Source organism: Halalkalibacter akibai JCM 9157, from assembly GCF_000513135.1.
GTDB classification, from domain to species: Bacteria; Bacillota; Bacilli; order Bacillales; family Bacillaceae_D; genus Halalkalibacter; species Halalkalibacter akibai.
This window is the reverse complement of record NZ_BAUV01000027.1, coordinates 1-57,671: the sequence shown is the minus strand read 5'-3', so window position 1 is coordinate 57,671 and position 57,671 is coordinate 1. Positions and strand designations below refer to the sequence as shown.

At 37.6% G+C, this 57,671-nt stretch carries 61 protein-coding genes and 3 pseudogenes (1 of these 64 running past the window's edge); all 64 read right to left on the bottom strand.

Annotated elements, in window-relative coordinates; genetic code table 11:
• Positions 1-1,135: the 5' portion of an aspartate kinase gene (gene dapG, locus JCM9157_RS14620; RefSeq protein WP_035665785.1), read on the bottom strand. It extends 89 nt beyond the left edge of the window; the window shows 1,135 of its 1,224 coding nt (coding positions 1-1,135); it begins with the start codon at positions 1,133-1,135; the stop codon falls past the left edge of the window.
• 16 nt (positions 1,136-1,151) lie between these two features.
• A complete protein-coding gene (gene asd, locus JCM9157_RS14615; protein WP_035665783.1) occupies positions 1,152-2,189 on the bottom strand; it encodes an aspartate-semialdehyde dehydrogenase in 1,038 nt (345 codons plus the stop codon).
• A gap of 144 nt (positions 2,190-2,333) precedes the next feature.
• The gene (locus tag JCM9157_RS14610) at positions 2,334-2,927 is read right to left on the bottom strand and encodes a dipicolinate synthase subunit B (protein WP_035665781.1); all 594 of its coding nucleotides are present in this window, start codon (positions 2,925-2,927) and stop codon (positions 2,334-2,336) included.
• A 13-nt stretch (positions 2,928-2,940) separates the two neighbouring features.
• On the bottom strand, positions 2,941-3,825 hold the full coding sequence (gene dpaA / locus JCM9157_RS14605) for a dipicolinic acid synthetase subunit A (RefSeq protein WP_035665780.1): 885 nt from the start codon (positions 3,823-3,825) through the stop codon (positions 2,941-2,943).
• Between the two features lie 316 nt (positions 3,826-4,141).
• Positions 4,142-4,384, bottom strand: coding sequence for a YlmC/YmxH family sporulation protein (locus JCM9157_RS14600; RefSeq protein ID WP_035665779.1), 243 nt, complete (start codon positions 4,382-4,384; stop codon positions 4,142-4,144).
• 255 nt (positions 4,385-4,639) lie between these two features.
• Complete coding sequence (locus tag JCM9157_RS14595) at positions 4,640-5,878, bottom strand: M16 family metallopeptidase (RefSeq protein WP_035665778.1); 1,239 nt, start codon at positions 5,876-5,878, stop codon at positions 4,640-4,642.
• Entirely contained in the window at positions 5,862-6,869 is a 1,008-nt protein-coding gene (locus tag JCM9157_RS14590) for a polysaccharide deacetylase family protein (RefSeq protein WP_035665776.1), read from the bottom strand. Before JCM9157_RS14590 ends, JCM9157_RS14595 begins: the two co-directional genes overlap by 17 nt.
• A gap of 91 nt (positions 6,870-6,960) precedes the next feature.
• The gene (gene pnp, locus JCM9157_RS14585) at positions 6,961-9,075 is read right to left on the bottom strand and encodes a polyribonucleotide nucleotidyltransferase (RefSeq protein ID WP_035665774.1); all 2,115 of its coding nucleotides are present in this window, start codon (positions 9,073-9,075) and stop codon (positions 6,961-6,963) included.
• A gap of 165 nt (positions 9,076-9,240) precedes the next feature.
• Positions 9,241-9,510 carry a 30S ribosomal protein S15 gene (gene rpsO / locus JCM9157_RS14580; protein ID WP_035665773.1) on the bottom strand — a complete coding sequence of 90 codons (270 nt, stop codon included), beginning with the start codon at positions 9,508-9,510 and terminating at the stop codon, positions 9,241-9,243.
• A gap of 135 nt (positions 9,511-9,645) precedes the next feature.
• Positions 9,646-10,584 (bottom strand): bifunctional riboflavin kinase/FAD synthetase, encoded by a 939-nt coding sequence (gene ribF / locus JCM9157_RS14575; RefSeq protein WP_035665772.1) that lies wholly within the window; start codon positions 10,582-10,584, stop codon positions 9,646-9,648.
• A 31-nt stretch (positions 10,585-10,615) separates the two neighbouring features.
• Positions 10,616-11,530, bottom strand: coding sequence for a tRNA pseudouridine(55) synthase TruB (gene truB, locus JCM9157_RS14570; protein WP_035665770.1), 915 nt, complete (start codon positions 11,528-11,530; stop codon positions 10,616-10,618).
• 203 nt (positions 11,531-11,733) lie between these two features.
• On the bottom strand, positions 11,734-12,084 hold the full coding sequence (rbfA, locus tag JCM9157_RS14565) for a 30S ribosome-binding factor RbfA (RefSeq protein WP_035665768.1): 351 nt from the start codon (positions 12,082-12,084) through the stop codon (positions 11,734-11,736).
• Between the two features lie 24 nt (positions 12,085-12,108).
• Positions 12,109-12,390, bottom strand: a complete 282-nt coding sequence (locus tag JCM9157_RS14560; RefSeq protein WP_173401260.1) for a DUF503 domain-containing protein — start codon at positions 12,388-12,390, stop codon at positions 12,109-12,111.
• Positions 12,387-14,503 (bottom strand): annotated as a pseudogene (gene infB / locus JCM9157_RS14555) (translation initiation factor IF-2). Before infB ends, JCM9157_RS14560 begins: the two are co-directional and overlap by 4 nt.
• Before the next feature lie 16 nt (positions 14,504-14,519).
• Complete coding sequence (locus JCM9157_RS14550; RefSeq protein ID WP_035665767.1) at positions 14,520-14,822, bottom strand: YlxQ family RNA-binding protein; 303 nt, start codon at positions 14,820-14,822, stop codon at positions 14,520-14,522.
• A complete protein-coding gene (gene rnpM, locus JCM9157_RS14545; protein WP_276563942.1) occupies positions 14,819-15,091 on the bottom strand; it encodes an RNase P modulator RnpM in 273 nt (90 codons plus the stop codon). Before rnpM ends, JCM9157_RS14550 begins: the two co-directional genes overlap by 4 nt.
• 18 nt (positions 15,092-15,109) lie before the next feature.
• The gene (gene nusA, locus JCM9157_RS14540; protein WP_035665764.1) at positions 15,110-16,222 is read right to left on the bottom strand and encodes a transcription termination factor NusA; all 1,113 of its coding nucleotides are present in this window, start codon (positions 16,220-16,222) and stop codon (positions 15,110-15,112) included.
• Positions 16,223-16,266: 44 nt separating this feature from the next.
• Positions 16,267-16,737 (bottom strand): ribosome maturation factor RimP, encoded by a 471-nt coding sequence (rimP, locus tag JCM9157_RS14535; RefSeq protein WP_035665762.1) that lies wholly within the window; start codon positions 16,735-16,737, stop codon positions 16,267-16,269.
• A gap of 233 nt (positions 16,738-16,970) precedes the next feature.
• Positions 16,971-21,271: pseudogene (locus JCM9157_RS14530) on the bottom strand (PolC-type DNA polymerase III).
• A gap of 116 nt (positions 21,272-21,387) precedes the next feature.
• Positions 21,388-23,098: pseudogene (locus JCM9157_RS14525) on the bottom strand (proline--tRNA ligase).
• A 128-nt stretch (positions 23,099-23,226) separates the two neighbouring features.
• On the bottom strand, positions 23,227-24,483 hold the full coding sequence (gene rseP, locus JCM9157_RS14520) for an RIP metalloprotease RseP (RefSeq protein WP_035665761.1): 1,257 nt from the start codon (positions 24,481-24,483) through the stop codon (positions 23,227-23,229).
• Positions 24,484-24,504: 21 nt separating this feature from the next.
• On the bottom strand, positions 24,505-25,653 hold the full coding sequence (locus JCM9157_RS14515; protein ID WP_035665760.1) for a 1-deoxy-D-xylulose-5-phosphate reductoisomerase: 1,149 nt from the start codon (positions 25,651-25,653) through the stop codon (positions 24,505-24,507).
• A gap of 112 nt (positions 25,654-25,765) precedes the next feature.
• Entirely contained in the window at positions 25,766-26,563 is a 798-nt protein-coding gene (locus JCM9157_RS14510) for a phosphatidate cytidylyltransferase (RefSeq protein ID WP_035665759.1), read from the bottom strand.
• A 15-nt stretch (positions 26,564-26,578) separates the two neighbouring features.
• Positions 26,579-27,346, bottom strand: coding sequence for an undecaprenyl pyrophosphate synthase (uppS, locus tag JCM9157_RS14505; protein WP_035665758.1), 768 nt, complete (start codon positions 27,344-27,346; stop codon positions 26,579-26,581).
• Positions 27,347-27,582: 236 nt separating this feature from the next.
• The gene (gene frr / locus JCM9157_RS14500; protein ID WP_035665757.1) at positions 27,583-28,140 is read right to left on the bottom strand and encodes a ribosome recycling factor; all 558 of its coding nucleotides are present in this window, start codon (positions 28,138-28,140) and stop codon (positions 27,583-27,585) included.
• The gene (gene pyrH / locus JCM9157_RS14495; protein ID WP_035665756.1) at positions 28,140-28,859 is read right to left on the bottom strand and encodes a UMP kinase; all 720 of its coding nucleotides are present in this window, start codon (positions 28,857-28,859) and stop codon (positions 28,140-28,142) included. Before pyrH ends, frr begins: the two co-directional genes overlap by 1 nt.
• Positions 28,860-28,977: 118 nt before the next feature.
• Positions 28,978-29,859, bottom strand: a complete 882-nt coding sequence (gene tsf, locus JCM9157_RS14490) for a translation elongation factor Ts (RefSeq protein WP_035665755.1) — start codon at positions 29,857-29,859, stop codon at positions 28,978-28,980.
• Between the two features lie 134 nt (positions 29,860-29,993).
• Positions 29,994-30,716 (bottom strand): 30S ribosomal protein S2, encoded by a 723-nt coding sequence (rpsB, locus tag JCM9157_RS14485; protein WP_035665754.1) that lies wholly within the window; start codon positions 30,714-30,716, stop codon positions 29,994-29,996.
• A 162-nt stretch (positions 30,717-30,878) separates the two neighbouring features.
• Complete coding sequence (locus JCM9157_RS14480; RefSeq protein ID WP_035665752.1) at positions 30,879-31,418, bottom strand: DUF6115 domain-containing protein; 540 nt, start codon at positions 31,416-31,418, stop codon at positions 30,879-30,881.
• A 14-nt stretch (positions 31,419-31,432) separates the two neighbouring features.
• A complete protein-coding gene (locus tag JCM9157_RS14475; protein ID WP_035665750.1) occupies positions 31,433-31,747 on the bottom strand; it encodes a hypothetical protein in 315 nt (104 codons plus the stop codon).
• A 27-nt stretch (positions 31,748-31,774) separates the two neighbouring features.
• Positions 31,775-33,160, bottom strand: coding sequence for a flagellar assembly protein A (locus tag JCM9157_RS14470; RefSeq protein ID WP_035665748.1), 1,386 nt, complete (start codon positions 33,158-33,160; stop codon positions 31,775-31,777).
• Between the two features lie 17 nt (positions 33,161-33,177).
• Positions 33,178-33,942 (bottom strand): FliA/WhiG family RNA polymerase sigma factor, encoded by a 765-nt coding sequence (locus JCM9157_RS14465; RefSeq protein ID WP_035665746.1) that lies wholly within the window; start codon positions 33,940-33,942, stop codon positions 33,178-33,180.
• A 49-nt stretch (positions 33,943-33,991) separates the two neighbouring features.
• Positions 33,992-34,480 (bottom strand): chemotaxis protein CheD, encoded by a 489-nt coding sequence (locus JCM9157_RS14460; protein WP_035665744.1) that lies wholly within the window; start codon positions 34,478-34,480, stop codon positions 33,992-33,994.
• Positions 34,477-35,112 carry a chemotaxis protein CheC gene (locus JCM9157_RS14455; RefSeq protein ID WP_035665742.1) on the bottom strand — a complete coding sequence of 212 codons (636 nt, stop codon included), beginning with the start codon at positions 35,110-35,112 and terminating at the stop codon, positions 34,477-34,479. Before JCM9157_RS14455 ends, JCM9157_RS14460 begins: the two co-directional genes overlap by 4 nt.
• A 39-nt stretch (positions 35,113-35,151) precedes the next feature.
• Positions 35,152-36,204 carry a protein-glutamate methylesterase/protein-glutamine glutaminase gene (locus JCM9157_RS14450; protein ID WP_035665740.1) on the bottom strand — a complete coding sequence of 351 codons (1,053 nt, stop codon included), beginning with the start codon at positions 36,202-36,204 and terminating at the stop codon, positions 35,152-35,154.
• A gap of 19 nt (positions 36,205-36,223) precedes the next feature.
• The gene (locus tag JCM9157_RS14445; RefSeq protein WP_035665738.1) at positions 36,224-37,084 is read right to left on the bottom strand and encodes a MinD/ParA family protein; all 861 of its coding nucleotides are present in this window, start codon (positions 37,082-37,084) and stop codon (positions 36,224-36,226) included.
• The gene (locus tag JCM9157_RS14440; protein WP_369384756.1) at positions 37,085-37,858 is read right to left on the bottom strand and encodes a flagellar biosynthesis protein FlhF; all 774 of its coding nucleotides are present in this window, start codon (positions 37,856-37,858) and stop codon (positions 37,085-37,087) included.
• 98 nt (positions 37,859-37,956) lie between these two features.
• Entirely contained in the window at positions 37,957-38,226 is a 270-nt protein-coding gene (locus tag JCM9157_RS26105; RefSeq protein WP_369384755.1) for a flagellar biosynthesis protein FlhF, read from the bottom strand.
• A complete protein-coding gene (gene flhA, locus JCM9157_RS14435) occupies positions 38,223-40,259 on the bottom strand; it encodes a flagellar biosynthesis protein FlhA (protein WP_035665736.1) in 2,037 nt (678 codons plus the stop codon). Before flhA ends, JCM9157_RS26105 begins: the two co-directional genes overlap by 4 nt.
• A 32-nt stretch (positions 40,260-40,291) precedes the next feature.
• Positions 40,292-41,386, bottom strand: a complete 1,095-nt coding sequence (gene flhB, locus JCM9157_RS14430) for a flagellar biosynthesis protein FlhB (RefSeq protein ID WP_035665732.1) — start codon at positions 41,384-41,386, stop codon at positions 40,292-40,294.
• 1 nt (position 41,387) lies between these two features.
• A complete protein-coding gene (gene fliR, locus JCM9157_RS14425) occupies positions 41,388-42,164 on the bottom strand; it encodes a flagellar biosynthetic protein FliR (protein WP_035665730.1) in 777 nt (258 codons plus the stop codon).
• Positions 42,164-42,433 (bottom strand): flagellar biosynthesis protein FliQ, encoded by a 270-nt coding sequence (gene fliQ, locus JCM9157_RS14420; protein WP_035665728.1) that lies wholly within the window; start codon positions 42,431-42,433, stop codon positions 42,164-42,166. The genes fliR and fliQ overlap by 1 nt, the downstream gene beginning before the upstream one ends.
• Positions 42,434-42,447: 14 nt before the next feature.
• Complete coding sequence (gene fliP / locus JCM9157_RS14415) at positions 42,448-43,152, bottom strand: flagellar type III secretion system pore protein FliP (protein WP_035665727.1); 705 nt, start codon at positions 43,150-43,152, stop codon at positions 42,448-42,450.
• Complete coding sequence (gene fliO, locus JCM9157_RS14410; RefSeq protein WP_052013170.1) at positions 43,152-43,871, bottom strand: flagellar biosynthetic protein FliO; 720 nt, start codon at positions 43,869-43,871, stop codon at positions 43,152-43,154. Before fliO ends, fliP begins: the two co-directional genes overlap by 1 nt.
• Positions 43,872-43,902: 31 nt before the next feature.
• Entirely contained in the window at positions 43,903-44,265 is a 363-nt protein-coding gene (locus JCM9157_RS14405) for a response regulator (protein ID WP_035665725.1), read from the bottom strand.
• Positions 44,266-44,278: 13 nt separating this feature from the next.
• Positions 44,279-45,487, bottom strand: coding sequence for a flagellar motor switch phosphatase FliY (gene fliY / locus JCM9157_RS14400; protein WP_035665724.1), 1,209 nt, complete (start codon positions 45,485-45,487; stop codon positions 44,279-44,281).
• Positions 45,480-46,472, bottom strand: a complete 993-nt coding sequence (gene fliM / locus JCM9157_RS14395) for a flagellar motor switch protein FliM (protein ID WP_035665722.1) — start codon at positions 46,470-46,472, stop codon at positions 45,480-45,482. The genes fliY and fliM overlap by 8 nt, the downstream gene beginning before the upstream one ends.
• A 34-nt stretch (positions 46,473-46,506) precedes the next feature.
• A complete protein-coding gene (gene fliL / locus JCM9157_RS14390) occupies positions 46,507-46,938 on the bottom strand; it encodes a flagellar basal body-associated protein FliL (protein WP_035665721.1) in 432 nt (143 codons plus the stop codon).
• Positions 46,939-47,151, bottom strand: a complete 213-nt coding sequence (locus JCM9157_RS14385; protein WP_035665719.1) for a flagellar FlbD family protein — start codon at positions 47,149-47,151, stop codon at positions 46,939-46,941.
• A gap of 68 nt (positions 47,152-47,219) precedes the next feature.
• Positions 47,220-48,143 carry a flagellar basal body rod protein FlgG gene (flgG, locus tag JCM9157_RS14380; protein ID WP_035665717.1) on the bottom strand — a complete coding sequence of 308 codons (924 nt, stop codon included), beginning with the start codon at positions 48,141-48,143 and terminating at the stop codon, positions 47,220-47,222.
• Between the two features lie 75 nt (positions 48,144-48,218).
• Positions 48,219-48,596: a TIGR02530 family flagellar biosynthesis protein gene (locus JCM9157_RS14375; RefSeq protein WP_035665716.1), complete on the bottom strand. Its 378-nt coding sequence runs from the start codon at positions 48,594-48,596 to the stop codon at positions 48,219-48,221.
• 36 nt (positions 48,597-48,632) lie between these two features.
• Entirely contained in the window at positions 48,633-48,803 is a 171-nt protein-coding gene (locus tag JCM9157_RS25410) for a hypothetical protein (RefSeq protein ID WP_235715017.1), read from the bottom strand.
• Positions 48,782-49,090: a flagellar hook assembly protein FlgD gene (gene flgD / locus JCM9157_RS14370; RefSeq protein ID WP_052013169.1), complete on the bottom strand. Its 309-nt coding sequence runs from the start codon at positions 49,088-49,090 to the stop codon at positions 48,782-48,784. The genes JCM9157_RS25410 and flgD overlap by 22 nt, the downstream gene beginning before the upstream one ends.
• Positions 49,091-49,098: 8 nt before the next feature.
• Positions 49,099-49,563: a flagellar hook-length control protein FliK gene (locus JCM9157_RS14365; protein ID WP_035665715.1), complete on the bottom strand. Its 465-nt coding sequence runs from the start codon at positions 49,561-49,563 to the stop codon at positions 49,099-49,101.
• Between the two features lie 35 nt (positions 49,564-49,598).
• Positions 49,599-50,243: a hypothetical protein gene (locus tag JCM9157_RS14360; RefSeq protein ID WP_035665714.1), complete on the bottom strand. Its 645-nt coding sequence runs from the start codon at positions 50,241-50,243 to the stop codon at positions 49,599-49,601.
• 30 nt (positions 50,244-50,273) lie between these two features.
• Complete coding sequence (locus JCM9157_RS14355; RefSeq protein WP_035665713.1) at positions 50,274-50,837, bottom strand: MotE family protein; 564 nt, start codon at positions 50,835-50,837, stop codon at positions 50,274-50,276.
• 15 nt (positions 50,838-50,852) lie between these two features.
• A complete protein-coding gene (fliJ, locus tag JCM9157_RS14350; RefSeq protein WP_035665712.1) occupies positions 50,853-51,290 on the bottom strand; it encodes a flagellar export protein FliJ in 438 nt (145 codons plus the stop codon).
• A 1-nt stretch (position 51,291) separates the two neighbouring features.
• Complete coding sequence (gene fliI, locus JCM9157_RS14345; protein WP_035665711.1) at positions 51,292-52,611, bottom strand: flagellar protein export ATPase FliI; 1,320 nt, start codon at positions 52,609-52,611, stop codon at positions 51,292-51,294.
• Complete coding sequence (gene fliH, locus JCM9157_RS14340; RefSeq protein WP_035665710.1) at positions 52,589-53,413, bottom strand: flagellar assembly protein FliH; 825 nt, start codon at positions 53,411-53,413, stop codon at positions 52,589-52,591. Before fliH ends, fliI begins: the two co-directional genes overlap by 23 nt.
• Entirely contained in the window at positions 53,406-54,422 is a 1,017-nt protein-coding gene (gene fliG / locus JCM9157_RS14335; RefSeq protein WP_035665709.1) for a flagellar motor switch protein FliG, read from the bottom strand. Before fliG ends, fliH begins: the two co-directional genes overlap by 8 nt.
• Before the next feature lie 12 nt (positions 54,423-54,434).
• Positions 54,435-56,009: a flagellar basal-body MS-ring/collar protein FliF gene (fliF, locus tag JCM9157_RS14330; protein WP_035665708.1), complete on the bottom strand. Its 1,575-nt coding sequence runs from the start codon at positions 56,007-56,009 to the stop codon at positions 54,435-54,437.
• 61 nt (positions 56,010-56,070) lie between these two features.
• Positions 56,071-56,376: a flagellar hook-basal body complex protein FliE gene (fliE, locus tag JCM9157_RS14325; RefSeq protein WP_035665706.1), complete on the bottom strand. Its 306-nt coding sequence runs from the start codon at positions 56,374-56,376 to the stop codon at positions 56,071-56,073.
• An 11-nt stretch (positions 56,377-56,387) separates the two neighbouring features.
• Complete coding sequence (gene flgC, locus JCM9157_RS14320) at positions 56,388-56,840, bottom strand: flagellar basal body rod protein FlgC (protein WP_173401259.1); 453 nt, start codon at positions 56,838-56,840, stop codon at positions 56,388-56,390.
• A 3-nt stretch (positions 56,841-56,843) separates the two neighbouring features.
• On the bottom strand, positions 56,844-57,242 hold the full coding sequence (gene flgB, locus JCM9157_RS14315; RefSeq protein ID WP_035665704.1) for a flagellar basal body rod protein FlgB: 399 nt from the start codon (positions 57,240-57,242) through the stop codon (positions 56,844-56,846).
• Between the last annotated feature and the right edge of the window lie 429 nt (positions 57,243-57,671).

The following is a 57,671-nucleotide window of genomic DNA, read 5'->3' as shown; positions in this document are numbered from 1 at the left end:
CCCAAATGGTCGTATGCGAATCAGCAGATTGTAAGATTTGAATGTTATTTTTAGATAGCGCACTTACAATTTTTGCTGTTACGCCAGGAACACCCGTCATACCTGCGCCAACTGCAGATACTTTTGCACAGCCTTTTGTTACAACTGGCTCATACCCCATTTGTTTAAGTACTTCATTTGCTTTGTCTGCCACTTCTTCCATTACTGTGTAGACAACACCTCGAGGATTAATGTTAATAAAATCAACACTTATCTCCTCAGTCGCCATTGCTTTAAAAACCTTTTCTTGTAAGTCATACTCGCCTTCACGTGCGAAAACTTTAATTTGAGAAACATTTGCGAGATTTGTTATACCTGTAACAAGACGGTCTTTTACTTCTGCTGTTTTCTTAGTTGATCTAAACGTTACTAGCGTTCCTTCACTTTCTGAATAAGTTGAGCGAATGTGAATTGGAATTTTAGCTTGCATAGCTACTTCTACGGCTCTAGGGTGAATGACTTTCGCTCCTTGATAAGCCATATTACAAATTTCTTCATATGACATCGTATCAAGTGGGCGTGCGTCTTCAACGATTCTTGGATCTGCAGTCATAACACCTTCTACATCTGTAAATATGTCTACCCATTCAGCGTCAAGAGCCGCACCTAAAGCCGTTGCCGAAGTATCACTACCACCTCTGCCGAGTGTAGTCATTTCCCCAGAAGCGGTTTGGCCCTGGAACCCTGCAACAACAACGACATCGTGTTGTTGCAGTTGATTTTTTACATAATCACAATTCATATCAATGATTTTAGCATTAGAAAAATCATTATTGGTTCTAAATCCAGCTTGAGCTCCCGTGCAAGCAATCGTTTCGATCCCCATTCCATTTAAGAGATTGGAGAAAACAACGGACGAAATGATTTCTCCACACGAGATTAGGAGATCTTGTTCTCGCTTTGAGCCTTGTTGCTGATTTATAAGATCAAGTAAGGTGTCCGTTGCATACGGATCACCCTTACGTCCCATTGCTGATACAACAACAACCACCTTAAAGCCATTGTTCACAGCTTTTTGAACATGATTGGCTGCTAATGATCTACTTTTATCATCACGGACTGAAGTACCGCCAAATTTCTGTACGATTATTTTCATAAGACACCTACTTTAATTATAGAAGCTCTAATTTAACTAAACTTTCAGCAATTTGAACAGAATTCCAAGCTGCACCTTTTAGTAAGTTATCAGAAACAATCCACATGTGATAACCATTATCTCGGTCAAGATCTTGACGAATACGTCCGACAAAAACATCATTCTTACCAACACACTCAGAAGCCAATGGATATAATTGATTAGCTGGATCGTCTTGAAGTGTAATTCCTGGAGCTGACGCAAGTAGTTCTTTTATTTCAGCAACGGATGCTCCACCTTTTTCAGTTTCAATATATACAGACTCTGAATGACCTGTTTCAATTGGTAGACGAACACAAGTAGCAGCTACCTCAAGTTCCGAAAGGTGCATAATTTTCTTTGTTTCATTTATCATTTTCATTTCCTCAAATGTATAACCATTATCTTGGAAAAGGTCAATTTGTGGAATTGCATTAAAAGCTATTTGATAATGTTTTTTATCTCCGCCTACTGGTAGAATCTCAGGAGTAAATTCCTCACCAGCAAGAATAGCCTTTGTTTGTTGTTTCATTTCATCAATCGCCTCAAGTCCTGCACCTGAAACAGCTTGATAAGTTGAAACAACCACTTTCTTAAGACCGTAGTTTTGGCGAATTGGCTCTAAGGCAACTACCATTTGAATCGTAGAGCAGTTAGGATTAGCAATAATCCCATTATGAGTACGAAGATCTTCTTCATTAACCTCCGGCACTACAAGCGGACAGTTAGGGTCCATTCTAAATGCACTTGTGTTATCAACAACAATAGCCCCACGCTTAACAGCTTCAGGCGCTAAAGCTTTTGAGACAGAACCACCAGCTGAGAATAACGCAATTTGAACTCCTTCAAATGATTCAGGTGTTGCTTCTTCTACTGTATAGTTTTGCCCTTTAAAAGAGATCTGTTTTCCAGCAGAACGCTTTGAAGATAGTAATTTTAAGTTTGAAATCGGGAAATCTCTTTCCTCAAGAGTTTTTAGCATTTGTTGACCAACTGCACCTGTTGCTCCTACTACGGCTACATTATAATTTGACATTCGTTATTCTCCCCTTATCTAGTTCTTTTTAATAGAGTTTTTCTAGGATGGAATGATTATAGCATATCTTCCCTAGTTTGTATCAGTAGCTTCCTCTATTAAACTTTAAGGGAAATATTTCATTTCTGCAACTGCGTCATTTGCTTAATCTCTGAATTTTTCCACTAGTACAGGCTGATATTGCTTACCAGCTAGGGCAGACTCAACCGTATCCACTAATGCTTCCATTCTAGCCACTAATGAGTTTGGTTTCTTAATAGGATCATCTTGCCCAAAAGGAATGAAGTAAATATTTTTTGTAGCCATAAGCTTCATAATATTAACACCATTAAGCCCCAAGGCGTCATTTGTTGAAATGCCAAGAACGACTGGATTTCCACTACGAAGGGTTGCTTTTGCACCCATAAGTACAGGCCCATCTGTCATGGCGTTTGCTAATTTACTCGTTGAATTCCCTGTAATTGGTGCCATAACCATACAATCTAGTGGAGTTTTTGGTCCAAAAGGTTCTGCTTTAACAATTGTATCTACAATTGGTTCCTGTGTGATTTCTTCAATTCTTTTTAACCAATAGGCACTCGTGCCAAACTTCGTATCTGTAGTCTTAACATTACCTGACACAAAAGGAGTTACTTTTGCTCCAAGTTTAATTAATTTTTCTATTTGTGGCATTACTTCTTCATACGTACAGTGAGAAGCAGAAATTCCAAATCCAATATGTTTCCCTTTTAAAGACATAAGTCATCCTCCTCTAATTAGTCGACTTGTTCGTTAACAACTCTGCTAACACATCAGCTAAAATTTGCCCTGCCGTTTTTGGAGCCACTATTCCTGGTAAACCAGGAGCTAAAAGCGCCTTTATGCCCCTTTTTTCTGCATAGCGAAAATCAGTTCCACCTGGCTTAGATGCAAGATCGATAATAAGAGTGTGTAGAGGCATTTCTGTTAGCACATTTGATGTTAAAACAAGGGCTGGAATGGTATTAATACATATATCAATATCTTGCAATTCTGTTTTTAAATTTGCGGTATGAAATGGAGTTAGACCCATTTCAGTTATCCTAGCTATCTGTTGAGTTTCATTTGCACCTACTTTTACATCTGCTCCAAGAGCACTAAATGTTCTCGCTACTGACATTCCTACTCTTCCTAAGCCAAGTACTGCTACTTTAGCTCGGTGAATCGTGATATCAGTATGCTGAATAGCCATCATGACGGTCCCTTCAGCTGTTGGAATAGAATTGTAAATAGCAACGTCATCTCGCTCCATTAATTTGACAAGAGCACGATCAGCCTTCTCTATACATTCGTCTAAATACTTATTTGTAATGCCAGTGTAAACGACACAATGAGTTGGGGTCGCTTCTAACTGATCAACTTTTAACTCAATTGTTTCATTTGAGAAGATCGTTTCAACTTTGCCATCGAGACTAACGCCACTGACAGGTAATAAAACTGCATCTACGGTCGACCATTCGATATCATCCATTGATTGTTTTGTTGCTCCAATAAAGCCATCATTTAATTGATCGAATCCGACCATTGAAATTTTAGCGTCTAGAGCTGAAAGCTTACGGATGATTTCTAGCTGCCGTGCATCTCCTCCAATTATGACTGCATGCTTATCTGTTAACATTTGCTCATGTTCTCCTTTCTTTCATGCGAATCTGATCATCATCGCAGGCCGCTAACGGAAAGAGAAAAATCCATCCTATCACACAACGACACAAGGCTCTTATCAAGAGCAAAGGATGAACAGCAACGATTCACCATAGCATATGTCTCAACTTTATGATGGGTGAATACCATTTTCTAAAGATTTAACACGAGGAAGAAGAATACATATTAGCAAAAAAAAGGGGGGAATCTTGAGGAATGATTTTCAATTAGTAATTAAAATAGACGTGAAAAAGATGTAAGACTAATTGTCCTACATCTTCTTCACGTCTAAATTATTCGTATTGGTCGAGATTAATGATGATCATGTCTTCTCCAATTTTTTTAACTTGTTGCCAGTATACCGTTACTTCGCGATCCTTTTTACCAAAACCAAACCATTTCATAGTCGGAATGATAAACGCTTCAATTTCTCCAGTTTCTTCGTTAACTAACAAATCGGTTTGACCTAGTATACCCAATCTCTCACCTTTTTGATAATCAATGATTTCTTTTGAACTTATTTCACTTAATCTCACAGAGTTCCCCCCTTGTCTACTTTGTAGTTAGGGTATGAGTGGAAAAAGAAAAAAAGACCAGCTAAATAGAGGCCACCTGAAAAAGGGGGCCCTTTCAGCTGGCCTCTGATTCAATAAGCGTAACCATAGCAATCTTTTAAAGCCTGCTATGAGTGGGTCCATAGCAGGCGCTTAACGTGTAGATCCATTGTAGCTCCCTTGAGTTTTCAAGCGGGTTTTAGTGGCCTTGCTAAATTTCATCTTGATAATTAGGAACTAAGCTAACGCTTTTGGAAGAACACCATCAATATTGATCAGTGAGATAGCTGGCTTTTCTTTTAGAAGGGCTGCTGCTAATTGATTAACATCAGATAAGGTCACTTGATCAATCTCATTGACAATATCATCTAAAGAGCGATGCTTTTTTAATAACAATTCATTTTTACCATTTCGGCTCATCCGACTGTTCGTACTCTCAAGACTAAGCATCAAGCTTCCTTTTAGCTGCTCTTTTCCATTAGTTAATTCCTTTTCTGACATCCCTGAAGCCGCTAACACTGAAGTTGTTTCAAGTAATGCACTTGTTAGGTCGTCTAATTGATTATGTGCTGTTCCTGCATACACCGTAAGCATTCCACTATCTTGATAAGAAGAGTGATAAGAAAATACAGAGTAACATAATCCTCTTTTCTCTCTAATCTCTTGAAATAAACGGCTGCTCATGCTTCCACCTAGCAAATTGTTTAATAATACAAGTGCATACACATTTTTTTCGCCAATTGCTAATCCAGGGTAGCCTAAGCATAAATGCGCTTGTTCTGTCTCTTTTTTACGAATCATAGTATTCGAAAGAAAAGTAGGTTGTTTATCCTCATGTTTATAACTCGTTGCTTCAACTTTCGAGAAAATCTCTTTCAATTGCTGTATTACTTCATCCGTTATATTTCCTGCAATTGAAATAACCACATGATCTCCTGTATAAAATCTAGACATGTAATCTCTTAGAGAGTCCCCGTTAAACGTTTCTAACGTTTCAACCGTCCCTAATATGGGATACCCTAAAGCATGACTACCGTAACTAGCTTCACTTAATAGATCATGGACAATATCATCAGGAGTATCATCGACCATTTTAATTTCTTCATATACGACATTCTTTTCTTTCTTTAATTCCGTCTCATCAAAGACAGAATTAAAGAACATGTCAGAAAGGACATCAACAGCAAACTCTGCGTGATCATCAAGTACCTTAGCGTAATAGCAAGTGTATTCTTTAGACGTAAAGGCATTTACTTGCCCACCAATTCGGTCAAAAGATTCTGCTATCTCGGCTGCAGTTCTCTTTTCTGTTCCTTTGAAGAACATATGCTCGAGAAAATGAGAGATCCCATTTTCCTCCTTTTTTTCAAACCTTGATCCCGTTCCAATCCAAACGCCAATTGACACAGATCGTACGGTTGGAATGTTTTCAGCTAATATACGAACTCCATTTTCTAATTCAATTCTCTTTATCACTATTTGTCCCCCTATTCTCATTAAGGGTTACACCTAAGATGACCCGCTCTTCCGATAACACATCAGAAACCGTTCCAATTCGATAGCCTTTTTCATGGACACCATTAATTAAGTCCTCAAGTCCTTTTGCTGTTGGTTCTGTTGGATGCATAAGGATCATTGCTCCGTTGTGCACTTTGGATACAACTCGATTAACCATTTCTGTTGGATCAGGTTTGCGCCAATCAACCGTATCAACAGACCATAGGACTGTGCGCATACCATGTTTGTGCGCTTGGTCTACGACTGTTTGATTAAAGCTCCCACTTGGAGGAGCAAACCATTCAGGTGTAACGCCTATCGTTGCTTCAATGACAGAGTTTGTTTTTTGAATCTCCTCGTCAATACGCCCTACTGTTAATTTGCTCATATCTGGATGGGAATAAGCATGATTTCCAATTTCATGTCCTTCTTCTTTGAGCATTGTTGCGAGGTTAGGATTATTTTTAACCCATGAACCATCTAAAAAGAATGTTGTATGTAGTTCATGCTTTTTTAATGTCTTTAACATATCAGGAAGATATTCATTTCCCCAAGCTACATTGATTAAAAAAGTCACCATTGGCTTTTGTTCATTTCCTTTGTAAATTGGAGATGGTGGTAAATCAGCTAAATGGACATGTGGACTTGTTTCTTTAAAAACTAATCGACTTTCTTCAAAGTCTTCAAGCTTCTTCATCTTATCATAGGAAGCTTCTACGTCAACCTCTAAGCCATTATATCCAGGAACAGCTTTCCAAACTTTATCAATCCTCGCATCAATAGCAGGCTCTGTATAGGATTCCGCTCTGGCTACTATTTCTTCGTACAGTGAATCCTGCTCTTTAATTACCATTTGACTGTCATCTTTTAGTTGCCCCACGTAATTAAGAGTAAACGGATTTTGGACTGCCCCGAACGAGAGAATGATTATAAAACTAAAGATCACTAAATGCACTGCTTTTTTCTTCATCACCCGACCCTCCTCTAGTGCGATTGTATGCACTTATAGGACAGGTTAGAACGCAAAAGGAGACTAGGTCCATTCCCCCAGTCTCCTTTGCTTACTTCTGTGCTTGTTGCTTTTGTTCTTTTTCTTCTTTTAGGATGACTTTACGTGAAAGGTTGACTCTGCCCTGATTATCTATTTCTGTAACACGAACAAGAATCTCATCACCAATCTTAACTACATCCTCGACTTTTTCAACTCGCTCTTCTGCTAATTGAGAGATATGCACAAGGCCATCTTTACCTTTAAAAAGTTCTACGAAACAGCCAAATTTTTCAACTCGTTTTACTTTTCCTAAGTAGGTTTGTCCGACCTCTACTTCACGAACAATGTCTTCAATAATAGAACGTGCTTTTTCATTCATCGCCATCTCGACAGATGAAATGTACACTGTACCATCTTGTTCAATATCAATTTTCACTCCTGTTTCTTCAATGATTTTGTTAATCATTTTTCCGCTAGGTCCAATAACATCACGAATTTTATCAGGATTGATTTTCATTGTCATAATTTTAGGAGCATACGTAGAAAGCTCTTGTCTAGATTCAGCAATAGCTGAAAGCATATTGTCTAAAATAACCATTCGTCCGCGTTTTGCTTGAGCTAAAGCTTCAACTAGGATTTCACGGTTTATTCCAGATATCTTAATGTCCATTTGCAAGGCTGTTATTCCTTCGCGAGTACCTGCTACTTTAAAGTCCATATCACCAAGTGCATCTTCCATTCCTTGAATGTCCGTTAACACAGATACATGTTCTTCTTGTTTCACAAGTCCCATTGCGATACCTGCAACTGGTGCTTTGATTGGAACACCTGCATCCATCATCGCAAGCGTACTAGCACAAATACTAGCTTGAGATGTTGAACCATTTGATTCCAACACTTCTGATACTAATCGAATCGTATATGGGAAATCGTTTTCGTTTGGAATAATAGGTTCTAGTGCACGTTCACCTAAAGCTCCGTGACCGATTTCACGACGACCAGGTCCACGGATCGGGCCTGTTTCCCCAACACTAAATTGAGGGAAATTGTAATGGTGCATAAAGCGCTTAGATTCTTCAATCCCTAAACCATCTAAAATCTGAACATCTCCAAGTGCACCTAATGTACAAATACTTAGCGCTTGAGTTTGTCCACGAGTGAATAGACCAGAGCCATGGGTACGAGGTAGAAGGTTTACTTGTGAAGCGAGTGGTCGAATCTCGTCAACTTTACGTCCGTCTGGGCGAACTTTATCAACTGTAATCAGACGGCGAACTTCTTCCTTCACAATCTTATGTAAGACTTCTTTCACATCGCCTAAGTTAATGTCTTCTCTTCCTTCAAAAGCTTCAACTGTTTTGGTTTTAACAGCATCAATAGCTTCAGCACGTGCATGCTTTTCGATCACTTGAACAGCTTCTTTTAATTCAGATTCTGCTAAAGTACGAATTTCTTTTTCTAACTCAGAATCAACTTTTTTTAGTTGAATTTCTGATTTTTCTTTCCCAACAGCCGCAGCAATTTCTTCTTGGAAGGCAATTAATTTTTGAATTTCCTCATGTCCAAACATGATTGCTTCAAGGATGATTTCTTCAGAAACTTGATTTGCCCCTGCTTCAACCATATTAATTGCTTCTTTTGTTCCTGCAACAACAAGGTCAATATCACTTTGTTCGAGCTGCTCTGTATTTGGATTAATGATAAATTCTCCGTTAAGACGTCCAACTGTCACACCTGCAATAGGTCCATCAAAAGGAATGTCTGAAACAGAAAGCGCTAACGATGATCCTATCATTGCTGCCATTTCTGAAGAAGCGTTAGGATCTGAACTCATAACAATACTAATTACTTGAACTTCATTTCGGAATCCATCAGGAAAAAGTGGTCTAATCGGACGATCGATTAAACGACTCGTTAAAATTGCTCGTTCACTTGGTCGGCCTTCGCGCTTGATAAATCCACCAGGGATTTTCCCTGCAGCATAAAGGCGTTCCTCATAATTAACTGTTAATGGGAAGAAATTAAGATCTTTTGGTTCTTTAGAAGCAGTTGCTGTTGAAAGAACTGCTGAGTCACCATACCTTACAAGGACTGCGCCATTAGCTTGTTTAGCTAATTGACCCGTCTCGACCGTTAACTCCCGGCCAGCCCAATCCATTTTAAATACGTGTTTCGTTTGTTCCATTACGCGTACTCCTCTCGTACACCACATTATTCTTCATACCTGCATCTATTATTGCCTAATTCATCAGAATTTAAAATATTGAACATACAATGGTTAAACCTAGTGAATTTTCCAACATAAAACAATCAAGAAAAAAGCGGGATTATCTCCCGCTTTTATCAATGATTATCGGCGTAAGCCAAGCTTGTCAACTAGGTTACGGTAACGTGTTACATCCTTATTACGTAAGTATGTTAACAAGTTACGACGTTGACCAACCATTTTTAGAAGACCACGACGTGAATGGTGATCCTTCTTATGAGTACGTAAATGCTCATTCAATGTGTTGATTTGCTCTGTTAGGATAGCAACCTGAACTTCTGGAGAACCAGTGTCAGTGTCGTGAGTTTTGAAATCAGCGATTAACTCATTTTTACGCTCTTGTGTTAAAGCCATCCTATTCACCTCCCTTTTCTTATCTCCTATTCCCTAGCAAACGTCGGTGACTCGATCTGCCAAGAAACGGATGTGTACTTGAAGTACAAGGAATACTATACCTTCTTTTTCACTAGAATGCAAGTTTCAAAACTATTATGACAGTAGTAATGACTGTGCTGCTTCTTTATCCAGGTGAATTTGCTTAATGAGGTCTTCAATATTCAGGAATTTTTGTTCATCTCGAATTCGATGATGCCAACATATCGTAACTTCTTCTCCATAAATGTCTTGATTAAATGAAAAAAGGTGAACTTCAATAGTTGGTTCCGTTGTTTGATCATGGAAGGTTGGCTTAAAACCAACATTACAAACACCCGAGTAGTGAACCCCTGAAACAGTTAGTGTTACGGCATAAACACCTGTATTTGGCAGAATATAACGATGAATTGGCTTTACATTAGCCGTTGGGAAGCCAATAGTTCTTCCGCGTTTTTCACCGTCTACCACGACGCCTTTAATACTATAAGGAGCACCTAAAAATTTTGTGACGTCATCCACTTCTCCAGTAGTCAGAAGTTGTCTAATTTTTGTTGAGCTAACTTTCTCATTATTCGCCTCAAGTTTTTCAACAACGGTTTGATTAAGTCTATTTCTAGCATGAAAAGGCATCGTTTCCATTGTCCCTTTTCCAAGTGCCCCATATGTAAAATCAAAACCTGCAACAACATGGCAAACCTCAAGTCCAATTAAATAGTCATCAACAAACTGCTGAGGCGTAAGTGAGGCAAATTCTCTGGTAAAATTAACAATATACAGCTTATCTACTCCTAATTCCTCTATTTTCTTTATTTTATCAGGTAGAGGCGTAATGTAACTCATTGCGTTCTCTTGTTTCCGCAAAACCTCTTTAGGATGTGGATGAAAAGTCATTACTGATGTTGTGACCTTCAGCTTTTGCGCTATTTTAATAGCTGTCTTTATCACCGCCTGGTGTCCAAGATGAACTCCATCGAAATACCCTAAGGCCATTACCGTTGGGGTACAATTTAATGAACAACTATCAACGGGATGATTTAAATAAATGGTATCCATATAGATCCCCTTTTCCTAACAAATTCTTAACTCATTCTCCAGTCCAAAACATCTTTTCTGGTTTTATTACACCTTTTTTAGTCGGATGATGCATGTAGACCGCTAGACATTCTCCTTTTTTATTATAAACGGTAAAACGATTTTCTTCTAACCCTTTCTCACTAGGCAGAACCGATCCATTTTTCACTTGCATTTCTGTCTCTTCATCTATTACGACTTTAGGTAGAAAATGAACAGCAGTGTCAAAAGGGATTAACGTTTCCAATAGGGTATCACTTTCCTTACGCAGTTCTAGTTCTTCAAATGTAAAACTTTCGCTTAAGTGATAAGGCCCTGAAGAAGTTCGAACAAGGTCTGACATATGAGCAGGATATCCAAGCTTCTTTCCGATATCAACTGCTAACGTGCGAATATAAGTACCTTTACTACAGTGAACCCGAAAACGAAATGACATTGTATCGTTGGTATAAGTAAGATCTGAAAGTAACTCAATTGAATGAATGGTGACATTACGAGACGGACGTTCCACTTCCTGGTTTTTACGGGCATATTCATATAGTCTTTTCCCGTTAACTTTTACAGCTGAGTACATAGGCGGGACTTGAATAATCTCTCCTTGAAATTCAGCAATTGTCTCTGTTATCATGTCTTTTGTCCATTGAGCTTCTACTTTTTTCGCCTCCACCGTCTCTCCACTTTTATCCTCGGTTGTAGTCGAGTAGCCAATCGTAACTTCTCCTTCATATTGTTTAGAGTAACCAGACATGTACTCTACTACTTTAGTTGCTTTTCCTATACAGATGGGTAGGACTCCGTTCACATCTGGATCTAGTGTGCCTGTATGACCCACTTTTTTCGTTTGAAAAAGTCTTCTTATTTTCATAACACAATCATGTGAAGTCATTCCTCTTGGTTTATGTAAAATTAAAATGCCGTTAGGTCCCATTATCGTTCCTCCGATGTCTAACATGTTTTATGGTTCAATTTGCTTTTTGTCGCGATTTGCATTGGTCTTCTTTCTAATTCACTAAAAAGGGCATAAGACCTTGTAGGAGTATCGCTCATTGCATGCACGTTTCCAAAAGGGAAGAGCGTACTTTTGGAAATGCTAAAAGGATAGAAGGGTTATGTGCCCTTCTATCCTTCCGGTTATCTTTGATTTCTATTTAAGTCTTGAAGAAGCGTTTCAATTCGATTTCCATATTCTATCGACTCGTCAAATTCAAAAAAGATATCAGGCGTTTTGCGGAGACGGATTCTCTTTCCTATTTCAGAACGGATGAACCCTTTTGCTTTTGATAGAGCCTGCAATGTTGCTTCTTTTTGTTCATCACTTCCAAGCACAGTTATAAAAACTTTTGCTTGTTGCAAGTCACCAGTAACATCTACCCCAGTTACTGTTACGAAGCTAACACGTGGGTCTTTTAACTCTCGCATGATAATATCGCTTAATTCTTTTTTCATTTGTTCACCGACACGGTGAGCACGAACATTACTCATCTCTTTCACCTCTGCTCTTTTGCCTTACAGCCATTCGTAATCTGTGACCGTTCTTTCTGCCTCAGGCTGGCTGTCAATCAACGTTAGTGCCTTTTGTAACTCTCGTTCACAAACTGCACGGTCATTAGAGACAGTTACCATCGTAAGTTCCGTACGCTGCCAAACATCGTGATGATCGGTTTCCGCAACGGAAATATTGAACCGTTGCTTCAACCTAGTTTGAATGCTTTTTAGAACCGAACGCTTTTCTTTTAAAGACTGAGCATCATAAATTAGCAGTTCACAGCGAACGAACCCTATGATCATTTACGTTCAATTTCCTCCATCACATAGCTTCAATAATGTCGCCTTCTTTAATGTCGTTGTAATTTTCAAGCGTGATCCCACATTCGTAACCAGCAGCTACTTCTTTAGCATCATCTTTGAAACGTTTCAGCGCATTAATTGAACCTTCATAAACAACGATTCCATCACGAATTAATCGTACTGTAGAATCTCTTGTCACTTTTCCTTCCGTTACATATGCCCCAGCAATCGTACCGACTTTGGACACTTTAAACGTTGTTCTTACTTCGACTTGACCAATTACTTTTTCCTCAAATTCAGGGTCAAGCATCCCTTTCATTGCTGCTTCAATTTCGTCAATCGCGTTATAGATAACACGGTGTAAACGAACATCCACTTTCTCAGCTTCTGCTGTACGCTTCGCATTAACATCTGGACGTACGTTAAAGCCAATGATAATCGCATTAGAGGCTGATGCAAGCATAACATCATACTCAGTAATTGCACCAACACCTGTATGAATGATGTTAACTTTAACTCCTTCAACATCAATTTTTTCTAATGAACCACGCATTGCTTCAACAGACCCTTGAACGTCAGCTTTAATAATGATGTTAATATCTTTAACTTCACCTTGCTGAATTTGATTGAAAAGATCATCTAAACTTACTTTAGAGTTCTCAGCTAGGTTCTCCTCACGTTGACGAGACGAACGCGCTTCTCCAATATGACGTGCTTTTTTCTCATCTGCAAAAGCTTGGAATTGATCTCCAGCAAGTGGTACTTCATTTAAACCTGTAATCTCTACTGGAGTAGATGGACCAACCTCTTTAACCCGACGGCCAAGGTCATTAACCATCGCTCTTACACGACCGAAAGATGAACCAACTACGATTGGATCTCCAACTTTTAATGTACCAGCTTGAACTAGTAAAGTTGCTACGGCTCCTCGACCTTTGTCAAGTTCAGCTTCAATTACGCTACCACTAGCCAGTTTATTAGGGTTTGCTTTTAGTTCCTCTACTTCTGATACAAGTAGGACCATTTCTAATAAGTCGTCAATACCCGTGCCAGCAAGGGCTGAAACATTAACGAAAATTGTGTCACCGCCCCAAGCTTCAGGAACGAGCTCAAATTCCGTTAATTCTTGCATAACTCGATCAGGATTTGCAGCTTCTTTATCTATTTTATTCACTGCAACGATAATTGGCACACCAGCAGCCTTCGCATGGCTGATTGCTTCTTTAGTTTGTGGCATAACTCCATCATCAGCCGCAACCACTAAGATTGTAATATCAGTTACTTGAGCTCCACGCGCACGCATAGTAGTAAAGGCAGCATGACCTGGTGTATCAAGGAAAGTAATTTTCTTTCCATTTGTTTCGATTTGGTACGCACCAATATGTTGTGTGATTCCCCCAGCTTCGCCTTCCGTTACTTTTGTATGGCGGATAGAGTCCAATAACGTTGTTTTACCATGGTCAACGTGCCCCATAATAGTTACAACAGGAGGTCTCTCTTGTAAGTCTTCCTCTTTATCTTCATCAACATAACTTTCGAAATCCATTTCGTCGATAACAATTTCTTCCTCGACTTCAACACCATAATCACCAGCAATTAACTCAATCGAGTCTTTGTCTAACTCTTGGTTAATTGTCGCCATCACACCAAGAAACATTAGCTTCTTAATTAGCTCAGAAGGTTCTTTATGTAACTTCTTCGCTAATTCTCCGACTGATAATGTTCCAGAGTACGTAATTTTTTCAGGAAGTGGCTTTGGCTTAGGAGGTTCTTGTCTTTGTTGGCCTCCACCACCACGTTGTTGCTGTTGTTTATTTCCACCGCGGTTATTTTGTTTCTTATTATTATTGTTATTGTTATTAGTTGGTCTTGATTGGTTACGTTTCGCATCTGTCTTTTGTTGCTTCGGACGGTTTTCTTTCACTTCCGCTTTTTTCGTATCGGTAGCCACAGCAGCTTCAGGTTTCTTTCCTTCTAACACTTCAAGCATTTTCTCATCAATTACAGACATATGATTCGAAACAGAAAAACCTGAATTATTTAGTTGGTCAATAATTACCTTACTAGCCACATCTTTATCTTTTGCATATTCATATATTCGCATTTTTTTCATATACATACCTCCAGAATCATTGGTCAAGTAATGCGGTCATTTTCTTTGCAAATCCGTCATCCATTACACCAATGACAACTCTCTCCGCTTTACCGATAGCTTGCCCTAGTGTTGCTCGATCAGACAGAATTCGTACCGGTATATTGTAATGGCCGCATTTGTCCAATACTTTTTTCTTTGTTTGTTCTGCTGCATCAGAAGACAACAGAACTAGCCTAACAGACTTTCTTCGTACTTCCTTCAAGACAAGCTCTTCCCCGGTCGTAAGCTTCCTTGCTCTTGCTGCCAGCCCTAGTAATGAAAGCCACTTTTCCATCATTTACGACTCCGTTTACTAGCTTCTTGTAATTGATCGTATATATCTGGATCTACTTTCACTTGTAGATGTCTAGATAAAATATCCTTTTTCTTAGCTAATTCAAAGCTTTCATCGCTGTTACTAATATAAGCGCCTCTTCCATTTTTCTTACCAGTTACATCAATGGAGACAACACCTTCTGGTGAACGTACGATTCTAATCAGCTCTTGTTTAGGTTTCATTTCATTTGTTACAATACATTTTCGAAGAGGAACTTTACGCTGCTTCACTTGCTCCATCTCCTTCTTTTATTCTTCTTCAGTTGAAACAAATGCAGTTTCATCAGACGATATTAATAATTCATCGTCATCACTTAACAACCCTAGTTCTCTTGCATCGGTTTCACTTTTAATATCAATTTTCCAGCCTGTTAGCTTAGCAGCCAGCCTAGCATTTTGACCTCGTTTTCCGATCGCAAGTGAAAGTTGATAATCTGGTACAATAACCTGTGTCATTTTTTCTTCTTCATTTACGTTTACTTTTAGAACTTTAGATGGGCTCAGTGCATTAGCTACATATTCAACAGGGTCTTCTGACCAACGAACAATGTCAATTTTCTCACCTTTAAGTTCATTAACAATCGTTTGAACTCGTTGTCCTCTTGGTCCAACACAAGCACCTACAGGATCAACCTCTGGATTATCAACGTGCACCGCAATCTTTGAACGGTCACCAGCTTCACGCGACACTGATTTAATTTCAACCGTCCCATCATAAATTTCAGGAACTTCAAGTTCAAAAAGACGCTTTAATAAGCCTGGGTGCGTTCGTGAGATTAAAATTTGAGGACCTTTAGTTGTTTTTTCAACCTTCGTTATATAAGCTTTAATACGATCATTATGCTTATAAGTCTCATTAGGCATTTGCTCACTTAGAGGTAGTAATGCTTCTACTTTTCCTAGGTCAACATAGATAAAACGATGATCTTGTCTTTGCACAATTCCTGTCATAATATCTTCTTCACGGTCAATAAAGTCAGAGTATATAATTCCACGCTCTGCTTCCCGAACTCGTTGTGTCACAACTTGCTTTGCTGTTTGCGCCGCAATGCGTCCGAAGTCTTTAGGTGTGACCTCAATTTCTACGACATCATCAACCTCATAGCTTGGATTGATTTTTTGAGCCTCATCAATAGAAATTTCCAATCTGGCATCAAATACCTCTTCCACCACTGTTTTTCTTGCAAAGACACGGATACTACCGTTGTCTCTATTTACGTCAACACGAACATTTTGTACTTGGTTAAAATTACGTTTATAGCCAGAAATTAGAGCGGCCTCAATAGCCTCAATTATAATATCTTTTTTAATTCCTTTTTCTCTCTCTAACGTAGCTAACGCATCCATAAATTCGCTATTCATGGATTTTATTTCCCCCTTTCAATCAAGACCTTCTATCTTGATTTTTAGAATATAATAGCTAACCTTGCATTTGCGACTTTCTCATAAGGAATTGAGTAAAGTTTCTTTCGCGTTTTTACTTTGACTTCTACTTGTAATACTTCACCATCAAAGCTTGTTAATTGACCTTCAAAAGCTTTCTCACCATCTATTGGCTCATAGGTCGTAATATGTACATTTTTACCTACTGCTTTTTGTAAGTCTTTTTCTTTCTTTAACGGTCGTTCTGCTCCAGGTGATGAAACTTCTAGAAAATAAGCTTGTGGAATTGGATCTAAATCGTCTAATTTCTCGCTTAACCTCTCGCTTACCTGACCACAATCCTCAAGGTCGACCCCTTTCTCAGAATCAATAAAAACTCGGAGAAACCAATTAGGTCCTTCTTTTTTAAACTCTACATCTACAAGCTCTAAATGAAGCTCCTCAAGTATTGGCAATACAAGCTCTGTTGTAATTTCTGTTGCTTTCTTACTCATCTGTACCCTCCTTGCTAGTTTGATCTATCTATATTTTTCACCAATATTGCTTCCATTTTTCATAAAAATAAAAAGTTGAGCGAACAACGAAAGAGTGGGTTTCCCCACTCTTCATGTTTACCATATTCTAAGTATTACCATAAATACAATACCATACTCTCTCATTCATTGCAACCAAACACAGCTGAGCTAAAACGCCACAGAACTTGATTTAATGCGTTTTTTACTTAAATCTAAAACAAGGATAACTGATTAGAATCTGGCATTCCAGCTAAACAACCGTGCTCATCTAGATGTTCCAAGACTGTTTTTGTAAGCTTAGCACGCTGCTGTAAGTCTTCTTTTGATAGAAATTCTCTATCCTGTCTCGCTTTAACAATGTTCAAGGCAGCATTTGTACCGACACCCGTCATTGCATTAAAAGGAGGAAGAAGTGAATTTCCTTCAACTATAAATTCAGTCGCACTTGAGCGATATAAGTCAACTTTTTGGAATGAGAATCCTCTTTCACTCATTTCCAAGGCAAGCTCTAGCACGGTAAGGACTGCTTTTTCTTTCGGAGCTGCGTCCAACCCTTTTGCATTAATTTCTTGTATTTTCGCTTTCATTGAAGCAGATCCTTTTATCATCGTATCTAAATCAAAATCATCTGCTCGAACAGTAAAGTAAGAAGCATAGTATAAAATTGGATGATGCACCTTAAAGTAAGCAATTCTCACAGCCATCAGAACATAAGCAGCGGCATGTGCTTTCGGGAACATATATTTAATTTTTAGACAAGAACCAATATACCAATCAGGTACATCCTGCTGTTTCATTTCTTCAATCCATTCCGGCGGTAATCCTTTACCTTTACGCACGGACTCCATGATCTTAAAGGCTAGGGACGGTTCTAATCCTTTATAGATAAGATAGACCATAATATCATCACGGCAACCAATTACATCTTTTAATTCACAAGTACCATTGTATATTAATTCATTGGCGTTATTTAACCAAACATCCGTTCCGTGAGAAAGACCAGAAATCTGAACTAATTCGGAGAATGTACTCGGCTTCGTTTCTTCTAACATTTGTCGAACAAATCGCGTACCAAATTCCGGTATACCAAGTGTTCCTGTTTTACACATAATTTGTTCTTCATCAACGCCTAATACATCTGGACTGCTGAAAATTTTCATAACTTCAGGATCGTCAGTTGGAATTGTTTTCGGATCTATTCCACTTAAGTCTTGAAGCATACGGATTACAGTCGGATCGTCATGACCTAATATATCAAGTTTTAAAAGATTATCATGAATGGAATGGAAATCAAAATGCGTGGTTTTCCATTCTGAATTTTTATCATCTGCCGGAAACTGAATCGGACAAAAATCATGAATATCCATGTAATCAGGGACAACAATGATTCCACCTGGATGCTGTCCGGTTGTTCGCTTTACCCCCGTACAACCAGATACTAGTCGATCAATTTCAGCACCGCGCATTTGCAAATCATGATCCCCTTGATAACCTTTGACATATCCATAAGCCGTCTTTTCGGCAACCGTTCCAATTGTTCCGGCACGGTAGACATAGTCTTCACCAAATAATTCTTTCGTGTAGTGATGGGCACGGGGTTGATATTCCCCTGAGAAGTTCAAATCAATATCGGGAACTTTATCTCCTTTAAAACCTAAGAAAGTCTCAAACGGAATATCTTGTCCGTCTTTAACATAAGCTGTGCCGCATTCTGTACAGTCTTTATCGGGTAAATCAAAACCTGAGCCGACAGAACCATCATCAAAAAAGTATGAATGATGACAGTTCGGACACACATAATGAGGAGGCAATGGATTAACTTCCGTAATTTCAGTTAAAGTTGCGACAAGCGAAGAACCTACAGAACCACGTGAACCTACTAAGTAGCCATCAATTAATGATTTCTTTACTAGTTTATGAGAAATCAAGTAAATAACGGCAAACCCATGGCCAATAATACTTTTCAATTCTTTCTCAATTCTAGCCTCAACTATTTCGGGTAAGTTCTCTCCATAAATACTTCTGGCCATACTGTAACTCATTTCCCTAACTTCCTCGTCGGCACCTTCAATTTTAGGGGTATACAGCTCATCAGGAATAGGGTGAATTTCCTCTATTAAATCAGCTACTTTCTGTGTGTTTGCTACGACAACTTCTTTAGCCTTTTCTTCACCTAAGAAAGAAAATGCTTCTAACATTTCATCGGTCGTCCGGAAATGTACTTCTGGTAAAGTCTGTTTGTTGAGTGGATTAGCTCCTCCTTGAGAGGCAATTAATATTTTTCTGTAAATATAATCTTCTTCATGGAGATAGTGAGCATTTCCAGTTGCTACAACAGGCTTGTTTAACTTTTCACCTAACTCGATGATATTTGTCACGATTTCTTGTAATGCTTCATCGTTTTTAACAAGTTCTCTTTCAATCAGGTGTTGATAGTTAGCTAGAGGTTGAATTTCTAAGTAATCATAAAACTTAGCTATTTCCTCTACTTCTTCTTTTGATTTCTGCATCATTCCTTCAAAAACTTCACCTTTGTCACAAGCCGAGCCAATTAAAAGCCCTTCCCTGTACTTGGACAACTGTGATCTTGGAATTCTTGGCGTTCGGAAGAAATAATCCAAATGAGACATGGAAACAAGTTGATACAGATTTTTCAAACCTGCTTGTGTCTGTGCCAAAATCGTGCAATGAGCTGGACGTTGACGATGAAAATTACCTTGGCCCATATGCTCATTTAACTGATCATGGTAACTGATTTCACGTTCACTTGCATCTTTAACCATTTTCCAAAGTAAATAACCAGTTGCTTCTGCATCATAAATGGCTCTATGGTGACTGACTAATTCAATGTCAAACTTTTTACATAAAGTGTTTAAACGATGATTTTTTAATTCTGGATACAAAAAACGCCCAAGTTCAAGCGTGTCGATAACTGGATTTTTAGCTTCTTCTAATCCTATTTTTTGATAACCAACGTTTAAGAACCCCATATCAAACTTGCGTTATGTGCAACTAAAATAGCATCTTTTGCCCAGTCCTTAAATTTTCGAAGTACTTCAGATACTTCAGGTTGTCCTCTTACCATATCATCAGTTATTCCTGTGAGTTCAATAATCGTGTTTGTTAAAGGCTCATGAGGATCTGCAAATGATTCAAAACGATCAATGATCTCTCCACCTTTAATTTTTACAGCAGCGAGCTCAATGATCGTATTGTAAACAGCAGATAAACCAGTTGTCTCAACGTCAAAAACGACAAATTCATCTTCCATTAACAAGCGATGCGATTCGTTATAAGCAATAGGGACACCATCGTCAACAACATTGGCTTCAAGGCCATACAATACTTTAATCCCATGCTTTTTCCCTGCAGAATAGGCCTCTGGGAAAGCTTGAACGACTCCATGATCTGTAATGGCAACAGCCGGATGTCCCCATTTAGCAGCTTGTTCTACGTATTTCCCTGCAGAAACAATACCATCCATTTGGCTCATCGTTGTGTGTAAGTGGAGCTCCACACGCTTTTCTGATTCATCAGCTGTATCCTTACGTTCATCTGGAGTTAATTGGTTAACGTCATTACCAATCATCACCAAATCTCTAACAAATGTATCGTTCTGAATACCTCCGCGGACTTTAACCCACATACCTTTTTTGATTGCCTGAAGCAGTGGTATATCCTCTTTATCTCTAGAGAACATCTTTACTAAGATTGAATCAGTGTAATCAGTAATTTTAAAAGTCAGTAACGTTCTACCACTTCGAAGCTCTCTTGTTTCAGCATTAAATACATAACCTTGAACAGTTACTCGTCTTTCTTCATCAATAATAGCTTCTAGTGGCATTGGATCGTCTTTTATTGGATAACCAATCACTAAAGGCTTACCACTAAGATCTTTTTCAGCTTGCTTCTCTTGTTTTTTCTTCTCTAAAATCGCTTCTACGACTTTAGAATGATCTTCTTCATTTCGTTTTTCCACAAACTTCTCAAATTCTTGTTTAGATTCCCGAATATCAGTGTCAATTTTTACGAGCGGCAAGCTCAAACTTGCTAGTGAATCTTGAAATGGTTCAGAAAGCTTTCTTTTTAAGGCAACTGCTTCTGTTTCATTTCTAACTTGAATAACAAGACGCTTCCCATCAAACGCTGGCGTTTGTTTCGATAAGAGCTCTTTAATTCCACTCGAAATCATGGATAACTTTGAAATAATTAATGGCCAATACTCGCCCCATTCAGATTCAGTTAGATCGTTTTTTTGATAATGAAATGAAAATGATACAGCTGCAATATGTTCAAACGTTACACGAAGTCGATCGGAAAACAACTCATAGATAGTTACAGGCAAAACAACCGGTACCTCTATATGAAAGTGCCAAGCTCTCTTTTCCTTTGAAATTACTAACTTTCTAATCATTGCTTCTTGAAAATGAGCTTGTACAACTTGATCTGGTATTTGTAACTGTTGGAGAAGCAAATGGAGTCGCTCTTTTCTGAGCTGCTCATCTTGTGACATATTGTTCATCCTCCCCAAATAAAAATAATTATCTCTTTATTTTAAACTGAACTTACTTGCATGAAAAGAGAAGGTACCTCATTGACATGAGATACCATCGTTTCATTATAAAGGAATTATCTTAATTCAGAAAGCATTTCCTTAAGTTTCTCAACTAACTCTGACACATGAACCTCAGACATTTCCCCGGTTTTACGAACTTTTACTTCTACAATTCCTTCAGAGGCTTTTTTACCGACTGCGATTCTAATTGGCAAGCCAATCAAATCTGAATCTTTAAACTTAACTCCGGCACGTTCAGGACGATCATCATAAAGCACTTCAAACCTTTCGTTTGATAATGAACGATATAATTCCTCTCCAAGTTGTTTTTGTGCTTCATCTTTAATATTAAGCGTGACTAGATGCAAATCAAATGGTGCAACAGATACCGGCCAAACAATTCCATTTTCATCAGAATTTTGTTCAACAATGGCTGCTATCGTTCTTGTAACTCCAATTCCATAACAACCCATGATCATCGTTTGACTTTTTCCGTTTTCATCAAGATACTTAGCACCTAACGCATCGCTATATTTAGTACCTAATTTGAATACATGCCCAACTTCAATACCTTTAGCAAATTTAATTGTACCTACACCATCTGGAGAAGGATCTCCTTCTTGGATTAACCTTAAATCTTCATAACGACTCACTTGGAAATCGCGACCTGGATTAACCGATTGGAAATGTTTGTCTTTTGCATTTGCACCACAGACACCATTTACAATTGTCTCGACTGCTTTGTCCGCAATGACAGTTACTTTTTCAGGAACAGAAATCGGTCCTATGAAGCCAGTTTCACAAGCTAAAATTTCTAGTACTTGTTCTGCTGAAGCAATCTCAACAACGGCTTTATTAAAAACATTCCCCACTTTAATTTCATTTACTTCATGATCTCCACGAACTAAAACAAGAACCGGTTGACCGTCTACCATAAATAGAATCGACTTAATCACTTGACTTGCTTCAACACTTAACAATGTCGTTAGCTCATTAATCGTTTTCGTATTAGGGGTATCAATTTCAGTTAATTCCAAAGGTGCTTCTGTTGACTTATTATACTCAACTCGAACAGGTGCAATTTCTACATTAGCTGCGAAATCAGATGAGTCAGAATACGCAATTGTATCTTCTCCAATTTCACTTAATACCATAAATTCATGAGTATCTGTACCGCCAATAGCACCAGAATCAGCTTCTACAGCACGAAAATCTAATTCACAACGACTGAAAATATTCTGATACGCTTGATACATGGCTTGATAGCTTGCATCCAATCCTTCAATACTAGTATCGAAGGAGTAAGCATCTTTCATAATAAATTCACGTGAACGAAGAACACCAAAACGAGGACGACGTTCATCACGGTATTTTGTTTGAATTTGATATTAAATTAACTGGCAGTTTTTTATATGTCTGAATATCATCACGAACTAAGGTAGTAATTACTTCTTCATGGGTAGCTCCAAGCACGAAATCACGCCCGTGTCGGTCTTTTAATCGCATTAATTCAGGTCCATAATCGCCTAGTCTACCAGATTCCTGCCATAATTCTGCAGGTTGAATAGCGGGTAATAGTACTTCCTGTGCACCGGATGCATTCATCTCATCTCGAATAATCGCTTCTACTTTTCTAAGCACTTTTGTTCCAAGTGGTAAGTATGAATAAATTCCAGAAGCGGTTTGTCTAATAAATCCAGCTCGAAGCATAAGCTGATGACTTTTAATTTCAGCATCAGCAGGTACTTCTCTTAACGTAGGTGTTAAATAAGTCCGTTGTCTCATTTTGTGATTCCTTTCCATCTATCATAAAATCATTTCCTATTATATATAATAGGCGCGAACTAATGTCGCACCTATCTGTTTCTTATTTATATCATACTGGTTTGAACATTGACATTCTTAAGTTCGTTTTACATAAAAAATTTGTTAATGTCGTTCCAAGTAACGACAATCATCAATAGCATGAGTAAAGCAAAACCTATAAAATGGACAAGACCTTCTTTTTGAGGATCCATCGGTTTACCACGAACTGCTTCGATCCCGATAAAAATCAGTCTTCCCCCATCCATTGCAGGAATTGGCAATAGATTAATAATCCCTAAATTCACACTTAATGCAGCAGCCCACTGCATTAAAACAAATATTCCCATCGCGGCCGCTTCACCCGTGTAATTATAAATTCCAACTGGTCCTGCAACATAATCAAGTGAAAATTGACCGGTTACAATCATACCTAACACTTCAAAAATCATCGTCATAAACGCATACGTCTGAGTGAATCCGAAAACAATCGAACCAATTAAAGAAAATTCAGTTGGCCTTGCGATTCCAACAAATCCTTCTGCATCTCCAAATTGGCCAACTCTTTCATTCGGTGTAACTGGAATTGTTAGTTGCTGTCCATTTCTTTCAACTTCGAATACGATCAATTCATTAGGGTGCTGTTGAATGATGCCAGTCATTTCTTCCCACGTATCAATCGGTTGACCCTCAATGGCAATTACACGATCTCCCTCAACTAAACCAGCTTCAGAAGCTGCACTATCAGCAGTAACATCTCCTACCTTTGCTTCATCAACTGGCATTCCTTGAAAAAGAGCAAAAGCAATTAAAATAACAACGGCCAAAACAAAATTCATTAACGGGCCAGCAAAAATAGCTAGCGCTCGTTGACCAACCGTCTTAGATCCAAATTGGCGATTCCAAGGCGCAATTTGCGTTTCTTGTTCGTCTTGAACAAGTTTAGCTTGTTCATCAATTTTATATTGAATTCTTTCGCCTTCATCGTTATAAGCTTCAACGATCAGTTTATGTTCAAGATCGATTTTTTCTACTTGTACGACTAAAGCTTCAGGATGCTTTGACTTGTTATTAACAATAATTTTGCTAACCTTACGTGCTGCGTTAAAAACTAGTCCAATCTCATAGCCTGGCTTAATATCAATCATTTCAGGGTCTTCTCCTGCCATGCGGACAAATCCACCTAGCGGAAGAAGTCTAATTGTATAAACTGTTTCATCTTTTTTCCACGAAAAGATCTTCGGTCCGAATCCAATTGCAAATTCACGGCATAAGATCCCCGCTCTCTTTGCAAAGTATAAATGTCCCCATTCATGAATGAATACAAGAAGTCCAAATATAATAATGACTGAAAGTAATGTTTCCATTGGGATATTCCTCCACCTTTCTTATTTAATACTTGAGTGGATAAAGGCTCTTGTTTCGTTATCAACTGCAATAATTTCCTCTAATGTGGGCTGATTAATGACGCTATGCCTTTCAAGAGCTATTTCTATTTTTTCTTCTATCTCTAAGAAAGAAAGCTTGTTATCTAGAAAAGAAGCAACTGCCATTTCATTAGCTGCATTTAACACGGTTGGCATAGTCCCACCAATTCTCCCTGCTTCATATGCTAATGCCATACAACGATATCTCTCCATGTCCAATTTTGAGAAATGCAAACTACCAAGTTCCCATAGGTTTAAACGTTCTTTAGAAACTGATGACAGTCGTTTAGGATAAGTTAAAGCATACTGAATAGGCACTCGCATATCAGGTGTTCCTAATTGAGCTAAAACACTTCCGTCTATGTATTCGACCATCGAGTGAATAATACTTTCTTTATGTAAGACAACATCTATTTTCTCATACGGAATATCAAAAAGCCATCTTGCTTCAATTACTTCTAACCCTTTATTCATCATCGTAGCAGAATCTATCGTAATCTTCGCTCCCATTGACCAGTTAGGATGGTTTAACGCCTCTTCAACCGTTACACCCTTTAACTCTTCTCGTGTCAGGTCTCTGAAACTCCCGCCTGAAGCTGTCAAGATAAGTCTTTCTACTTCCATAACTGATTCGCCGTTAAGAGCTTGAAAAATAGCAGAGTGTTCACTGTCTACCGGTAATAAAGGTACTTCTGCATCTTTAGCTGCCTTTGTTACGATGTGCCCCGCCGTTACTAGTGTTTCTTTATTGGCAATAGCAATGGTCTTCCCTTCTTTAATTGCAGCCAAAGTCGGTTCAAGTCCTAAGCTTCCAATTACAGCATTGACCAAAACTTCCGCTTTTTCGTTCGTTGCTACTTCTAACAGCCCCTCCTTGCCATATACTACCTTGGTATGACTCGGAACTTCATTCAACAATTTTTCGTAATCTTCTTTCGTTTGGACGGATAAAATGGCAGGTGAAAATTCATGTACCTGCTTAAGTGCTAGTTCAATATTGCGCCCAACAGACATCGCTTCTATTTTAAACTCTTCGGAATGTTTTCTTATTACGTCTAGCGTCTGTGTTCCAATTGAACCAGTAGCACCTAACAAACTAATATGCTTCAACTTACTCACCTACTATTCAAAATTTCAAATACTTATAACTCTATTGTATAGGCAGATTACAACTTCATGATAAAAAGCTCTAGAAAAGAATCTAATGTTTTACAAGAGCTCATTAAATTAATTGAAGCAGATGAAGTATCGGCATTACGTATATCAAGCTATCAAAACGATCCAATATCCCGCCATGACCTGGAAGTACGTTCCCTGAATCTTTCACCGCATAGTGCCTTTTAAGAGCTGATTCAACTAAATCACCAAGTTGTCCAAAAACTGAAGCTACAACAATGACCAATAAAGCTGTAATTAAGCTAGAGAAGATCGGAATAAATGAATAAAAGATGATTCCTACTACAATAGCTGCAATTATTCCACCTATCGAACCTTCAATTGTCTTTTTAGGACTAATATCAGGCCAGAGTTTATTTTTCCCAAATTTACGACCAACAAAATAAGCTCCTGAGTCGGTTGTCCAAATAATAAGTAAAACAAAAAACACTAAATATAACCCTGTCTCAGCTATATCACGAGTCATTATTAAATAATGAAAACCAAAGCCAACGTAAACTGAAGACAGAACAACAAAACCTACTTGGTCAAAAGTAAAAGAATTTTTTGTGAGAACGGTAAACATTAATAAGACCAAAATAACAAAAATGAATATTTCTACTTTTGTAAAGCTCAAAAACATAATTTTATTAAACCAAGTTGTCGGGACTAAAAGTAACCACATAGATAAAATACTTACAATACCCATTAACGAAAGCGGAGCTATTTTTTTCATTTTCAGAAGTTCAACCATGGCAACAGAAGCCAAAATCGAGATGAATAACGAAAAGATCCAGCCTCCTAGTAGAACCATAATAATAAATCCAGCGCTTCCAATAACACCAGTTATTATTCGCTGTTTCATTGTACATCGCCCCTTCTAAACGCCACCGTACCTGCGCGCTCGTTTTTGATAGACGGCAATGGCTTCCTCTAAATGTGATTCATTAAAATCTGGCCAAAGGACATCTGTAAACCAAAATTCACTATAAGCTACTTGCCATAGCATAAAATTACTTAAACGAATTTCACCACTTGTACGAATGAGTAAATCCGGGTCACGTAACTCGGCAGTCATCAAATGTTGTTCAAGAATAGACTCATTTATATCATCCGTTTTAAGCTTACCTAATTCAACTTGTCTCGATATTTCTTTTACCGCATTCATTAGTTCAAAACGACTTCCATAATTCAAAGCAAAATTCAAGATTAATCCGGTGTTGTTTTCTGTATCTTTAACTGCTTTTATAACAGCCCGTTTTGTATGTTCAGGCAATTCTTCAATACTTCCCATTAAACGCACTTTCACATTCTCTTCGATTAAACTCGGTAATTCTTTATTTAGGAAGCGTTCAGGTAACTTCATTAAATAATCAACTTCCGTTTTTGGACGCTTCCAGTTTTCTGTTGAAAATGCGTATAATGTTAAGACCTCAACACCGAGATCATTAGCCTTTTGAACGACTTTTCTAACAACCTTCATACCTTCACGGTGTCCAGCAATACGCGGTAACCCTCTATTTTTAGCCCATCGGCCATTTCCATCCATTATTATCGCTATATGTTTTGGAATCTCAACTAAATCTATTTCTTCTTTTAGTTCTTGAGCCGTTAGATTTGATTTCCATTTTGATAACTTTCCAAGCATGATGACGCCCTCCATCTATGTAACAGCAGGTTCGCTTACTTGTAGCTTTGCCTTTTTTTCTTAGACTCATAACAAACGATCCTGTTAAAAAGGAACTTGGCGAATAGGATAGATCCAAAACCATTTTGTAATGACTAAGAGATTTAAGTATTATCATAACACTACAACTAAGAAAGTGTAAAAAACCCCCTAAAAAAGAGGGTCTTTTCACTATATCTATTTTACATGGAACTTGCTCACACTTCCATGATTTCTTTTTCTTTCTTTTCTGCTACATCATCAACTTTTACAATTGTCTTATCTGTTAGCTTCTGAACATCATCCGTACTACGACGAAGTTCATCTTCTGTCATTTCTCCATCCTTTTGAAGCTTCTTCAAATCATCATTAGCATCGCGGCGTACATTACGAACAGCAACTTTAGCGTCTTCTGCAGCTTTTTTTACTAGCTTCACAAGATCTTTACGACGATCTTCCGTTAAAGGTGGGATAGAAATACGAATGACTACTCCGTCATTTGATGGAGTTAACCCAAGATCAGACATCTGAATCGCGCGCTCAATATTAGCAATTGATGACTTATCGAAAGGTTGAATTAACAAAAGACGAGCTTCTGGGACAGAAATCGTTGCTAATTGATTAAGTGGAGTTTCAGCACCGTAGTATTCAACTGAAATACGATCAAGCAAAGATGGATTTGCTCTTCCTGCTCTTAATTTTGCAAGTTCTCTAGTTAAAGCATCAATAGCTTTTGACATACGTTGTTCTGCATCTTTTAACACAGCTTGTGACATTATGAGTTCCCCCTTACTAAAGTTCCAATTTCTTCACCTAATACAGCTCTTTTGATATTTCCTTCTTCCATAATCGAGAAAACGATTAACGGAATGTCATTATCCATGCAAAGCGAAGATGCCGTTGAATCCATAACAGCTAAACCTTCTTTTAAAACATCCATATAAGAAATCTTCGTGTACTTTTTCGCATTAGCATCTACAGAAGGATCAGCACTGTAAACACCATCTACTTTGTTCTTTGCCATTAAAATAACTTCCGCTTCAATCTCAGCTGCTCTTAGTGCTGCAGTAGTATCAGTAGAGAAATATGGGTTACCTGTTCCGGCAGCAAAAATTACGACACGCTTTTTCTCAAGGTGGCGTATAGCCTTTCTACGAATATAAGGCTCAGCGACTTGACGCATTTCAATTGAAGTTTGAACCCTTGTCTCAACTCCGATATCTTCTAAGCTGTCTTGTAAAGCTAAGGAATTCATAACCGTTGCTAACATGCCCATATAGTCAGCCGTTGCACGGTCCATTCCTTTTGCACTTCCAGCCATACCACGCCAGATATTTCCGCCACCCACTACAACAGCTACTTCAACATCTAGCTCAACAATTTCTTTTACTTGCTTTGCCACTGATTGAATGACAATTGGATCAATTCCGTAACCTAATTCTCCAGCTAGCGCTTCACCACTAAGCTTTAATATGACTCGTTTATATGTTTGCATGAAAACCTCCGACATGAGATGAAGTTTTAATGAATCAAGTTAACTTTATAATTGTCTCTTGATCAAAAAGATTTTGTTTTTTTGAAAAAAGGGACACACTGTGCCCCTTGTTTAAATATTACTTTTTCACTTGAGACATTACTTCCTCAGCAAAATTATCTTCACGCTTCTCCATACCTTCTCCTACTTCATAGCGGATAAAGCTCTTAACTTCTGCACCTTTATTTTTAACGTATTTACCAACTTTCTGATCACCATCTTTAACAAATGGTTGGTCAAGTAGGCAAACTTGTTCAAAATATTTACTTAGGCGGCCTTCTACCATTTTTTCAACGATATTAGCAGGCTTTCCTTCATTTAAAGCTTGTTGAGTAAGAACTTCACGCTCACGCTCAACCTCTTCTTGAGAAACCTCGTCACGAGTTACATATGTTGGGTTGATTGCTGCAATGTGCATAGCAACATCTTTAGCTAACTCAGCATCTGTAGAACCACTTAAAACAGTTAGGACACCAATACGTCCACCCATATGTAAGTACTCACCAAATGCATCTCCGTCACCTTTTTCTACAATTTCAAAGCGACGCAAAGAAATTTTTTCTCCAATTTTCGCAATAGACGAGTTGATGTATTCTTGGACTGTTTGTCCTTCAGCAAAAGATTGTGTTAACGCTTCTTCGACTGAAGCAGGTGAATTAGTCAATACATGTGTAGCTAACTCGTTAACAAGCTTTTGGAAGTTTTCGTTTTTAGCTACGAAGTCTGTTTCTGAGTTGATCTCTACGATAACTGCTTTATTGCCTTCTGACTTAACTAGAGTAAGACCTTCAGCTGCTACACGATCAGCTTTCTTTGCCGCACTAGCAATTCCTTTCTCACGTAGGAAATCTACTGCTTTGTCCATGTCACCATTTGTTTCTGTTAAAGCCTTCTTACAATCCATCATTCCTGCGCCTGTTTTTTCACGCAATTCTTTTACCATGCTTGCTGTTACTGCCATTAAAAACGCCTCCTTAAAGTGTAAGTATGTACAGGTACATCATCATATAAACCAATATTACTTGACATGCTATAGTTTCATAAAAAAAGTGGTAAAAGGGTAATCCCCCTTTACCACCCTTTGAGTAAATGAAATTAAGCTGTTGTTGTTTCTTCAACTTCTGTTACTTCTTCTTCTCCAGAAGTAGCTTCGATTACTGCATCAGCCATTTTACCAGTTAAAAGTTTAACAGCACGAATTGCATCATCGTTACCAGGAATCACATAATCAATTTCATCAGGATCACAGTTTGTATCTACAATCGCAACAATTGGAATGTTCAACTTGTGAGCTTCCGCAATTGCAATGCGCTCTTTACGTGGGTCAATAACAAAAAGTGCGTCAGGAACACCTTTCATGTCCTTGATACCGCCTAAGAACTTTTCTAAACGTTCCATTTCCTTCTTAAGAAGAATTACTTCTTTCTTAGGAAGAACATCAAATGTACCGTCTTCTTGCATCTTTTCAAGATTCTTAAGACGAGTAATACGCTTTTGAATTGTTTCAAAGTTCGTTAATGTTCCACCTAACCAACGTTGGTTGATGAAATACATTCCACAACGCGCAGCTTCTTCTTTAACTGAATCTTGCGCTTGCTTTTTTGTTCCAACGAAAAGAATTTTCCCTCCGTCAGCAGCTAAGTCACGTACAAAATTATACGCTTCCTCAACTTTCTTGACTGTTTTTTGTAAGTCGATAATGTAAATACCGTTACGTTCTGTGAAGATGTAGCGATCCATCTTAGGGTTCCAACGACGAGTCTGATGACCGAAATGTACCCCAGCTTCTAATAATTGCTTCATGGAGATTACTGCCACATCAAACACCTCCTTCAAATTGGTTTTTTATTTTCCTCCGCGTTCATCATTTCTGTATGACACTGACGAATCAGCACCATCATACAAATCAGAATGCGTGTGTGATTAACACCGTTGATTAATATATCACATTGAAAAGAACGTTGCAAGCAGAATTAGACATTAACGATAAAATTTCAACATAAGCTCTACTTCGCCTTTGCCTAACCCTAATTTTTTGGCAATATTTTCAAGGCTTTCTCCTTGTTTTGAAAGAGCTATCACTTTTGCTGTGTCTGATTGTTCATAGCCAGCTTGAATATCCTCTGACTCAATTTCCGGAGGCTGATACTCTTCATAATTGGTTGATTTACGCGCTGATGGTTTGGACACAGTTCTGTCAGCAACTTCTTCTTCATTAATTTGTTTATGTTGTTCTTGTTCAGAATCGTTTTTATTCTCTACTGATTTTAAGCGATCTTTCTGTTGTTGTAAGCGCACTTCCTTAATAGATTTTTCATTTCTTCTTTCCAATTCGACAATAAGTTTTTCATTTTGTTCCTTCATCTCTGCCGTATAGGCAATAAGTAAATCTTCAATTTCATTTTTAATTTTTGGCAGGTCTTGATTATGATTAGCAGATTGCTTTTGGAGTAAAGTCATTATCCAAAGAAATGTAATTCCGTGAAGAAGTAGGCTAATAGTGGCTAATAATGTCGGCATCATATTTCCTTCCTTTAACCAGTGAAGTCTATAAATTGTCCTTTAAATGGATGCTTTTCTTTTTCGTGCTCTCGCTTATTCTCTTCTTTGTCTTGTTTCTTTTGTTCTTGCTTTTGCCCATTATTGTTTGACTCATCTTTCGTAAGCTTCATCTTATCAGTTTCAGAAGTTTTTATAACTTGTTTTTTCTTTTTTTGCTGTTCTTCTAAAAGCTGTTGGCTAATGACCTCTTGACCTATTTGTCCTCTTTGTTGCATTTGCTCTTGTATTTTTCCGGTTTTTTGAGAAACTGGAAAAGATCCTTGAACCTCTACAGGACGTATACTCATGTTCCTCCCCCTCTTACTTTCTATTGATTACGTTGTCATAATTTTAATTTCCTGATTAATAAGAGCAATTTTAGGTTTTGTGTATTTGGATAAAATTCTTTTTCGATACTTCCCAAAATGAACATCTACATTTTGATAGATCGTGCGGGAGACAAGAATAAAGCCCTCATCATGACTTTCCTCAACCTCATTTTCCTTTACTAACTCATTCAATTCATCCATTTTTTGTTTAATAGCTTGAAATGAGTGCTGCACCTTAAGTTTAGTTAGCTTTTCACGACCAAGTAATTCACCTTGTTGCTTTTCTTTCTCTAGAAGTAATTTGAGCAATTTACCTAACTTCAAGAAATCTTCCTGTGCTGTTTTTAAATCTGCTGTTAGTTTTTTTTGTCGCTCCAAATCTCGTTGATTCAATCCAATAAAGAGTTTTGTTTCCGTTTGCATGTCATTACCAACTTCATTTATGTGAATGCTTTGTCTAGCTGAAGCAGATCCCCCTATCAGCAAACCTTTTCCACGCGTACATATAATTTTTTGTCCTGCTATACACGTACTATGTAAAATGGCTTGTGTTGCTTCAATTGAACCTTCAGCAATCACATGCCCTTCATTAATAAAAGTCGTCTGAATGTCTCCACCTGCTTCAACTAATGACCTATTTTGTCCAACAATTCCAGCACCAATGAAAATAGATCCACCTGCTTTAAGCTTAGCCGCTTCGACAGTTCCAGAGACTCTAATGTCACCATCTGCATATACTTCAAACCCAGTTGGCACATTTCCGTTAATCGTCACATTTCCTACAAATGAGATATTGCCTGTAGCGAGAGTAACATCCCCTTTTACTTCATACGTAGGATGAACATGAACCGTAAATTTGTCTATACTTATTTGCCCGTCTATTAGAGAGAAAAGGGCTTCGGCCTCTTCATCTAGTCGAGTGTTCTTCCCTTTTCTCATAGTGAAATCTCTACCTTGTTTAGCGGGGATTTCTTCTCCGTAAACGTTATAACCCACTTCTCCTTTTGTTGCCCTCACTTTTGTCGCTACTTTATCACCGATACTAACAGATGGAATCTCAAGGAATTGTTTAAGATTCATATTTTGTAATGATTGATGATCTTGAGTCGTTTCATTATTAACAAGAACGGGTAAAATGAAAGCATCTTTCCCTTTTACTGGCTCTTTACCCGTCGCAATTTTCATTCTCGATTTTATTGGAGCCTCTTTATTGCATATAGTAACGATAACCTTTTCATCGACCCCATACGAAATTTTATTACGCTGCAAATATTCTCCTAATAATTCGTGAGTTAACTGTATTTCTTCGTCCACCGTTTCAAGTTGAATAATGGTTGCGACTAGTTTATTTTTTGAGACCTCTAATTCAAAATAAGAATCTAAAAGAGACATAACGCATTTCCCCTAACTCAGTTGCCTTTTTTCAATGCTTGTTGAAGTCTAAACAGAGATTTTGAATGTATTTGCGAAATACGAGATGTTGAGAGATTTAGTACTTGACCAATTTCTGTTAATGTCAACTCTTCATAATAAAACAGACTAATTACTAAACGTTCTTTTTCAGGCAGTTGATCAATGATCTTTACTAATTCTTTTTTAGTTTCCAACTCACTTAATACCTGCTCTGGAGTTTTGGTGATTTTATCTTCAATGGTGGCCGCATACGTCTCATTTCTTTCTGTGTCCTGAGATCGCTCATCAATGGAGAGAACGTTTGACGTAAAATATTCTGTCATAACTTGTTCTACTTCAATCGCATTCATATTTAACTCTTTTGCCACTTCTTCACTAGAAGCAAAACGACCGTTACGCTGCTCTAATTTTTCCATCGTCGATTCTACTTTTTTTATTTTATCGCGCATGGATCGTGGCAACCAATCCTCTTTCCTAAGACCGTCAATAATCGCACCTCTTATACGGAAAGAAGCATACGTATCAAATTTCAAATCACGTTCTGGTTGGAATTTTTCTAATGCATCATATAAACCCATTAATCCATGGCTTGTCAAATCGTCTTTTTGAACATTCTTAGGAAGACCAACGGAAATACGCTGAACATGATAATGAACAAGTGGCATATACCGTCTTATTAATTCATCACAAGCATCGTGACTCTTACTCGCGAACCACTGATCCCAGAGTTTTTTGTCTTCTACCGCTGTTGCATGTCCCATAAAATGCCCCCGCTCTTGTAATATCTAAAGTGTTTTACGCTTTTATATGTTATATATCTACTGACCCTTTGTTTACTGTTCTAATATGAAGCTTTTTTGAAGCTGGATCAAATTCAATAGTTCGTCCATTTTTTCCTCCAACGTCTTCTGATACAATCGGTATTCCGAGTTCCCCAAGTTTCAGCTTAATGGCTTCAACATTACGGGGTCCAATTCTCATCAAATCATTTCCAGTAGAAAAAGAAAACATCTGAGCACCGCCAGCAAGTTTTGCTTTTAATGAGTTAGAACGTGCCCCTACCTTTTCTAATCTAGTTAGTAAAGCAGGGATTGCTGTATCTGCATATTTAGCTTCATTCATTTTTTCCTGCTTACTCAAGGAAGAGCTCGGTAGCATGATATGCGCCATGCCAGCTATTGCCCTTAAATCATCATAAAGAACTAATCCCACACAAGACCCTAGACCTGATGTCCGTATCGTATCAGGAGCAGTAACGACATTAAGATCAGCCATTGCGACTTTAATGACGTTACTCATGGAATCTTCACCCCTAAAGCTGTGAAGATTTCATTAAATGACTGTGGATCTGGCAATAAAAAGAAATGTCCTCTAATTTTCCCGGCTTCTGGTCCCAATTCCATCATTTCTGTATCTATAACAATGGCATAATCACTAACCTCCGATAAAGGTATGAGCCCGTAATTCAAAATTGCTCCAACCATATCCACTGTAAAACCTGGAACAGAAGGTTGTAATAACAAATTAGTGAAATCTGCAAGTGAACTTAAGTAAGATCCTGCTAAAATGTTCCCAACTTCTAAGAAAGCAGAAATTCCCAACTCATTAAACGGTGGATCTTCAAGTTGAAAATGACTATCTTTTGTTAGCCGTTGAATTAATTTTTCGGCTTCTTTTATTTGCGATATATAAAAGATACTCCCTGGAGCCTCGCCTTCAATACGCAAGAAAATGGCTGCAACTTCCGTATCAGCTCCCCCAATTTGTTCGGGTAAGTCTTGAAAAGAAACGATTCTTACAGCCGGCACACTCATATCAATCGTCTGATTAAGAATCTGAGAAAGAGCTGTAGCCGCATGTCCTGCTCCGATATTGCCAATTTCTTTTAGCACATCTAAATGATGTGGCTTTAGCTTATGAAAAAATTCCACCCTATTTCCCCCTAGGAGTTTTTCCCGTAACAAAATACCTTATAAAAGCCTTTCAATACACCTACTAATTTCTTCCACAGGTACAATTTCATCAACCAGATTAGTTCGAATCGCGGCTTTTGGCATTCCGAATACTACACAAGACTTTTCTGCCTCCGCAATGGCATAACAATTAGATGTTTTTTTTAATTTAATTAATCCTTCCGTTCCATCTGCTCCCATACCAGTCATAATCACAGCTACTGTATCAACCGTAGGAATCTCCGCTAAAGACTCATATAAAACGTCTACCGATGGACGATGACCTCTTCGTGGCTCTTCTGTGTGTAAATGTGCTACGAAAGCATCCCCCTTCTTTTTAATACTTAAATGGAACCCTCCAGGCGCAACATAAGCAGTACCATTTTGCAAAAAATCTCCATCTCTAGCTTCTTTAACCGTAATATCTGATAAACTGTTTAATCTCTCTGCAAGTGATAAAGTAAAACCAGCAGGCATGTGTTGAACAATGACAATCGGTGCTTGAATAGATGCTTGCAGTTTAGGTATTACTTCTTTTAAAGCTCGAGGTCCCCCCGTTGAGATCCCAATAGCCACTATTTTTTTCTGATTCATTTTCTTTTGTGGGACAACCCTGTTTGATAAAGGTCGGTTTACGTTTTTCTCTTCTTTTCGAATTACTTTAGCCTTTGAAGCATAAATGACTTTATCAATTATTTGATGTTCAACTTTGTCAATGTCTAAAGAAATTGCTCCTGATGGCTTGGTAACAAAATCAACAGCTCCATACTCCATAGCTAGTAGAGTGTTTTCTGCACCTTGTTTTGTTGTACTGCTTACCATAACAGTTGGGCAAGGATCTTCCTCCATTAACTGTTTGAGCGTTTCAAGGCCATTCATAACGGGCATTTCAACATCTAATGTCATAACGTCAGGCCTTAATTCTTTTCTTTTCTTTAATGCTTCTTGTCCGTTACGTGCAGTACCAATCACTTGAATACCCGGATATTTATTAAGCATGTCCGAAATTACTTTCCTCATAAAAGCAGAATCATCGACTACAAGTACTCGAATGCTGTTTCCCACGTCCATCCCTAACTTTCTTTTTTTCTTATTTTCTAAAGCTGATCATTGTTTTCATTTTTGATAGAAAATGCCCAAAAGCAGAAGAGTTAGATATTTCCTCACCTATATAACGAGATGCAATTTGAGTAATAGCTGAACTCGCTCGCGTATGTTTATCAAATAAGACAAAAGGAGTTTGTGCTTTGACCGCTTTGGAAACAACAGAATCATAAGGAATAGATCCTAATGTCATAATGTCTTTTTGTAAAAATTGTAATGCTACGTTTCTAAAGCTCTCCATTGTCCGCTGACCTTCTCTGTCCGAATCTACACGATTTACAATCAAATGAAGAGGCTTGTCAGGATCTTTTAAACAGATAAATTTAATCATTGAATACGCGTCTGTTATAGCTGTCGGCTCAGGTGTCGTCACAACTAGTACGTCATGAGCGGCCATTACAAACTCTAAGCTTTCCTTAGTCGCACCTGCACCCATATCTAACAAAATGTAATCATATTTATTTCCGATAAACTCTAATTGCGCAAAAAATTTATGAAGCCTTTCCTCACTTAATTCAACAAAATTTGAAAAACCTGAACCACCAGCAATGTAAGAGATTCCTGCAGGGCCTTCTTCAACGATATCCCATATTGATAGTTGATTATCTAGCATATCCATAAGGTGATATTTTGAATTTAATCCCATCAAAATGTTTAAGTTCGCCATTCCTAAGTCTAAATCAAAAATCATAACTTTCTTTCCTAGTTGCGAAAGACTTATGGCAAAATTCAAACAAACATTCGATTTACCAACTCCGCCTTTACCGCTAACTACCGCTAGTACCCTTGCATCTTTATCCTCATTTTTATCAAGTAGGCGTCTTAAATTTTCTGCTTGGTCATTCATTTATTTTTTCACCTCGAACAAGCAGTCTAATAAGAAAGGCACTGATGCTTCCACAATATCATCAGGAACGTTCTGTCCTGTTGTCACATAAGCGATTCCTTTGCCGAGTTCAAGTGGAATATTTAACATTGCTCCGTATGTACTCGTTTCATCTTTTTTTGTCAGAATCACTTTTTGAATTGAAATTAAATCAAACTGAGCTAATATCTCTTTCATATCCTCATATTTCGAAGTTAGTGATAACACCAAATACGTCTGTGCATCTTGCTTGAAATCGATAACTTTATTTAATTCCTCAACGTAGAGCTGATTCCTGAAATTCCTCCCGGCTGAATCTACCAAGACAAGGTCATAGTGTTTAAATTGATCTATCGCTCGTTTGAAATCATCAATTGAATAAGCGACCTCAAGAGGGATATTTAATATTTTCGCATATGTTTTTAACTGTTCAACAGCCGCAATTCGATAAGTGTCTGTTGTAATGAGCGCCACTTTTTTTTGTTTTTTCAACACACAGAATGCTGCTAGCTTGGCTATTGTTGTTGTTTTGCCAACGCCTGTAGGGCCAACCAAATTAATTATTTTCTTATCAAATGTAATGCCACCTACTGGTTTCTCTAACAAAAGATCTTGGAAATATAATGTTACTTGAGTAACTATCTTATCCCAGTCACGATGTTCTTCTTCTTCGTCATACCATAATTTCATCGCATGTTTTAAGGCTAGCATTCGTATCTGTTTAGTTACACCCTGCTTTTTTAGATAATCATCCATTTTTTGAAACGGTTCTGGATATTGTTTATCTCCAGAACCGTTATTCTCATTTAAACCTTGAACAAGTGTTTTTAATTGATTGATTTCACCTAGTAAATCTACATGCGAGCTAGTTTGTTTTTTTCAGGTGTTTTAATTGGTTGGATTACCTTCTCAGGCAATACCGGTTCCCTTTTCTTAATCGGTCTTCGATTTAATGTAGGATCTATAGCCGCGATCACTTCTATTTGTTTTTTTGTAAAAAAACCAAGAAAGCCACCTGTTTCTATTTCCTTTGAATTTAGAATGACCGCATCGTCTCCTAATTCTGCTCGAATGACCTTCATCGCTTCTTGCATTGTATTTGCTTTATATTTCTTTACCTTCATTCTACATTCACCACTCCTACACTTTGCACTTCAACATCTGCTTCAAGCTCGTTATAAGACAAGATTGGAACATGTGGTAAATAACGTTCAAGTAACTGTCTTACATACATCCGAACAGCTGGAGAACATAGGATAATCGGGACTTGTCCCATCTGCGATAACCGGTCCGTTTCACTCGCAGCCGACTCAAGAATTCGCTGTGAGTCGTTTGGATCCATGGAAATAAAGTTCCCATGCTCTGTTTGTTGAACAGAATCAGCTACTCTCTTTTCTACTGTTCCGCTAAGTGTAATCACATACATCGGTTCTCCTGGTGTAGTCATTTGCTTAGAAATTTGCCTAGATAACGACTGACGTACATACTCTGTTACTAAATCCATATCTTTCGTCATGTGACCATAATCAGCAAGAGTCTCAAAAATAATCGGCAAGTTCCTAATGGATATACTTTCTTTCAAAAGATTCGTAAGCACCTTTTGAATTTCACCAGTAGACAATGAACCAGGGGTTACTTCTTCAACAAGTGCCGGATAAGTTTCTTTTAGATGATCAACGAGTTGCTTCGTTTCTTGTCTACCAAGAAGCTCGTGAGCATGACGTTTGATAATTTCTGTTAAATGAGTAGAAACAACTGACGGTGGATCAACGACTGTATAACCTGACAGTTCTGCTTGTTCTTTCATATCTTCCCCAATCCATAGGGCTGGTAATCCAAAAGCAGGCTCAATTGTATCAATCCCGATAATACTCTCATCTTCAACTCCGGGACTCATCGCCATATAGTGGTCGAGTAACAACTCACCTTTTGCGATTTCATTTCCTTTAATTTTAATTGTGTATTCATTAGGTTGAAGCTGAATGTTATCACGTATTCGTATGACAGGAACGATCATACCGAGTTCTAGGGCCATTTGTCTACGAATCATAACAACTCGATCAAGCAAGTCTCCACCTTGATTAGCATCTGCTAACGGGATTAAACCATAACCAAATTCAAATTCAATTGGATCAATTTGCAGAAGGTTGACTACACTCTCAGGTGATTTCATATCATCAGGTTGTTCTTCTTCTTCTGCCTGTTCTTCCACAAGCTGCGCTGCTGTTTCACTTTTCGATAATAAGTAACCTCCAATACCAAGAATGAAAGCAATAGGAAAAGTAAAGATCGGACTAATTGGTGTGACTACACCTAGGAAAAAGATTGTTCCACCTGCAATATACAGCATCTTAGGATAAGCAAAAATTTGTTTCGTAATATCGTATCCTAAATTACCTTCCGATGCCGTACGAGTTACTACAATTCCAGTTGCCGTTGAAATTAACAAAGCTGGGATTTGACTCACTAATCCGTCCCCAACCGTTAATAACGTATAAGTCGAAGCTGCTGTAGTTAAATCCATTCCCATTTGAGTCATTCCAATAATTAAGCCAAAAAGTAAATTTATCATTACAATTACAATACCAGCAATTGCATCACCTTTTACGAACTTGCTCGCTCCATCCATGGAACCGTAAAAATCAGCTTCTTGTTCTATCTTCTCACGTCTTGCTTTTGCTTCTGCATCAGAAATCATACCCGCGTTTAAGTCTGCATCAATACTCATCTGCTTCCCGGGCATAGCATCTAGTGTAAACCTAGCTCCAACTTCCGAAACTCTCTCCGCTCCCTTGGTGATAACAAGGAATTGAATCACAACTAAAATAATGAATACAACAAACCCGACCAAGGCATTTCCACCTACAACGAAATTCCCAAATGTATCAATTACATTACCTGCGTTTGCTTGCCCTAAGATCGAACGAGTTGTAGATACGTTCAATCCTAATCGGAATAAAGTAACTAATAATAATAGTGTTGGAAAAATTGAAAATTGCAATGGCTCTCTTGTATTCATAGCAACGAGAATAATAATAAGGGCAAGAGAGATATTTATAATAATTAAAAAGTCCAACATCGCCGTTGGTAATGGAATAATAAGCATGATGACGATTAGGATCACACTGAGTAAAACAGAAAGGTCTCTTATTGCCACTCAACTTCTCTCCTAACTAATAGGCATTTATTTTAATTAACTTGTTTATTTTTTAATCTATATACATACGCAAGAACTTCTGCAACTGCCTTAAATAAATCTTCAGGTACTTGATCACCAATATCTGCTTGAGCATATAACGCTCGTGCTAAAGGTCTATTTTCAACCATTATGACATTGTGTTCTGCGGCAATACCTTTTATTTTTTGAGCCATAAAATCAACACCCTTTGCAACTACAAATGGAGCATCGGCTTTTTCTTCATCGTAACGCAGTGCAACTGCGAAATGCGTTGGGTTTGTTATAACAACATCGGCTTTTGGTACTTCTTGCATCATTCGTTGCATCGCCATTTCCATTTGTTTTTGCTTACGTTTTGATTTAATCCTTGGATCTCCTTCCATGTTTTTATGTTCATCTTTTATATCCTTTTTAGACATTCTCATTTGTTTTTCATGATCATATTTTTGATAAAGATAGTCAGGAATTGATAAAACTAATAAAAGAAGTGCTACCGAAACCCCTAATACCACAACAAGCTGGGCAATGATAAAAAACCCATCTGCAACATTTTTTTGAGACAAGAGCATAACATCCTCAAGGCTATACCAGATAATGATAAACACCACCAACCCGGCTAGACTTATTTTCAGGAGGGACTTTACTAACTCAACTAGCGCTCTTACAGAAAAAATTCGTTTTGCTCCCTTTATTGGATCCAACTTAGATAATTTCATTTTGATTGCTTCTGGAGCAAATAACACACCGACTTGCATATAACTTGCAGCCAAACCTGCAAATAGCGCTATAACCATCACTGGAAGTAAGACAAGAGCAGCTTCTAAAATGAGTTCTATAAATAAAGCAGCAAAATTCGCTTCAGTAATATCCATCAATAAATAAGTCTGAAATGTGTGCTTCAAAAGGTTTATAAGGGTACTTCCCATCATTCCACCAAAAAGCCATAAAAATAAAAACACTAACAATAAAATAATCGCTGTGTTTATATCTGTACTTTTAGCTACCTGCCCTTTTTTTCGCGTATCTTGCCGCTTTTTTGGGGTTGCTTTTTCAGTTTTTTCTTCAGCGAAAAACTGAAGATTAACTTTTACCTTTAATTGACTCAATCTAAGCACCCCCCAGTAGCTGCAATAAAGTTCTCATCGCAAGAATCATTTGATCAAATAATTTTTGCGCAACCATAAAGAATACACTCATAAATACCGTTAATAATAATAGGCCCACTAAAATCTTTAGTGGCATACCGACAACAAAGACATTCATCTGCGGAACAGCCCTAGAAAACATACCAAGACCTACATCAACTAAAAATAAAGACCCGACTATCGGTAAAGCCATCTGAAACGCAATGATAAACATCGCATTAAACGTCGTTGCAGCAAATTGAATAATATTCTCTTGTCCTAAAGGCAGAAAGATCTGTTCCATAGGAACAAACTGATAACTATAATAAATCCCATCCATAAGCAGATGGTGACCATTTACAAGTAAGAGAAATAATAAAGCAAATGTATATAAATAGCTTCCTGTCAATGGTGTTTGTGCACCTGTTTGAGGATCTACAACGTTCGCAATCATAAAGCCCATACTATAATCAATAAACCCTCCAGCGACTTGTATAGCGTACAAAAGAATAGCCGCAATTAAACCCACTAACAATCCAACTAACGCTTCTTTAATGATTAGAAAGTAATACAATCCATCTATTACAATGATAGGTGAGTCAAGTGTGAACACCATAATATAAGCTAAAAAGAGTGCTAAACCGATTTTCAACTGGTTCGGAATCGTGCGGTGTGCATAAATGGGTAGGACTGCAAAAAACGCTAAAACTCGAACAAACACTAGCAAAAAAGCAGGAAACACATTTATAAAATCTAACATTAACCAATAAACCTATGAAGATTACTGAAAATTTGATGAGCAAAATTCGTCACGTTCGAAAGCATCCAAGGACCAAATACAATCATAGCCACAAAGACACCTACAATCTTAGGAATAAAAGCTAGTGTTTGCTCTTGAATTTGAGTAGTAGCCTGGAAAATACTAACTAACAAACCAAGACCTAACGCTATTATCAAAAGTGGTCCCGCAACCAGTAACACCGTCCAAATACCGTTTTCCGCCATGTTAATAACAAACTCAGGACTCATTCTCTTTCCCTCCTTTAATTAAAGCTAAGAAGTAATGATTGAACAATTAAATACCAACCATCCACTAAAACAAATAACAATATTTTAAATGGTAATGCAATCATTACAGGAGGTAGCATCATCATCCCCATAGACATTAATACACTTGCTACAATCATGTCGATTACTAAGAATGGAATAAAGATTAAAAATCCAATCTGAAAAGCTGTTTTCAACTCACTAATAGCAAACGCAGGCACCAGGGCTGTTAATGGGATATCATCCAGTGTTTCAGGTCGATCTAAACCTGCATAACCCATAAATAAAGCCAGATCTTTTTCGCGTGTATGCTTAGCCATAAACTCTTTTATCGGAACAGTAGCTAAATAAAAGGCCTCTTCTTGATCAATTTCTTCATTTATAAAAGGTGTGAGTGCAGTCTCATTAATTTCCGCAAAAATTGGTGCCATAATAAAGAAAGTAAGGAAAAGAGCCAAGCCTATAAGAACCTGGTTGGGTGGCATAGACTGTGTCGCTAATCCTTGTCTCACAAAGGATAGTACAATTACAATTCTTGTAAAACTGGTCATTAAAATTAAAATAGATGGAGCCAGAGATAGAACGGTTAGTAATAGAAGTAATTGAATCGTTGTTGCAACATTAGCCGGTTCATCATTAAACATGTCCAAGTCAATTCCCGGGAGAGTTGTTATAGCTGAGATAACGAGAAAATCTAACATTATTCCTCACGCTCCCTTACTGCATCATGTACTTTCTTCTGTGACTTAGAAAGATCTTTTAGTTGGTTTGAAAGCAGTTTTTTGAAATCGTCTTGCTCTGTTTTTGCTTTTAATCCATTGTTAACGTTCGATTGATTATTTGAATTTGCTTTTTTAGCAGTTACATTGCTTAGTAGTTTGACTACTTTCGTAATGGGCTGCTCAAATTGCTCAAATTGTTCCTGTTGTTGATTAAGTAACTTTTCAATTTCCTGTTTATCTTCTATTTCTCTAAGCAACTGTATCGTCTCACCAACACCTACTACCAACAGTCTATCGCCAACTTTTACCAGTTGTACAGAACGGTTCGCCCCAAGTGGTACCCCGCCGATATTTTGAAGTACTTGTGATGATCTGAAAGTCTGTGACCGTTTATTTACAAAACGAAGTAGCAGGTAAATAAGAACAATCACAAGAGCCAAGGCACTAATCATCTGGGCAAAGATTAAAAATGTATTCTGCTCTGGAATGATATCAGCAGGTGCATTGGATTCGTTAGCATCCGTAGCATTAGGAGACTCTTCGACAATTACTTCTGTTTCTGATTCGTCTCTAGATTCATTTCCAAGTAATGTTTCAGATACCCTACGATTTTCATCTGTCGTATCTGCTACTACAGGTTGCTGCAATCCTAGTAAAGTGCTTGAGAATAGAGCTATTATTAGTAATCGCATGCGCATAGATGATTAGCCCTCCACTTTGTTTATATGTTTAAGTAATTGCTTTTTTTATTGCTTCTAGTACACGATCAGCTTGGAATGGTTTTACTATAAAGTCTCTCGCGCCAGCTTGGATAGCATCTATAACCATCGCCTGCTGTCCCATCGCTGAACACATTATTATCTTAGCACTAGGGTCAATGGCTTTAATTTCCTTTAATGCTGATATTCCGTCTTTTTCTGGCATTGTTATATCCATTGTGACAAGATCTGGTTGTAATTCCTTATATTTTTCAACGGCTTGAGCTCCATCATTAGCTTCTCCAACTACATCAAACCCATTTTTCGATAATATATCTTTAATCATCATTCTCATAAAAGCTGCATCATCAACAATTAACACTCGTGTAGACAAATCATTTCACCACCTATTTCAGATTCCGAATCCGATCTTCTTGACTGACAATATCGGTAACACGTACGCCGAAGTTTTCGTCAATCACAACAACTTCACCTTTAGCAATTAGCTTTTGGTTTACTAATATGTCTACTGGTTCTCCTGCAAGCTTATCCAACTCAATAATTGACCCTTGAGTAAATTCAAGAATTTCCTTGATCGAACGCTTTGTACGTCCTAACTCCACCGTTACTTGAAGCGGAATATCGAGTAACATATTTAAATTATTAGATTCTACTTGATTCAACTGTGGACTATCAAATGTCGAAAAAGCAGCTGGTTGAACATCAACATCTCGTTGACTAAATGTTGACATATGTCCCAAATGTTGCTGACCACGTTGTTCATACGGTGCTTTGGAAACTTCATTCATACTGTTGTGGTTGCTAGGTTGTGGTACGCTTCTTTCAATCGGTTGTTCTACTTGTTCTTGAAGTTTCTGTGGTTCTTCAACGTAAGTTGGAATTTCTTCTTCAACGCCACTTGGGTTCATCAACTCATTTACTAAATCTTTTGCGAATGAAACCGTTACTAGCTGCATAATAGATGAATCAATTAAATCGCCTACTTTTAAGCGAAATGAAATATTAACTAAAATACTGTCAGCTGGCAAATTAGAAGTGCCTTGATCATTTTTAATATCCATTAAATCGATACCTGGAGGAGAAATATCAACTTTTTTATTAAAAATAGTCGACATTGACGTTGATGCAGATCCCATCATCTGATTCATCGCTTCCTGAACTGCACTTACATGCATCTCACTTAAATCTAATGATGGGTTAATCCCATCTCCTCCAAGCATTAAATCGGCGATAATTGCAGCATCAGTTGTTTTAATGACAAGTAAATTCATTCCTTCAAAGCCCTCTGTATATTCAACATGAACAGCTACATGGGGTTGTGGAAATTCTCCTTCTAGATCTTGCCTTGTAATAAGAGAAAGTGATGGTGTTGTGATATCCACTTTTTGATTTAATAAAGTCGATAATGCTGTAGCTGCACTTCCAAATGATATATTTCCTATTTCTCCAAGAGCATCTTGCTCAATATCAGAAATATAATCTGAAAGGTTTAATACCTCTTTTTCTTCTTTTACTTCTTGCTCGTCATCATCTCCACCAGTGACACCTGCTAGCAAAGCATTGATCTCATCTTGGGAAAGCATTCCATCACTCATTATCTTCTGCCTCCTCAACAATTTCTGTCACTTGGACAGCAATTTGATTCTTCATTTTTCCAGGTTGTGCATTAAATTTATGTTCCCCACCAACTGTTATTGACAGAGGATCGTCAATTCGCTGATTTAATTCAATGACATCTCCCACACCTAGATGCAGAAATTCCTGAATAGTAATTTCTGATCTTCCAAGTTCTGCTTGTACAAGTAGTGGTGCTTTTCTAATTTTTTGTTCAAGCTTATCTATTTCATCAGGCTGTCTTTGCTTTTTCTTTTCCTGCATCCAATAATGGATAGACAACTTAGGTAAAATTTCTTCTAACACAACGTGCGGTAAACAAATATTGATCATTCCAGATGTTTCTGCAATGGTCGTTGATAAAGAAATAACAACCACTGTTTCATTTGGAGATACCATCTGCAAAAATTGAGGGTTAACCTCTAAATCTTCCATAACAGGATCTAGCTCAATAATTGAGCTCCAAGCCTCCTGGAAGCTATCTAACGTGCGCTGAAATAATTGTGACATGATCCGTGTTTCAATTTCAGTTAAATTCTCTACTTTATTGATACTTATACCCTTTCCTCCTAATAAACGATCAAGCATCGCGTAGGCGATATTAGGGTTGACCTCCATTAACAATCGACCATCCAGAGGATAAGGCTCAAACACGTTTAATATTGTCATTTTCGGAATAGACCTTATAAACTCCTCATATGGAAGTTGGTCTACTGAAGTGACTGCAATTTGTACATAAGTACGAAGTTGAGCCGAAAAATAAGTAGTAAGTAACCGCGCAAAATTTTCATGTATTCTTGATAAACTTCTGATTTGATCTTTAGAAAAACGAAGAGCACGTTTAAAATCGTAAACTTTGATTTTTTTCTCCGTTTCTTCTTTTTTGAGTTCATCAGCATTCATTTCACCAGTAGAAAGAGCCGATAACAGGGCATCTATTTCTCCCTGTGATAAAACGTCAGCCAAGATCCTCACCTCTCTATCCCAATAAACAATCTTGTTATTGCACAACCCATGAAGTTGTATATACCCTAAGAACTTCGCCTTCTTGCATGAGTTGATTAATTTCTTCTTTTATATCTGCCTCAAACGCTTCAATGCCTGCAGAACCAGCTAAGTCTCCTGCTCTCTTTCCAGAAAGAGCACGTAAAATAATATTATTAACTTGAAAGTCTCTTTTCTGAATTTCACTTAGTGCATCCTTATTATTAACATGAATTCGAAAAGAAGCTCTTACAAAATCATTGGATAGTAAATTCGTTGTGATTTCTTGGGTATCAAATGATTGCGCAATGATCTCATCGATTGTTGGTGGAGCGTCAGGGTCAGGTTGGTTCGTATAATTTTTTACAAGCACGAATGCCACAACACCAACTAACGTCAGTGAAACAAGAATAATTAGCATAATTCTAACGAGTTTATTTTTAAACAATCATGACCCCTCCACTTTTCTTTGTACTCCGATAAGTCCTATTTCACTATATTGATCATTAATTATTGCTTTTATTTCCTGTATATCATTAAGCACAACTATTTTTTTCCCGTTCATTAACGTAATCGTTGTATCGGGAAATGCTTCAACTTGTTCAATTAATAGAGCATTTAATAAGAATGGTTGGCCATTTAAACGGATGAGTTCAATCATATATGAATGGGCTAGAGTCCTGGTCTCTAACCCAAACCTCCTCAAATAATTAAAATATGATAATATAATTAACGCTTAAGATTCACTAGCTCTTGAAGAATTTCATCAGATGTTGTAATAATTCTTGTATTTGCTTGAAATCCACGTTGCGCAACAATCATCTCAGTAAATTCTTGAGATAGATCAACGTTTGACATTTCAAGTGTTCCTGCAACCAACGAACCTGTTCCAGCTGCTCCAAATTGCGGAATAGAAATATAAGCATTTAGTGCTTCAAAGTTACCTAGCGTTAAATTCGCACCTTGCAAATTCCCAGAGTTAGCAGACGCTGCATAAAGGTTGTTACCGATTTTTTGTAATCCCTCATTATTTGAGAACTTAGCTAAACCTACTTGGCCAGCCACTTGTAGACCGTCATTATTAATAAACATGACCTTACCATCTGCTCCGATGCTGAAACTTTGTGCGTCAGAGGGTATTCTGATTCGTCCAAAGTTATTTTCATTCACGGTAAATGCATCGACTCCAGTAAATGCTCCATCCGCACCAGGTCTTGCTCCCATTAAATAAAGACCATCTGAGTTAACGATGAAACCTTCTTGGTCCAAATAGAAATTCCCAGCACGTGTAAATGATAAATCACCTACGCCCGTTGGAGTACCTGCTCCATTAGTCGTACCTACAACAAAATAACCGTCACCCGAAATCCCTAGATCTAATTCTCTGTTTGTGTTTTGTAAACTTCCTTGAGTATGAATGGTATCAATAGAAGCTAATTGCATCCCAAGTCCAACTTGTCTAGCATTGACTCCTCCAAGGTTTTGCCCAGGACCAGTAGCACCAGCCATTTGTTGGCTTACCATGTCTTTAAAAGTTGTACGACCTTTTTTAAATCCAAATGTATTGACATTGGCAATATTGTTACCTATTGTATCTAATTTAATTTGCATGTTTTGCATGCCTGATATACCTGAATACATTGAACGTAACATTACTTTATCCTCCTCAAAATAAAAGCTGCTTCAATCAGTCCACAGCTTAAAGACCTCCCAAACCGGGTCCAGTCTTTAATCAATTAGTATAGTTCCATTTATGTTCGTAAAAATTTGTGCTTGAGCTTCTTCACGATTTAACACAGTAACAACCGTATCATTTTTAGCACTCACAACTAGAGCCGCATTATCTGTTATTACGAGCGAGTCTGTGACTCCTTTTTGTTTTGCTTCTTTCACCTTTTCTTGAATGATCAACCATTTTTCATCGGAAATTTCGATGCCTCTTGTACTCATGCGATGTTCAGCATGTTTACTTACCTTTAGTTGCGCTCGACTTTGAATTTCATTTTTAAGATAGTCATTAAAAGACGTTTTATTTGATTGATTTACACTTTTTTGAATAGGTTTCGGAAGCGATTGTATCAAGTGGGTAGAGATCCTTGGATCCATTCCAACCACATCCTTCCGTTTATGCCTGGTTATTTTTTACTTGTCATCAACTTTACTAACTTGAACAATCTGTTCATTGCTAATCCATCGACCATCGTCTAATTGCACTCTAATCTGGCCATCTTTTTCAAGCTTGACTGATTTAACAACATTATCGACATGCTCTGTTCTAGAGCGGTACTCGTCTATAGCACATCTCGTTGCCACTGTACTTTTTTGCCTATTAGTTCACTATGTTGAACTAAACTTTGGCTTGATTGCATAGAGACAAATTTTTGAATAGCCTGATTCATGTTAGTCATTTGTTCAAGAGATGAAAATTGAGCCATTTGCGCAATGAATTCTCGATCATCCATTGGATTGGATGGATCTTGATTTTGAAGTTGCGTTATTAGGATCTTCAAGAAATCATCTTTCCCTAAAATTCCTTGCGCCCCATTTTGAATGGGTTTAGGTTGTTGATTTAACCTAAGGCTTTCATGAATATTTGTCATTTTATCACCTATATCTGTTCGTTAAATGATGCTTCACTTAGAAGGTCTTCAAAAGAAGTCAATTCCTGTTCCTGTTCATCCTGTGAAGATTCATTTTCTTTTTGTTTTTTATCTGATTGATCATTTTTTTCCTGGTCCAACTGATGAGCTATTTCAATCTTTTCAACATGAATTTGTTGTTGAATGAATGCTTGTCTCAATTGAGAGATTTGAGCTTCAATCAACTCCCTAGTCGTTGCACTACCAGTTAAAATCTTTGCTGTAATGACACCATCCATTTGTGTTAGTTGGATGTCCAACCGTCCTAAATGAGCTGGAAATAGTTTAATAGATAGTGTATTAATCCCTTCGACACTCTGTGCAAAAACACTACGTTGCATTAACGTTTGAAACTGCCTTATAAATTGTTGTTGCTGTACTTCTTTCGGTAACCGGTCTCCTATATGAATAACAGCTTGTTCAGCCTTTGTCATCGGTTGACCTAATTCATAACCAGTTGAGCTAATATTTAGCCTTGTGTCCCCATTGGCATTGGTTGTTCCTGAAAAACTGGTAACTTTATTGTGTTGGTGGCATCTTTTTTCTGGAAAATATCCACGAATGAATCGCCAGCTGCTTTTTTCTGCTCCAGCAACATCTTCAATTCGGTTAATTGATCATCCATTGTTTCAAAATTGTTCACATCAATTCCAATATTTCTTTGAACAAAAGTTGCCATATTAGTTGGTTTCGATTTATCTGCAGTCTGTTGGTATGGCATCAAAATTGAATGTACTAACATCAATAATGCTTGCTGGCCTTCTGCTAATTCAATGAAACTCGCTTCGCTTAAATCACCTTTTAAAAATTCAAATAAATCATTCTGAACTTCTTCTGGTAATAAAGCCAACATTTCCAGTATATCTTCGTTCTCTTCTAACATGGCCATCTCACTTAGGTTCAGAGAAGCCAAGTCTATCTGAAGTTCTAGCTCTTGTTCCTTCTCTGTTGCTCCTTTTATAGAACTTGGATTTACATTCGAACCAGAAACCATCTGCTCAAGAATGCTAGTAAAAGACGAAGCACTTGAGGACGAATTTGAAGAGGTACTTTCGATTTTTAAATTAGTTTTTGAATGATTCCCTAATAAGGCCAATGCTTGCACGCCATTCATCATTTCACCTCCCTTCAGTTCTATTTCAACTTATTGATTGGCTAACCTTGTCATTAAATCAGCTGCTAATTCACTATCCATCTTAGATAAAATCCCTGCCCTTACTTCTATTGAAACTTGTGAAAGATGTAATAAAGCATCTTCAATTGATAGTTGAGAAATAATACTAGCTGCATTTTTAGTAGACATGGATTCATACGTTTTGGCGATATCTTTTAGATCTTGAGTTTCCTGTGCATGTATTTCTTCTTCAATCGACGTTTTATGGTCAACTTGAGCGAGCTCGTTTTTTAGCACAGCTATTTCTTCCTCACGTCTTGAAAGATTAGATTGTAGCCTCTCAATTTCTACTTGTTGTTGTTGGATCGTCGCATCCAAAAACTCCAAATCTACTTCTTCTGTCTCCACTGCTGTTTCGGACACGAGTGAGGAAACAACTGGAATGGATGTACCATACTCTTTCGCTTTATCAATAACGTTAATACCAAGAAATGAAAGAATAACACTAAATAAAATAATGGCAAAAATAACTGGTATACAGATGACTAACAGAAACCATTGTAGTTTCCCATGTGATTTTTCATTTTCGCTCATGACATTCACCTTACCTTAACGGTTTGCAAATAAACGTATTGATAATTCATCCATTTGCAAGAGTTCCAATCGTTTTTCTTCTGCTTTATATTGTTCATGTTTAATTTCTTTCATTTTTTCATACTTCTTTACTTCAATAGATTTTGAAATGAAATCTTGTTCTTTAACATGCATGTTCTCTCTTGCTACCTGTGTAGCACGTTGCTTCACTTGTATTTCATGTTGTAAACGTAATAACTTCATTTGACTTTGTTGTAATGAATAAATGGACGTACCTGAAGATACTTGTTCACGTGCTTGCTTTTCTATATCTTCCTTACGTTTAAGTAATTCATACAATTGGGTTGCCACTACTTCAAATTGATCAACCGCTTCTTGGTATTTTGCTTGCACTGTGTTTTTTTCACGTTCCCTGTATTGCAATACTTTTTGCAACGTAAATTGAAATGACATCTTATTGGTCACCTCTTCCAAACTCTTCAATTAACCTTAAAACAGATTGATCAAGTGTGATTGATTCATCTGTTGCTTGTTTTAAGAAGGAAATAATTTGCGGGTACATTTGAATGGCCTCATCTATTTCTCGCGATGCTCCTCTTTTATAAGCACCAATATTGATTAGATCTTCGTTTTCATCATAAATGGAGAGCAAATTCCGAACTTTGTCAGCTACCTTTCTATGTCTTTCATCGGCAATATCAGCCATAACACGACTAACACTTTTTAAGACATTAATTGCCGGAAACTGACCTTTATTAGCTAGTTTTCGATCTAAAACTAAGTGTCCGTCTAAAATACCTCGAACCGCATCAGCAATTGGCTCGTTCATATCATCACCATCTACTAAAACCGTGTAAAAGGCCGTAATTGAGCCGATTTTATCTGTTCCAGATCGTTCTAACAATTTAGGTAACATCGCAAACACAGAAGGCGTGTAACCTTTTGATGTTGGCGGTTCTCCGATTGCTAACCCAATTTCTCTTTGTGCCATTGCAAAACGAGTAACAGAGTCCATCATTAAATTGACATGAAGTCCTTGATTGCGAAAATATTCAGCCACTGCAGTTGCAGTCATCGCTCCTTTTATTCTCATTAAAGCTGGTTGATCCGAAGTGGCGACGACTAAAACCGTTTTACGTAACCCTTCTTCACCAAGGTCTCTCTCAATAAAATCCTTTACTTCTCGTCCGCGTTCACCTATTAGAGCTATTACGTTAACATCAGCAGCAGAATTTTTCACAAGCATAGAGAGAAGCGTACTTTTTCCCACTCCACTACCAGCAAAAATTCCAATTCGTTGACCTTTCCCTACAGTAAATAAAGAATCTATCGCCCTTACTCCAAGAGACATTTTCTCATGAATGCGAGGCCTTGATAATGGATTTGGTGGTACATTGTCCGTTGGGAAAGACGTTAACCCTTTTGGTAATTGATCATTAGTCATCAACTCACCACAACCATCAATAACACAACCAATTAGTCCGGATCCTACTTTAACTTCTAAAGGCTTCCCTGTAGCCTCTACTAAACTTCCCGGTGAGATTTCCATCGTACCGTCAAGAGGCATTAAAAGTACATTTTCATCCCGAAATCCCACTACTTCAGCTTTAATCTTTGCTTGTTTCGTTTTACCGACAATGATATAACACAAATCACCGATTGATGCTTGCGGACCTTTAGATTCAATCGTTAAGCCAACAACACGAGTTACTTTGCCGTACCATTTATAAGGAGATAATGTGGGAACAGAATTAATAAGAGCCTCTGCGTTCATGTTCTCCCTCCTTTAATTTTTCAAGCAGTTGTAGCTTAAGTTCTTCAAGCTGTTTATCTACAGTAGCTTCAATTCTTCCGTACTTGGACTCTATTACACAACCATTTTTCATCAAGCCAGCATCTGGATAGATAAATAAGTTCTCAGTATGACTTAGTAATTGTTCTAATTCTTCTTTTTGATGCGAAGTTCTTTCAAACCAGTCAGGGTGAACATAGATTCTAACATTTTCATGCTCTCTAACCTCTGACATTACCTGCTTTAGTAATGCAGACCAAATTTCGGGCATCTCGCTAAATTGAAGGTCTAACATTCGTTTTGCAAGTGCTGTTGCCAGTTCTACGATAACAGGTTGGGCAGAGTCAACCGTTTTTTCAAACTCTTGTTCTGAATGAGCAACGATTCCTTGTGCTTGTTCAATTAAAACTGAGTATGACTGAAACCCCTCTTGTTGGCCTGTCTCAAAACCTTCTTGGTATCCCTGTTCTAACGCTTCTTGCTTTAATTGTTCAATCTCTAACAATGATTGTTGACGTTCAAGTTCAGCCTGCTCAAGAATAGCTCTAGCTTGATCATTCGCTTCAGCTATTAATTGCTCAGCTCTTGCTTGTGCCTCTTCTAACTGTTCTTCCATTGCTTTTATTTCTTCAAAATGATCTACCTGCTCGTCTTCATCTGTCGACCGATTACCCACTGAGTCTTTTTTATTGTAGATGCCTTCTTCAAATAGGTTTTTGATCAAAATTTGCTTACTCTCTTTATGATCAGAAGGGGAGTATAAAGATTTAATTATTTTAGACAATGATATCGTCTCCTCCACCACGAGCAATCACAATTTCACCAGCTTCTTCTAAACGTCTTATTACAGCAACAATTCTTGATTGTGCTTCCTCGACATCTCTCAACCTAACAGGCCCCATGAATTCCATTTCATCTTTAAATGTCTCTGCCATTCGTTGTGACATATTATTAAAGACAATTTCCTTCACTTCTTCGCTAGCTACTTTCAGTGATAATTGTAGATCTTCATTCTCAACATCTCTAATCACGCGCTGAATTGAACGATTATCAAGAGTAACGATATCCTCAAATACAAACATCCGCTTTTTAATTTCTTCTGCAAGTTCTGGGTCTTGAATTTCAAGTGCATCTAAAATGGTTCGTTCTGTACTACGGTCAACACTGTTTAGAACCTCAACTACAGATTCAATTCCACCAGCAGCTGTATAATCCTGAGTTACCGTTGAAGATAGTTTCTGTTCAAGAATAGACTCGACTTCACTCACAATCTCAGGCGATGTACTATCCATTAGAGCAATTCTTTTAGCTACGTCTGCTTGAACTTCCTGAGGTAGTTCAGATAAGATTTGTCCGGCTTGAACTGACTCTAAATAAGATAAGATAAGTGCAATTGTTTGTGGATGTTCATTTTGAATAAAATTTAAAATTTGTGAAGGGTCCGCTTTACGTGCAAAATCAAACGGCCTTACTTGCAACGTTGATGTTAGACGATTAATAATAGTCATAGCATTTTCTTCACCTAATGCTTTTTCAAGGATACTCTTGGCATAACCAATACCGCCTTGTGCGATATAATCCTGTGCTAAAACTAATGAATGAAACTGCTCTAATATTTCCTCCTTCATCCCACTGTCAACCTTACGAACATTGGCGATTTCTAACGTTAGTTGTTCAATTTCTTCTTCAGACAAGTGTTTGTATACTTGAGCTGAGACATCAGGTCCAAGAGAGATGAGGAGAATAGCCGCTTTTTGTTTACCAGTTATTCCTTTATTTGTTGCTGTTGCCATACAACATTCCCCCTAGTCTTCAGATAACCATGTACGTAGTAACTTAGAAAAGTCTTCTGGCTTTTCTTTTGCCATCTTTTCTAATTGCTTTCGTTTTGTAGCAGATAATCCTGTGTCTTCGTCAGGTAAATTAGGAAGCTCATAATTTACCTCTTCCGTAAATACCTCTTCTTTTGCATCTTCTTTTCTCTTTCTAAGAAGTAAGAATAATAGAAGTAAGATTACAACGACCAATACTCCACCAACAATATACATCCACATTGGGATTGCTTGAATTGGCTGTTGATCCATAACAACTTTCCCTTCAAATGGTTGGGAAGAGACAAATATCTTCTCATTTATTAATTCAGGAGTAAGTTCATTGGCATATACGCCAGAGATACTTGTGCGAACGATCGTTCCTAAAATTTGCTGGATATCATCAAGACGTTCCTGTGGAAGTTCTTCCATTCCATCTGGAGGCTCAACCATTACCTGAATCCCTAAGTCACGAATTTTATAAGGACTTTCTACAATATCCCGATTGATTCGATTCACTTCATTGTTAATTCGATCCTCGGTTTTTTCCCATTCTGTAGGGCCTTGACCGACAGCACCAGGAAAGTTAGGAATTTCTTCCCCAACACCAACAACTCCACCATCAATTGTTCCTTCACCACTATAAGTTTCAGTGATTCTTTCAATACTAACTGCGATCCCTTCCATATTTTCAGGGTCTACTGGCTCAACCAAAGCTTCTGTACGATTTTCTTGTGTAAAATCAATATCAGTTGAAACCGAGACTAGAACTTTATCTCGTCCAACTACTGTACCTAGCATTTGTTGAAGATTTCTTGTTAGATCACGTTCAATATCACGTTGAATGGCTCTTTGTTGTTCATATACTGACAAAGTTGAATCAAATGTATTTCCATTTTCATAAAGATAATCATTAAACATCTGATCTGAAATGACGATATTTTCAATAGGAAGATTAGGTACACTCTTTGAAACCAAATGGAACAACGCTTTTACTTGTGACTGTTCTAGTTGATAACCAGGCGCTAAATCCAACACGACCGCAGCTGTAGAAGCTTCTTTAGTTGCACTTAACCAAACACTTTCCTCAGGTAAAGTAATCATGACATTTGCATGATTAACCCCATTTATATTTCGAATTAAACTAGCTAGCTCTGTTTGCATAGCTGCTCGTTCAATAACTGAAAACTCATTATCCGTCATTCCAAAGCCCATTTGTTCTTGGAAGAAGCTATAATCTATACTTCCGCTCTTAGGCAAGCCCTCAGCAGCTAACTCCACCTTTAATGAATCTACAAGAGCTGTCGGTACTTGAATCGCGGTTCCGTTATTCGTAATTTCTGATGGAATCCCTCTTGAATCTAAAGTTTCTTTAACTTGACCTGTTTCTTGTAAAGTTAAATTGCTATAAAGGGTAGCATAATTCGTCTTTGTCCCCATCAAAGTTACGAGAATAATTAAAAGAATGATGGCCATTATGGAACCAACAAGAATTCCTTTTTGCTTCCCTGTACGCCCTGTCCAATACTCTGTAAATCTCTCTCTATAATTAATTAGTTTCTCGTTCATGTGACCTCCCCTTAGCAACCACGTCATTCACAAGAAGAAAAGCCTAAACTCATGTAGGCTTTTATACTTGCATCCTCATTATTTCTTGGTAAGCTTCTATAACCTTGTTTCTCACTTCTACAGTGGCTTGTAATGTAATACTAGCTTTTTGCCCTGTGATCATCACATCATGCAAATTATCTATTTCACCTTTTGCAAGCAATTCCGTTTTAACTGCAGATACATTTTGCAACTCATTAACATCTTTAATGGCGTTACTTAAAGCCGTTTTAAAACTAGCCTGAGCTTCACCTGGTGTAATTTTAGGTTTATTTTGGACAATGGCTTGATTATTAACTAAAAATGGTGACACCGTTGTGATATTCATTTACCTGTCTCCTAACGCCCAATTTCAAGTGCTTTTAACAACATATTTTTAGATGCATTAAGGGTCGTCACATTTGCCTCATACGACCTTGTTGCACTCATAAGGTCAACCATCTCTCTTAGCGGATCTACATTTGGCATTTGAACATAACCTTGATCATTTGCATCGGGATGTTCTGGATTGTAAACAAGTTTAAAAGGAGTACGGTCATCAATGATACCTGAAACTTTTACACCAGCTCCTACTTGATCGCCAGACATGGCTTTATTTAAGAAAGGTGCAAATGACTGCTTCTCATTCGGCTGCATGACAACCATTTTTCTTCGATAAGGTTGCCACTCTCCATTTACCATTGTTCCTCTAGTTGTTTCCGCATTAGCCATATTGGCTGAAATTACATCCATTCGTAATCGTTGCGATGTTAAGCTTGAGGCACTAATGTTAAATCCATGGAATATCGTCATTTGTTATCTCCCTCCTTTAATAACAGTTTGCAGGCTTGTAAATCTACCATTCAAGCGATCAATTAAAGCATTATAATAGATTTGGTTTTTGGCTAACTCTGCCATTTCCAAGTCAATATCAACATTATTATTATTATGGTTGTACATAGTAGATCGGTTTATCTCAATACTCGGTGATGACTTTCTTGTTCCAAAATCAATATGCCCATCACTTGTTTTGTGAGCTCGAATTGTTTGATTGTTCATTTCATTTTGAAATGTATGTTTAAAGCTAACTTGTTTAGCTTTGTAGTTAGGTGTATCTACATTTGCAATATTTTGCGAGATAGCTTTCTGTCTTAATTGCGCTCCTTCTAATCCTCTTTCAATTGCTTTAAAACTCGAACTACCAAAAAGATCCATTCCAATCACCTTCCGACAAAATACTTCTTTTCGACATTTTCTGCATTCATCGTTATTTTCACATAGTTTTTCAAAGTGTCTAACAGAATTGTAATAAAAGTAACGACAAAAGTCTAACTCCGTTTTTTGGAATTAATGAATCAAGAGTATAGAACTATAGAAAAATGTAGACTTTTGTCGCATTTTACTGCGTTTTTGTTGTTAATTTACTTATATTGACAAAGATCGACAATGTTTTCTGTTCATTTTCTTTCGTTGCTTTGGTTAGTTTTCACTAATCTTATTATTCACCATAATGGTTAAGTTGAGTATTGTCGATTGTTCCTATATTGTGTCGAATCAACTTGATGTTATTTACCTTTTATAGTTCTATATTCTCTCTAGTCCTAGTACTACAAAAAACATAGGAACAGTTTCCTATCTCGACAT

Excerpts from the sequence above, each read along its gene's own strand:
- asd (WP_035665783.1), bottom strand. The coding sequence starts at position 2,189 with ATGTCAAATTATAATGTAGCCGTAGTAGGAGCAACAGGTGCAGTTGGT.
- JCM9157_RS14610 (WP_035665781.1), bottom strand. The coding sequence starts at position 2,927 with ATGTCTTTAAAAGGGAAACATATTGGATTTGGAATTTCTGCTTCTCAC.
- dpaA (WP_035665780.1), bottom strand. The coding sequence starts at position 3,825 with ATGTTAACAGATAAGCATGCAGTCATAATTGGAGGAGATGCACGGCAG.
- JCM9157_RS14590 (WP_035665776.1), bottom strand. The coding sequence starts at position 6,869 with ATGAAGAAAAAAGCAGTGCATTTAGTGATCTTTAGTTTTATAATCATT.
- pnp (WP_035665774.1), bottom strand. The coding sequence starts at position 9,075 with ATGGAACAAACGAAACACGTATTTAAAATGGATTGGGCTGGCCGGGAG.
- rpsO (WP_035665773.1), bottom strand. The coding sequence starts at position 9,510 with ATGGCTTTAACACAAGAGCGTAAAAATGAGTTAATCGCTGATTTCAAA.
- ribF (WP_035665772.1), bottom strand. The coding sequence starts at position 10,584 with ATGGATACCATTTATTTAAATCATCCCGTTGATAGTTGTTCATTAAAT.
- truB (WP_035665770.1), bottom strand. The coding sequence starts at position 11,530 with ATGGGACCTAACGGCATTTTAATTTTACATAAACCAAGAGGAATGACT.
- rbfA (WP_035665768.1), bottom strand. The coding sequence starts at position 12,084 with ATGAGTAATGTTCGTGCTCACCGTGTCGGTGAACAAATGAAAAAAGAA.
- JCM9157_RS14560 (WP_173401260.1), bottom strand. The coding sequence starts at position 12,390 with ATGATCATAGGGTTCGTTCGCTGTGAACTGCTAATTTATGATGCTCAG.
- JCM9157_RS14550 (WP_035665767.1), bottom strand. The coding sequence starts at position 14,822 with ATGATGGAAAAGTGGCTTTCATTACTAGGGCTGGCAGCAAGAGCAAGG.
- nusA (WP_035665764.1), bottom strand. The coding sequence starts at position 16,222 with ATGAATAGCGAATTTATGGATGCGTTAGCTACGTTAGAGAGAGAAAAA.
- rimP (WP_035665762.1), bottom strand. The coding sequence starts at position 16,737 with ATGAGTAAGAAAGCAACAGAAATTACAACAGAGCTTGTATTGCCAATA.
- rseP (WP_035665761.1), bottom strand. The coding sequence starts at position 24,483 with ATGGAAACATTACTTTCAGTCATTATTATATTTGGACTTCTTGTATTC.
- JCM9157_RS14510 (WP_035665759.1), bottom strand. The coding sequence starts at position 26,563 with ATGAAACAGCGAATAATAACTGGTGTTATTGGAAGCGCTGGATTTATT.
- uppS (WP_035665758.1), bottom strand. The coding sequence starts at position 27,346 with ATGCTTGGAAAGTTATCAAAATGGAAATCAAATCTAACGGCTCAAGAA.
- frr (WP_035665757.1), bottom strand. The coding sequence starts at position 28,140 with ATGTCACAAGCTGTGTTAAAAGATGCAGAACAACGTATGTCAAAAGCT.
- pyrH (WP_035665756.1), bottom strand. The coding sequence starts at position 28,859 with ATGCAAACATATAAACGAGTCATATTAAAGCTTAGTGGTGAAGCGCTA.
- tsf (WP_035665755.1), bottom strand. The coding sequence starts at position 29,859 with ATGGCAGTAACAGCAAGCATGGTAAAAGAATTGCGTGAAAAAACAGGC.
- JCM9157_RS14480 (WP_035665752.1), bottom strand. The coding sequence starts at position 31,418 with ATGCCGACATTATTAGCCACTATTAGCCTACTTCTTCACGGAATTACA.
- JCM9157_RS14475 (WP_035665750.1), bottom strand. The coding sequence starts at position 31,747 with ATGAGTATACGTCCTGTAGAGGTTCAAGGATCTTTTCCAGTTTCTCAA.
- JCM9157_RS14470 (WP_035665748.1), bottom strand. The coding sequence starts at position 33,160 with ATGTCTCTTTTAGATTCTTATTTTGAATTAGAGGTCTCAAAAAATAAA.
- JCM9157_RS14465 (WP_035665746.1), bottom strand. The coding sequence starts at position 33,942 with ATGGGACATGCAACAGCGGTAGAAGACAAAAAACTCTGGGATCAGTGG.
- JCM9157_RS14460 (WP_035665744.1), bottom strand. The coding sequence starts at position 34,480 with ATGAGTAACGTCATTAAAGTCGCAATGGCTGATCTTAATGTCGTTACT.
- JCM9157_RS14450 (WP_035665740.1), bottom strand. The coding sequence starts at position 36,204 with ATGGACGTGGGAAACAGCATTCGAGTACTTGTAGTCGATGATTCTGCT.
- JCM9157_RS14445 (WP_035665738.1), bottom strand. The coding sequence starts at position 37,084 with ATGAATGACCAAGCAGAAAATTTAAGACGCCTACTTGATAAAAATGAG.
- JCM9157_RS14440 (WP_369384756.1), bottom strand. The coding sequence starts at position 37,858 with ATGGATGATTATCTAAAAAAGCAGGGTGTAACTAAACAGATACGAATG.
- JCM9157_RS26105 (WP_369384755.1), bottom strand. The coding sequence starts at position 38,226 with ATGAAGGTAAAGAAATATAAAGCAAATACAATGCAAGAAGCGATGAAG.
- fliR (WP_035665730.1), bottom strand. The coding sequence starts at position 42,164 with ATGTTAGATTTTATAAATGTGTTTCCTGCTTTTTTGCTAGTGTTTGTT.
- fliQ (WP_035665728.1), bottom strand. The coding sequence starts at position 42,433 with ATGAGTCCTGAGTTTGTTATTAACATGGCGGAAAACGGTATTTGGACG.
- fliP (WP_035665727.1), bottom strand. The coding sequence starts at position 43,152 with ATGTTAGATTTTCTCGTTATCTCAGCTATAACAACTCTCCCGGGAATT.
- fliO (WP_052013170.1), bottom strand. The coding sequence starts at position 43,871 with ATGCGCATGCGATTACTAATAATAGCTCTATTCTCAAGCACTTTACTA.
- fliY (WP_035665724.1), bottom strand. The coding sequence starts at position 45,487 with ATGAGTGATGGAATGCTTTCCCAAGATGAGATCAATGCTTTGCTAGCA.
- JCM9157_RS14385 (WP_035665719.1), bottom strand. The coding sequence starts at position 47,151 with ATGATTGAACTCATCCGTTTAAATGGCCAACCATTCTTATTAAATGCT.
- flgG (WP_035665717.1), bottom strand. The coding sequence starts at position 48,143 with ATGTTACGTTCAATGTATTCAGGTATATCAGGCATGCAAAACATGCAA.
- JCM9157_RS14375 (WP_035665716.1), bottom strand. The coding sequence starts at position 48,596 with ATGGATCCAAGGATCTCTACCCACTTGATACAATCGCTTCCGAAACCT.
- flgD (WP_052013169.1), bottom strand. The coding sequence starts at position 49,090 with ATGACAAATATTCATGAAAGCCTTAGGTTAAATCAACAACCTAAACCC.
- JCM9157_RS14365 (WP_035665715.1), bottom strand. The coding sequence starts at position 49,563 with ATGACAAAGGCTGAACAAGCTGTTATTCATATAGGAGACCGGTTACCG.
- JCM9157_RS14360 (WP_035665714.1), bottom strand. The coding sequence starts at position 50,243 with ATGAATGGCGTGCAAGCATTGGCCTTATTAGGGAATCATTCAAAAACT.
- JCM9157_RS14355 (WP_035665713.1), bottom strand. The coding sequence starts at position 50,837 with ATGAGCGAAAATGAAAAATCACATGGGAAACTACAATGGTTTCTGTTA.
- fliJ (WP_035665712.1), bottom strand. The coding sequence starts at position 51,290 with ATGTCATTTCAATTTACGTTGCAAAAAGTATTGCAATACAGGGAACGT.
- fliI (WP_035665711.1), bottom strand. The coding sequence starts at position 52,611 with ATGAACGCAGAGGCTCTTATTAATTCTGTTCCCACATTATCTCCTTAT.
- fliG (WP_035665709.1), bottom strand. The coding sequence starts at position 54,422 with ATGGCAACAGCAACAAATAAAGGAATAACTGGTAAACAAAAAGCGGCT.
- fliF (WP_035665708.1), bottom strand. The coding sequence starts at position 56,009 with ATGAACGAGAAACTAATTAATTATAGAGAGAGATTTACAGAGTATTGG.
- fliE (WP_035665706.1), bottom strand. The coding sequence starts at position 56,376 with ATGAATATCACAACGGTGTCACCATTTTTAGTTAATAATCAAGCCATT.
- flgC (WP_173401259.1), bottom strand. The coding sequence starts at position 56,840 with ATGACGATATTCCATGGATTTAACATTAGTGCCTCAAGCTTAACATCG.
- flgB (WP_035665704.1), bottom strand. The coding sequence starts at position 57,242 with ATGGATCTTTTTGGTAGTTCGAGTTTTAAAGCAATTGAAAGAGGATTA.